The organism is Deinococcus metallilatus, assembly GCF_004758605.1.
Classification (GTDB): domain Bacteria; phylum Deinococcota; class Deinococci; order Deinococcales; family Deinococcaceae; genus Deinococcus; species Deinococcus metallilatus.
On the sequence record NZ_CP038512.1, the window covers coordinates 2,837,501 to 2,880,000 of the forward strand.

The 42,500-nt window shown below is 71.8% G+C and carries 43 protein-coding genes (2 of these 43 running past the window's edge); 32 read left to right on the forward strand and 11 right to left on the reverse strand.

The window, feature by feature from the left end; all coding sequences use genetic code 11:
* Nucleotides 1-53, reverse strand: the start of a protein-coding gene (dnaE, locus tag E5F05_RS19880) for a DNA polymerase III subunit alpha (protein WP_129120374.1). Its footprint begins 3,922 nt before the window's first position; only the first 53 of its 3,975 coding nucleotides appear in the window; its start codon is at nucleotides 51-53; its stop codon lies off the left edge, out of view.
* Nucleotides 54-288: 235 nt separating this feature from the next.
* On the opposite strand from dnaE, the gene cobA reads away from it, so the two are divergent.
* The 7 genes from cobA (at nucleotide 289) to E5F05_RS19915 (ending at nucleotide 6,803) form a co-directional block, all read left to right on the forward strand.
* The gene (gene cobA / locus E5F05_RS19885; protein ID WP_129120375.1) at nucleotides 289-1,836 is read left to right on the forward strand and encodes a uroporphyrinogen-III C-methyltransferase; all 1,548 of its coding nucleotides are present in this window, start codon (nucleotides 289-291) and stop codon (nucleotides 1,834-1,836) included.
* Nucleotides 1,837-1,957: 121 nt separating this feature from the next.
* Complete coding sequence (locus E5F05_RS19890) at nucleotides 1,958-3,055, forward strand: HD-GYP domain-containing protein (RefSeq protein ID WP_241687246.1); 1,098 nt, start codon at nucleotides 1,958-1,960, stop codon at nucleotides 3,053-3,055.
* A gap of 98 nt (nucleotides 3,056-3,153) precedes the next feature.
* Complete coding sequence (locus tag E5F05_RS19895) at nucleotides 3,154-3,729, forward strand: precorrin-2 dehydrogenase/sirohydrochlorin ferrochelatase family protein (protein ID WP_241687247.1); 576 nt, start codon at nucleotides 3,154-3,156, stop codon at nucleotides 3,727-3,729.
* Nucleotides 3,726-4,823, forward strand: coding sequence for a glutamyl-tRNA reductase (hemA, locus tag E5F05_RS19900; RefSeq protein WP_164973570.1), 1,098 nt, complete (start codon nucleotides 3,726-3,728; stop codon nucleotides 4,821-4,823). Before E5F05_RS19895 ends, hemA begins: the two co-directional genes overlap by 4 nt.
* 80 nt (nucleotides 4,824-4,903) lie before the next feature.
* Nucleotides 4,904-5,785 carry a CAF17-like 4Fe-4S cluster assembly/insertion protein YgfZ gene (gene ygfZ / locus E5F05_RS19905; RefSeq protein WP_129120377.1) on the forward strand — a complete coding sequence of 294 codons (882 nt, stop codon included), beginning with the start codon at nucleotides 4,904-4,906 and terminating at the stop codon, nucleotides 5,783-5,785.
* A complete protein-coding gene (locus E5F05_RS19910) occupies nucleotides 5,778-6,221 on the forward strand; it encodes a hypothetical protein (RefSeq protein ID WP_129120378.1) in 444 nt (147 codons plus the stop codon). Before ygfZ ends, E5F05_RS19910 begins: the two co-directional genes overlap by 8 nt.
* A 57-nt stretch (nucleotides 6,222-6,278) precedes the next feature.
* Nucleotides 6,279-6,803: a GNAT family N-acetyltransferase gene (locus E5F05_RS19915; protein ID WP_129120379.1), complete on the forward strand. Its 525-nt coding sequence runs from the start codon at nucleotides 6,279-6,281 to the stop codon at nucleotides 6,801-6,803.
* Between the two features lie 42 nt (nucleotides 6,804-6,845).
* Here E5F05_RS19915 and E5F05_RS19920 read toward each other — a convergent pair whose 3' ends face one another.
* The 3 genes from E5F05_RS19920 to E5F05_RS19930 all read right to left on the reverse strand — a co-directional run bounded on the left by E5F05_RS19920 (nucleotide 6,846) and on the right by E5F05_RS19930 (nucleotide 10,774).
* The gene (locus E5F05_RS19920) at nucleotides 6,846-7,868 is read right to left on the reverse strand and encodes an ABC transporter permease (RefSeq protein WP_129120380.1); all 1,023 of its coding nucleotides are present in this window, start codon (nucleotides 7,866-7,868) and stop codon (nucleotides 6,846-6,848) included.
* Nucleotides 7,868-8,890 carry an ABC transporter permease gene (locus tag E5F05_RS19925; RefSeq protein WP_129120381.1) on the reverse strand — a complete coding sequence of 341 codons (1,023 nt, stop codon included), beginning with the start codon at nucleotides 8,888-8,890 and terminating at the stop codon, nucleotides 7,868-7,870. Before E5F05_RS19925 ends, E5F05_RS19920 begins: the two co-directional genes overlap by 1 nt.
* Nucleotides 8,891-9,052: 162 nt before the next feature.
* Nucleotides 9,053-10,774, reverse strand: coding sequence for an ABC transporter substrate-binding protein (locus E5F05_RS19930; protein ID WP_129120382.1), 1,722 nt, complete (start codon nucleotides 10,772-10,774; stop codon nucleotides 9,053-9,055).
* Between the two features lie 211 nt (nucleotides 10,775-10,985).
* Between E5F05_RS19930 and E5F05_RS19935 the strand changes: the two genes are divergently transcribed.
* From E5F05_RS19935 to E5F05_RS19975, 9 genes are all read left to right on the forward strand, one after another.
* Nucleotides 10,986-12,005, forward strand: coding sequence for a D-alanine--D-alanine ligase family protein (locus E5F05_RS19935; RefSeq protein ID WP_129120383.1), 1,020 nt, complete (start codon nucleotides 10,986-10,988; stop codon nucleotides 12,003-12,005).
* A gap of 10 nt (nucleotides 12,006-12,015) precedes the next feature.
* Nucleotides 12,016-12,222, forward strand: coding sequence for a hypothetical protein (locus E5F05_RS19940; RefSeq protein ID WP_129120384.1), 207 nt, complete (start codon nucleotides 12,016-12,018; stop codon nucleotides 12,220-12,222).
* 175 nt (nucleotides 12,223-12,397) lie between these two features.
* Nucleotides 12,398-12,991 carry a TetR/AcrR family transcriptional regulator gene (locus E5F05_RS19945; protein WP_129120385.1) on the forward strand — a complete coding sequence of 198 codons (594 nt, stop codon included), beginning with the start codon at nucleotides 12,398-12,400 and terminating at the stop codon, nucleotides 12,989-12,991.
* Between the two features lie 79 nt (nucleotides 12,992-13,070).
* Entirely contained in the window at nucleotides 13,071-14,525 is a 1,455-nt protein-coding gene (locus tag E5F05_RS19950; protein WP_129120386.1) for a TolC family protein, read from the forward strand.
* Nucleotides 14,522-15,559 (forward strand): TolC family protein, encoded by a 1,038-nt coding sequence (locus tag E5F05_RS19955; protein WP_129120387.1) that lies wholly within the window; start codon nucleotides 14,522-14,524, stop codon nucleotides 15,557-15,559. The genes E5F05_RS19950 and E5F05_RS19955 overlap by 4 nt, the downstream gene beginning before the upstream one ends.
* Before the next feature lie 5 nt (nucleotides 15,560-15,564).
* Nucleotides 15,565-16,842, forward strand: a complete 1,278-nt coding sequence (locus E5F05_RS19960) for an efflux RND transporter periplasmic adaptor subunit (RefSeq protein ID WP_129120388.1) — start codon at nucleotides 15,565-15,567, stop codon at nucleotides 16,840-16,842.
* Nucleotides 16,839-20,258, forward strand: a complete 3,420-nt coding sequence (locus tag E5F05_RS19965; protein WP_129120389.1) for an efflux RND transporter permease subunit — start codon at nucleotides 16,839-16,841, stop codon at nucleotides 20,256-20,258. Before E5F05_RS19960 ends, E5F05_RS19965 begins: the two co-directional genes overlap by 4 nt.
* Nucleotides 20,259-20,419: 161 nt before the next feature.
* Complete coding sequence (gene ypfJ, locus E5F05_RS19970) at nucleotides 20,420-21,277, forward strand: KPN_02809 family neutral zinc metallopeptidase (protein WP_129120390.1); 858 nt, start codon at nucleotides 20,420-20,422, stop codon at nucleotides 21,275-21,277.
* Nucleotides 21,278-21,318: 41 nt separating this feature from the next.
* Nucleotides 21,319-22,035 (forward strand): M48 family metallopeptidase, encoded by a 717-nt coding sequence (locus E5F05_RS19975; RefSeq protein WP_129120391.1) that lies wholly within the window; start codon nucleotides 21,319-21,321, stop codon nucleotides 22,033-22,035.
* Between the two features lie 15 nt (nucleotides 22,036-22,050).
* On the opposite strand, the gene E5F05_RS19980 is transcribed toward E5F05_RS19975, so the two are convergent.
* Both E5F05_RS19980 and E5F05_RS19985 read right to left on the reverse strand, forming a co-directional pair.
* On the reverse strand, nucleotides 22,051-22,812 hold the full coding sequence (locus E5F05_RS19980; protein WP_129120392.1) for a metallophosphoesterase: 762 nt from the start codon (nucleotides 22,810-22,812) through the stop codon (nucleotides 22,051-22,053).
* Between the two features lie 4 nt (nucleotides 22,813-22,816).
* The gene (locus tag E5F05_RS19985) at nucleotides 22,817-23,422 is read right to left on the reverse strand and encodes a single-stranded DNA-binding protein (RefSeq protein ID WP_129120393.1); all 606 of its coding nucleotides are present in this window, start codon (nucleotides 23,420-23,422) and stop codon (nucleotides 22,817-22,819) included.
* A 97-nt stretch (nucleotides 23,423-23,519) separates the two neighbouring features.
* On the opposite strand from E5F05_RS19985, the gene E5F05_RS19990 reads away from it, so the two are divergent.
* From E5F05_RS19990 to E5F05_RS20015, 6 genes are all read left to right on the forward strand, one after another.
* Entirely contained in the window at nucleotides 23,520-23,780 is a 261-nt protein-coding gene (locus E5F05_RS19990; RefSeq protein WP_129120394.1) for a DUF6582 domain-containing protein, read from the forward strand.
* A gap of 433 nt (nucleotides 23,781-24,213) precedes the next feature.
* Nucleotides 24,214-25,116: an ABC transporter ATP-binding protein gene (locus E5F05_RS19995; protein ID WP_129120395.1), complete on the forward strand. Its 903-nt coding sequence runs from the start codon at nucleotides 24,214-24,216 to the stop codon at nucleotides 25,114-25,116.
* The gene (locus E5F05_RS20000; protein ID WP_129120396.1) at nucleotides 25,113-25,649 is read left to right on the forward strand and encodes a CcdC protein domain-containing protein; all 537 of its coding nucleotides are present in this window, start codon (nucleotides 25,113-25,115) and stop codon (nucleotides 25,647-25,649) included. The genes E5F05_RS19995 and E5F05_RS20000 overlap by 4 nt, the downstream gene beginning before the upstream one ends.
* 21 nt (nucleotides 25,650-25,670) lie before the next feature.
* On the forward strand, nucleotides 25,671-26,468 hold the full coding sequence (locus E5F05_RS20005; RefSeq protein WP_129120397.1) for an ABC transporter permease: 798 nt from the start codon (nucleotides 25,671-25,673) through the stop codon (nucleotides 26,466-26,468).
* A 62-nt stretch (nucleotides 26,469-26,530) separates the two neighbouring features.
* A complete protein-coding gene (locus E5F05_RS20010; protein ID WP_129120398.1) occupies nucleotides 26,531-27,691 on the forward strand; it encodes a sensor histidine kinase in 1,161 nt (386 codons plus the stop codon).
* Nucleotides 27,688-28,290, forward strand: a complete 603-nt coding sequence (locus E5F05_RS20015; protein ID WP_129120399.1) for a response regulator transcription factor — start codon at nucleotides 27,688-27,690, stop codon at nucleotides 28,288-28,290. Before E5F05_RS20010 ends, E5F05_RS20015 begins: the two co-directional genes overlap by 4 nt.
* A gap of 4 nt (nucleotides 28,291-28,294) precedes the next feature.
* On the opposite strand, the gene E5F05_RS20020 is transcribed toward E5F05_RS20015, so the two are convergent.
* Together E5F05_RS20020 and E5F05_RS20025 are read right to left on the reverse strand one after the other, a co-directional pair.
* Nucleotides 28,295-29,461, reverse strand: a complete 1,167-nt coding sequence (locus tag E5F05_RS20020; protein WP_241687248.1) for a YbfB/YjiJ family MFS transporter — start codon at nucleotides 29,459-29,461, stop codon at nucleotides 28,295-28,297.
* The gene (locus E5F05_RS20025) at nucleotides 29,458-30,687 is read right to left on the reverse strand and encodes a cytochrome P450 (protein ID WP_129120400.1); all 1,230 of its coding nucleotides are present in this window, start codon (nucleotides 30,685-30,687) and stop codon (nucleotides 29,458-29,460) included. The genes E5F05_RS20020 and E5F05_RS20025 overlap by 4 nt, the downstream gene beginning before the upstream one ends.
* A gap of 33 nt (nucleotides 30,688-30,720) precedes the next feature.
* Between E5F05_RS20025 and E5F05_RS20030 the strand changes: the two genes are divergently transcribed.
* Genes E5F05_RS20030 through E5F05_RS20040 form a run of 3 tightly spaced genes read left to right on the forward strand, consistent with a single transcriptional unit; the run spans nucleotide 30,721 to nucleotide 32,835 of the window.
* Nucleotides 30,721-31,284: a UbiX family flavin prenyltransferase gene (locus tag E5F05_RS20030; RefSeq protein ID WP_129120401.1), complete on the forward strand. Its 564-nt coding sequence runs from the start codon at nucleotides 30,721-30,723 to the stop codon at nucleotides 31,282-31,284.
* The gene (gene ispD / locus E5F05_RS20035; RefSeq protein ID WP_129120402.1) at nucleotides 31,281-31,955 is read left to right on the forward strand and encodes a 2-C-methyl-D-erythritol 4-phosphate cytidylyltransferase; all 675 of its coding nucleotides are present in this window, start codon (nucleotides 31,281-31,283) and stop codon (nucleotides 31,953-31,955) included. The genes E5F05_RS20030 and ispD overlap by 4 nt, the downstream gene beginning before the upstream one ends.
* A gap of 7 nt (nucleotides 31,956-31,962) precedes the next feature.
* Complete coding sequence (locus E5F05_RS20040) at nucleotides 31,963-32,835, forward strand: 4-(cytidine 5'-diphospho)-2-C-methyl-D-erythritol kinase (RefSeq protein WP_129120403.1); 873 nt, start codon at nucleotides 31,963-31,965, stop codon at nucleotides 32,833-32,835.
* Nucleotides 32,836-32,923: 88 nt separating this feature from the next.
* On the opposite strand, the gene E5F05_RS20045 is transcribed toward E5F05_RS20040, so the two are convergent.
* From E5F05_RS20045 to E5F05_RS20055, 3 genes are all read right to left on the reverse strand, one after another.
* Entirely contained in the window at nucleotides 32,924-34,681 is a 1,758-nt protein-coding gene (locus tag E5F05_RS20045) for a stalk domain-containing protein (RefSeq protein ID WP_241687249.1), read from the reverse strand.
* Nucleotides 34,682-34,778: 97 nt separating this feature from the next.
* Nucleotides 34,779-36,890 (reverse strand): hypothetical protein, encoded by a 2,112-nt coding sequence (locus E5F05_RS20050; RefSeq protein ID WP_129120405.1) that lies wholly within the window; start codon nucleotides 36,888-36,890, stop codon nucleotides 34,779-34,781.
* Nucleotides 36,887-37,453: a glycerol-3-phosphate acyltransferase gene (locus E5F05_RS20055; protein ID WP_129120406.1), complete on the reverse strand. Its 567-nt coding sequence runs from the start codon at nucleotides 37,451-37,453 to the stop codon at nucleotides 36,887-36,889. The genes E5F05_RS20050 and E5F05_RS20055 overlap by 4 nt, the downstream gene beginning before the upstream one ends.
* A gap of 82 nt (nucleotides 37,454-37,535) precedes the next feature.
* Between E5F05_RS20055 and E5F05_RS20060 the strand changes: the two genes are divergently transcribed.
* From E5F05_RS20060 to E5F05_RS20085, 7 genes are all read left to right on the forward strand, one after another.
* Nucleotides 37,536-38,270, forward strand: a complete 735-nt coding sequence (locus E5F05_RS20060) for a HesA/MoeB/ThiF family protein (RefSeq protein WP_129120407.1) — start codon at nucleotides 37,536-37,538, stop codon at nucleotides 38,268-38,270.
* A gap of 131 nt (nucleotides 38,271-38,401) precedes the next feature.
* Complete coding sequence (locus E5F05_RS20065) at nucleotides 38,402-38,761, forward strand: HU family DNA-binding protein (protein WP_129120408.1); 360 nt, start codon at nucleotides 38,402-38,404, stop codon at nucleotides 38,759-38,761.
* 116 nt (nucleotides 38,762-38,877) lie between these two features.
* Nucleotides 38,878-39,780: an ABC transporter substrate-binding protein gene (locus E5F05_RS20070; RefSeq protein ID WP_129120409.1), complete on the forward strand. Its 903-nt coding sequence runs from the start codon at nucleotides 38,878-38,880 to the stop codon at nucleotides 39,778-39,780.
* A gap of 142 nt (nucleotides 39,781-39,922) precedes the next feature.
* Complete coding sequence (locus E5F05_RS21790) at nucleotides 39,923-40,426, forward strand: hypothetical protein (protein ID WP_244944502.1); 504 nt, start codon at nucleotides 39,923-39,925, stop codon at nucleotides 40,424-40,426.
* Nucleotides 40,427-40,431: 5 nt separating this feature from the next.
* Entirely contained in the window at nucleotides 40,432-41,010 is a 579-nt protein-coding gene (locus E5F05_RS21795; RefSeq protein ID WP_244944503.1) for an ABC transporter permease, read from the forward strand.
* Nucleotides 41,011-41,080: 70 nt separating this feature from the next.
* Nucleotides 41,081-42,013: an ABC transporter ATP-binding protein gene (locus tag E5F05_RS20080; protein ID WP_129120411.1), complete on the forward strand. Its 933-nt coding sequence runs from the start codon at nucleotides 41,081-41,083 to the stop codon at nucleotides 42,011-42,013.
* Nucleotides 42,010-42,500, forward strand: the 5' portion of a protein-coding gene (locus tag E5F05_RS20085; protein WP_129120412.1) for an ABC transporter permease. It continues 256 nt past the right edge of the window; 491 of the gene's 747 nt are visible here — the first part of the coding sequence; it begins with the start codon at nucleotides 42,010-42,012; the stop codon falls past the right edge of the window. Before E5F05_RS20080 ends, E5F05_RS20085 begins: the two co-directional genes overlap by 4 nt.

Consider the following 42,500-nt stretch of genomic DNA (forward strand, 5'->3'; position numbering starts at 1 on the left):
CAGGAGCCGTCCGGCAAATGGATGTGGGGCTGGGTCGCGTCGGCGGCGGTCATGAGCAAAGGATATGCCGGGAACAGAATCCGGGGTGTGACGGCGGGCATTGACGGCAGGGCCACCGCGAAGTGGCAAGGTTTCCTGGAGGGCAAACGGCGTCCCTGGCTCCCCTTGAGCGCAGCTGACTGAGGGGTTGACCGGGGCGAGCGTACCCAAAACCGGACGTTGCAGTAACCGTGGCATTGACGGGCCCTCCCCGCATTTGTCCCCCGCGCGGCCCGCTAGCCTGGGGACATGACCGCTGACGCTTCTGCCCGGACCTCTTCGGCGCCGACCTCCTCCCGCGCGTTCGTGTCCCTGATCGGGGCGGGGCCGGGCGATCCGGGCCTGCTGACGCTCCGGGGGGCCGAGGCGCTGCGGCAGGCGGACGCAGTGCTGTTCGACTACCTGGCGAATCCCGAGCTGCTGCGCTTCTGCCCGCAGGCGGAGACGATCTACGTGGGCAAGAAGGGCTTTTCCGAGTACATCTCCCAGGAGCAGATCAACGCGCTGATCGTGCAGAAGGCGCGGGAGGGCGGCGGCAAGCGGGTCGCGCGGCTCAAGGGCGGGGACGTGTTCGTGTTCGGGCGCGGCGGCGAGGAGGCCGAGGCGTGCGCGCAGGCGGGGATTCCCTTCGAGATCGTGCCGGGCGTGACCAGCGCCATCGCCGCCCCCGCCTACGCCGGGATTCCCGTCACCCACCGCGAGGCCGCGCGCAGTTTCGCGGTGCTGACCGGCAACACGCGGGAGGGCGGCGCGCACTACGAGAAACTCTCGGGGGTGGATACGCTGGTGCTGCTGATGGGGGTGCGGAACCTCGAGCAGATCAGCGCGGACCTGATCGCGGCGGGCCGTGACCCCCAGACGCCCGCCGCGACCGTCCAGTGGGGCACCACCCCGCGGCAGCGCGTGGCGACCGGCACTCTGGCCACCATCGCGCAGGCCGTGCGGGAGGCCGGGCTGGAAGCGCCCGCCGTAACGGTCGTGGGCGAGGTCGCCCGGTTGCGGGACACGCTGCGCTGGTTCGACACGTCGCCCGCGTTCGGCGGTTCCCTGGCGGGCCGGACGGTGGCCGTGACCCGCACGCGCGACGGGGCGAGCGCCCTCTCGGACCTGCTGCGGGCGCGGGGAGCCTCCGTGCTGGAGGTGCCCCTGATCCGCTTCGCGGACACCGGGGACGAGGCGGCCCTGCATGCCCGCCTGCGCGACCTGAGCGGGGTGGCCTGGCTGCTCCTGACCAGCAATCAGGCAGTCACGGCGCTGTTCACGCACCTCACGCGCCTGGGACTGGACGCGCGGCACCTGGCGGGCGTGCGGATCGCGGCGGTCGGCCCCAGCACGGCCCGCTCCCTGCTGGAACGGGGCGTCCGGGCGGACTTCGTGCCCCGGGCGCCGGGGGCGCGGCATCTGGGCGCCGAACTGCCTGCCCGCCCCGGCGAGGTGGCCCTGCACCTCACCAGCCAGGTGGCCGAAGACGAGCTGGAGCGCGGGCTGACGGCGCGCGGCCTCCGCTTTGAGCGCGCCGAACTGTACCGCACCGAACCGGCGGCCCTGAGCGAACCCGCGCGGGAGCGGCTGCGGCAGGCCGACGTGGTGACCCTCGCCTCGGGCAGCGCCGCAAGGCACCTCGCGGCCCTCGCTGGGACGGGCTTCCCGGTCGCCGCGATGGGGCCGCAGACCGCCGAGGCCGCGCGCGCCGCCGGATTCACCCGCGTGACCGTCGCGCAGGAGGCGACGCTGGAAGCTCTGGCCGACGCCGCCGCGCAGGCCAGCGAAGCGGTCACGTCGCCCGCCGCACCTTGAACCCGGTTCAAACCCTGGCCCGGCCCGGCTGGCCATAGGCAAGGACCGGCCCGGCGTGTCACGCTGCGCGCATGTGGCTGCACCATGCCCGGTCCTCCCTGCCCGCCAGCGGAGTGGGGCCGTGAACGCCGCCGAGCAGGCCGACCTCAACGCGCTGCTGGAACTGAGCGGGGCGCTGCTCGCCACGCAGTCGGCCCCCGAGGTCGAGGAGACGCTGACCACGTTCAGCGTGAGGCTGCTGAAGACCCGCTACGCGCTGTTCCTGCGTTACCGGCGCGAGCAGAACGCGCTGCGGGTGACCACCCAGGCGGGCGAGCACGCGGCGGAGCTGGGGGTGGTGCTGCCGCGTGGGCGGGGGCTGTCCTGGCGGGCGGCGCTGTCGGCGGAGCCGGTGCTGCACGTGCACCGGGACACCCTGCCGCCCGAGGCGGTCCTGCTGCCCGGCTCACCCCGGCAGTCGGCCCTCTTCGCGCCGCTGCGGACGGCGGCCGGGCGCCTGCTGGGGGTCCTGACGGTCGGGCGGATCGCGCCGGACTTCACGCTGCGGGAGGAGACGCTGCTGGCGACCTTCGCCAACGCCGGGACCGTCACCCTGGAACGCATCTACCAGGCGGCCCGCGCCGCCGCGACCCGCGAGGGGGTCCTGCTGGCCCTGGGCCTCGCGCTGGAGGCCCGCGACTACGAGACGCAGGGGCATACCGGCCGCACGGTGGCGCTCGCCGAGCGGCTGGGGTGCGCGCTGGGGCTGGAGGAGGAGAGCCTGGACGCCCTGCGCCAGGGGGCCTACCTGCACGATGTCGGCAAGCTCAGCGTGCCCGACGACGTGCTGCTCAAGCCTGGCCCGCTGGACCCCGCCGAGTGGACGCTGATGCAGGAACATGTCCTGACCGGCGAGGCCCTGGTGCGGCACGTCCCGACCGTGCCCCCGGACGCGCTGGCCGTGATCCGCTCACACCACGAACGCTGGGACGGCCGGGGCTACCCCGACGGCCTCCAGGGCGAGGCGGTTCCACTGCTGGCCCGCATTTTCGCGGTGGTGGACGTGTTCGACGCCCTGACCCACGCCCGGCCCTACCACGCGGCCCGCAGCGTCCCCGAGGCGCTGGCCCTGATCCGCGCCGAGGCGGGCCAGCAGTTCGACCCGGCGGTGGTCCGGGCCTTCCTGAAGCTGTTCCCGGCCCAGCCGAGCGGCGGCGTCGGGGCCGGACGGGAACGCTGAGCCGCCGCACCGCTTCCCCAAGAAGACCGTCCTGGCCGTGTTTCTTACCGTTCAGTCGGGGACGCCCGCCCCGGCGGAAGCGCGGTATGCTGCGCCCCATGAGTCTGGCGGCCTTCCTCGATCTGCGCGGTGAGGCGGCGCTGGTGGTCGGGGGGGGCCCGGTCGCGCTGCGCCGCACCCGCACGCTGCTGGAAGCAGGCCTGCACGTCACGGTCGTCGCGCCCGAACTGCACCCCGACTTCGCCGCGCTGCCCGTCCAGGTCGAGCGCCGCCCCTACACCCCGGCCGACGTGCGGGGCGTCCGGCTGGTCGTCGCGGCGACGGACCGCGCGGAGGTGAACGACGCGGTGACCGCCGATGCCCGCGCGGTCGGTGCGCTGGTCAACCACGCGGGCGACGCGGCGCGCGGCACCCTGCGGTTCCCGGCGCTGGTCCGGCGCGGCGGCGTGCAGGTCGCGGTGAGCAGCGGGCGGGAGCTGCCGCTGCTCGCGCAGGCCCTCGTGGAGCGGGCCGGGGCGCTGCTGCCCCAGGAAGGCACCGTGAAGGCCTGGGCCGCCCGGCGCGAACGCGCGCTGACCCTCGCGCCTGCCGAACGGGAACACGAACTCGCGGGCCTGCGCGCCGACATCCGCGCGGCGCTGGGCCTGCCCGCCCAGGTCGGAGGAGCCGCATGACCCTGGCCTGCCCGACCGCCCGCGCCTTTCTCGCGCAGCCGCAGGTGCCGCCGCCCGCGCCGCTGGACTTCGCGGTGGTCGGCCTGAACCACCAGACCGCCCCGGTCGAGGTGCGCGAGCGGGCCGCCGTGCGGGCCGGGGACGAGGGAGCGATTCTCGACCACCTGTCCCGCCACGCCCGCGAGGTGATGCTGCTCGCCACCTGCAACCGCACCGAGGTGTATCTGGCGGGGATCGAGGGTGACGCCATCAGCGCCTTCGAGGGGGCCTGGGGCCACGCCCTCGACGGGCACCTGTACGTCCACCGGGGCGAGGCCGCCGTCATGCACCTCTACCGGGTGGCGGCGGGCCTGGACAGCCTGGTAATCGGGGAGACGCAGATTCAGGGGCAGGTCAAGCGGGCCTGGCAGGCGGCGCGCGCCCGCGGCCTCTCCGGCACGCTGCTGAACAAGGTCGCGCAGGGGGCGCTGGCGGCCGGAAAGCGCGTCCGCAGCGAAACCGGCCTCAGCGACAAGGTGGTCAGCGTGTCGAGCGCCGCCGTCGAACTCGCGCAGACCGCACTGGGCGACCTCACCCGGCGGACCGCCCTGATCCTGGGCGCGGGCGAGACGGCCGAACTCACCCTCACGCACCTGCGGGCGGCGGGCGTGCAGGACGTGATCGTGGTGAACCGCACCGAGGCGCGCGCCCGGCAACTTGCCGACAAGCTGGGGGGCCGCGTCTGCGCCGCCGAGTATCTCCACGAGGCGCTGCCCGAGGCCGACGTGGTGATCGCCTCCAGCGCCGCCCCGCATTACGTCCTGCACGGTGAGGGGGTGCGCGCCGCACTCGCGGGCCGCCCCGAGCGCCCGATGTTCCTGATCGACATCAGTGTGCCGCGCATCCTCGACCCCGACATCGGGACGGTGCCCGGCGCGCACCTCTACAACCTCGACGACCTCACCGCCATCGTCAGCCGCAACCTGCAAAGCCGCCGCGCCGCCCTCCCCCACGCGGGGGCGATCATCCGCGAGGCCGCCTCCGACCTCTCCCGCTGGCACCTCACCCGCGAGGCGCAACTGGGACGGCGGGAGCTGGCGCTGGCGAGCGACTGAGCGAGCGGGGAGCAGTGCCCGACCCCCGCGCGTACCGCGTACCACCAACCCCCTCCCCCTTTTCCCGTACCCTGCCCCTCATGTGGACCCGCATTCCTTCGAGCGCCCTGCGGCTGACCGGCGCAGACCGCGTGGACTTCGTGCAGGGGCAGATGACCAACGATCTGCGCGGCGCGCCGACACCCGGTCTGGTGGCCTGCACTTTCCTGAACGTGCGCGGGCAGATCGAGTTCTTCGCGCGGGCCTACAAGCGCCCGGGCGACGTGTACCTGCACCTGGACGCCGGACAGGCGGGGGACCTCGCCGCGCGGCTGCGGCGCTACATCATCTTCGATCAGGTCGAGGTGCAGGATGTGACGGAGGACCTGCGGACCGTCCATGTCTGGGGCGGGCAGAGTGTACCCGGCTGGAACGCGGAGGGCGGAGACGCCCAGACCTTCGAGCTGGGCGGGGCCACCGTCCTGGCGGGCCGCGTGAACCGCACCGGCGAATCGGGCACCGACCTGCACTACCTCGCCCGTCAGGAGGCGGAGGTGCTGGCGGTGCTGGGCGGCGAGGAAGTGCCGCTCGCCAGGCTGGACGCCGCGCGCGTGCAGGCGGGCATCCCCGACGTGACGCGGGACGGCTTTGTCGGCACGTTGCCGCAGGAGGTCGGGCTGGACGTGGGCGGGCCGCTCCCCGCCATCAGCTACCGCAAGGGCTGCTATGTGGGTCAGGAGATCATGGCGCGGCTGGAGGCGCGCGGCAACGCCCGTTACCACCTCGCGCGCCTGAGCGGGGAGGGCCTCCCCGACCGCGCCGAGGTGACGCGGGGCGGCAAGATCGTCGGTCAGGCGGGCCTGCACGCGGGGGGCCTGAGCCTCGCGCGGCTGCGGAAGGAACTCGTGCCGGGAGACGCGGTGGAGGTGGGCGGCGTTCCCGCCAGCGTTCAGCCGCTCGCCCCGCTGCCCAGCGATGCTTGACACCTTCGCCCGCGAACTGCGTGCCGGAACCCCGGCCGACCTGACCCGGGCGGCGCGGCGGGCACAGGCCGTGGCCCTGCTGGCGCTCGCGCTGCCGGGGCTGCCGTTGGGGGGGCTGTACCTGCTCACCAAGCCCGCGCCGCTGCCCTTTCCCTGGGTGGCGGCGCTGGCGCTGCTCGCGGCATTGCTGGCGCTGGCGGCCCTGCGCCTGGCCCACCGCGCGGCCCGCCAGCCGGTCCAGCCCCCTTCGCGCGCGGCCCTGACCGCCGCGATCCAGGCCGCCGCCGCCCCCGCCGCGCCCTTTCTGCTGGGCTGCGTGTTCCTGGCCCAGCCCCTGGCCCTCGCCCTCCTGTGGCTGGTGGCGGCCCTGGCCTGCGCCGCCGCCTGGGCCAGCGTGCCCGGCTGGGTGAAGGCGGCCACGGCCCGAACGGGCTAACCCGGCCTCCGCCATTTGGCGAAGGCGCCTCCCCCGCGCGCCCTTTAGCCTGGGCACATGTACGCCGAAACCCACCGCCTGCTGCTGGTGCCTCTCACGCGCGAGGTGATCGAGACGCGCCTGGCCCGCGACACCTTCCGCGCGGCGGTGCCCACGCCGCAGGGACCCCTCACCGTCAGCTACCCGCCCGCCTGGCCCGGCGACCTCCTGCCCCTGTTTCCCCGGCGGCTGGCCGATTTCAACCCCGGGAAGGAGGCCTGGAGCGCCACCCTGGTCGAGCGGGCCACCCTCACCGCCGTCGGCCAGATGGGCGCGAAGGGCACGCCGGACGCGCACGGCGACCAGGAGATCGGCTACGGTCTGAACCCCGAGGTCTGGAATCAGGGTTACGCCACAGAGGCGGTCAGCGCCCTCGTGGCGGCCCTGCTCGCCCGGCCCGACGTGCGGCGCGTGACCGCCCAGACCGCCATCACCAATCCGGCCAGCGGGCGCGTGCTGGAAAAACTGGGCTTTTCCAGGGTCGGCACCGCCTGGGACGAGGAGGACGGTGACCTGCTGGTGTGGGCACGCGGGACAGAATGAGAACGCCCCCGCCGGGAGGGGCGGGGACGTATGGGGAGAACTTCAGCGGCTCTTGGGGTCGTAGGCGTCGCGCAGGGCGTCACCGAAGAGGTTGAAGCCCAGGCTGAACAGGATGATAAAGGCCGCCGGGTAGACCATCACCCACCAGAACTGGGGTTGCAGCCAGGCGCGGGCGAAGTCCACGAGCTGGCCCCATTCGGCGTAGCCGGTGGGGAAGCCCAGCCCCAGGAAGGACAGCGCGGCCACGCTGAGCGGAATGGTGCCCAGGTCCAGCACCGCGATGGTGATGACGCTGGCGAGGCTGTTGGGAACCACGTGTTTCAGGATCAGCCGCCAGTCGCGGGCGCCCAGCGAGCGGGCCGCGTCCACGTACTCCAGTTGCCGGGTCCGCAGCACCTCGCCACGCACGATGCGGGCGTAACTGGCCCAGCCCGCCACCGTGTAGGCGACGATGATCGGGAAGAGGGGGTCCACCCCGGGATTGCGGGCGCGCAGGAACGTCACCAGGATGATGGTGAGCACCAGGCCCGGCAGGGCGAAGATCACGTCGATGAACCGCTGGATCAGGTTGTCGATCCAGCCACCGTAGAAGCCGCTGATCGCGCCGATGACGATGCCCACCACCAGCGTGATGCTCACGATGATCAGGGCCAGCTTGAACATCGTGCGGGTGCCCCAGATCAGGCCGTAGAAGATGTCGTAGCCCTGGCTGGTGCCGAAGTAGGCCTGCGCGCTGGGGGGCGTGGGGTTGGGCGCGAAGCTCTCGCGCTCGATGGAGTAGCAACTGGGCGGGGCGGCGAAGAGTGCCCGCCAGAACCCGGAATTGGCCGGGTTGTAAATCTGGGTGGGACTGCTGAGATTCAGGTCGCGCAGGCAGTTGCCGCCCGCCTCGGTGGAGGGCCGGGCGATGAAGGGCGCGAAGAACGCGATCAGGACAAACACCAGCACGATCACCAGCCCGAACATGGCCAGCTTGTTGCGGCGCAGCTTCATCACTGGCCGCGAGGTCAGGAGGCCCTTGACGCGGCTTTCGCGGCGCTGGGGGGGAGCACTGATCGTCGTCATCAGTCAAACCTCACTCGGGGATCAACGACCCCGTACAGGATGTCGGTCACGGTACTGACCACCACCACGACCAGCGCCGACAGCAGCGCGAAGCCCAGCACGGCCGGAATATCGAGCTGCCCCGCCGACTGGACCACCCACTGCCCGACTCCGGGGTAGGCAAAGATCGTCTCGGTGATCACCGAGCCGCCCAGCAGCCCGATGATCAAAAAGCCGCCCAGCGTGATCACCGACAGCAGGGCGTTGCGCCGCGCGTGCTTGAGGTTCACGGTCCGGTCAGGCAGGCCCTTGGCGCGGGCCGTCCGGACGTAGTCACTGCTCAGGGCTTCGAGCAGGCTGTTGCGCATCACCTTGAGGATGGTGGCGCTCAGGATGATGATTAGTGTCAGCGCGGGCAGGACCAAATGCCGGAACACGTCGAGCGCGATGTCGAAGCGGCCATTGAGCAGCGCGTCGATCCCCAGCATCCCGGTGTAGCGCTTGAGGTCCCCGACCGAGAACTGGTTGATGACCTCCAGTTGCCCAGCCCCCGGCAACCAGCCCAGATAGCCGTAGAACACGGCCAGCAACACGATCCCCAGCACGAAGGACGGGAGGCTGTAGCCCAGCACCGCGAAGACCCGCAACACCTGATCCAGAAACTTATCCTTGTGCAGCGCGCTGAGGGTGCCCAGCCAGACGCCGAGCAGGATGATGGGGATGGCGGTGACCAGGGACAGCTCGATGGTGTTGGGCAGGCGTGCCTTGATGGTGTCCAGCACCGGCTGGCCGCTGGCCTTGGAAAAGCCCAGGTCGCCGTGCAGCGTGCTGCTGAGCCACTTGCCGTACTGCACCGGGAAAGGCTGGTCCAGTCCCCGGTCACGAATGATGCGTTCCAGTTGCGCCGCCTGCTGTTCGCTGCGGATATAGCCCGCCGCACGCTGGGCAGGCGTGAGCAACATGGTGAGGGCCACAATCAGAATCGACAGCACCAGCATGACCAGCGGGATCTGAAGGAGGCGGCGGATGATGAAATTGAGCATGAGAAACCTCTAGACGAACCCTACAGGAAGTTCGTCTGATTTTGCTCGCAAAGCGGGCGCCGATGATGAAAGCGGGTGAGGTTCCGGCAAGAAAGCCGTCACCGACAGCGTCATAGACGGGCGGGGAGGCCCTGATCGCCCCCCCGCCGCGCTTGCCTCAGGTTACTTCTTGCTGAGGTCCTTCCAGAAGGTGCCGGTGTAGCTGAAGGAGATCATGGGGTTGAAGGTCTGGGCAGTCGCGCCGACCAGGTTGCTGCGCTCCACGTTCAGGCCGATGCCCGCGGGCACCAGAACGAAGGGGGACTGCTCGTAGGCACGCTGGCCCACCAGGCTGTAGAGGCGGTTGCGCTCGGCAGTGTTGGTGGTGACGCGGGCCTGATCCAGCCACTTGTCCACCGTGGCGTCCTTCCAGTTGCTGCGGGGATAGTAGTACCCGTTGCTGGAGTAGAAGGTGTACATGAAGTTGTCGGGGTCGGCGTAGTCCGGCGCCCAGCCGATGATGATCATCGGTTCCTTGCCCGCCTTGGAGTCGTTCAGCATGGCCGACCACTCCTTGGCCTGGATGTTCACGCGGAACTTGGGATTCAGCGCCTCGATGTTCTTCTTCAGGATTTCCATCGCGGTCTGCGCGCCCACGCTGCCCGCACGGTACGCCACGTTCAGGGTGAAGCCGTTCTTCCAGAGCTGGCCGCCCCAGGCGCGCTGGAAGTACGCCTTGGCCTGGGCCGGGTCGTACTTGTAGGTCTTGACCTTGGGGTCATAGCCGGGGAAGGAGTCGGGCAGCAGCATGGTGCGCTGCTTGCCCTTGCCCTTCAGCACGTCGCTGATGTACTGGGCGTAGTTGAAGGCGTAGGCGAAGCCGCGGCGCACGTTCACGTCGCTGAAGAAGTTGGCGGGAATGCCCTGCCCGTCCAGCTTGCCGCTGCCCAGGCGCGCGGGGTCCTTGATGTTCTCGTTCATGAAGACGGCGGTGGCGGTGGTGTTGGGCAGGCCGTCCACGACCACCACACCGGGCTTGCCCTTGAGCTGCTCCTCAATGTTGGCGCGGGTGCCCGCCTCGATCAGGTCGGCGTCACCGCGCAAAAAGGCCTGCTGGCGGGCGGCCAGCTCGGGCACCTTCTGGATGATCACGTTCTTGATCGCGGGCTTCTGGCCCCAGTAGCCGTCGAAGGCCTGGGCCAGGACGGCGTTGGCGTCCTTGCGGACCAGGCGGTAGGCGCCGGTGCCGCTGGGCTGCGCGTTCAGCTTGCTGCCCTGGAGGTCCTTGCCCACCCAGTTCTTCCAGTCGGCCTCGGTACCGCTCCACTCGCCCAGCTTGGTGGCCCAGTTCTTGTCCACGATGCTCTGCCCAGCAAAGGCCAGCTTGGCCAGGAAGGCCGGGTCGGGCTTGGGCAGGTTGAAGACGAGCTGGCCCTGGCTGTTGCACTGGACCGCATTGTTGATCTTGGCCCAGGTGATGCTCTTGTCGTCGTTGGCGTTGCTGGGGGTGCCCAGCAGGCTGTCGGACAGGAACCAGTTGCCCGACTCGGCGGCGTTGGTCACCAGGTTGCGCTGGAAGGTGTACTCGGCGTCGGCGCAGGTGAAGGGGTTCCCGGAGTGGAACTTGACGTTCTTGCGCAGGTCGAAGGTGTAGGTCTTGCCGCCGTTGCTGATGGTCCACTTGGTCGCCAGCAGCGGCTCCAGGTCGCGCAGGCTGCTCCCCTTGTAGGTCAGCAGCGTCTCGTAGATGTTCTCCACGACCGAACCCGAGGCCGTGTCATAGGTCGCGCCGGGGTCGAGGGTGGGGATGTCGGCAGACTCCTGCACGACCAGCGTGTCCTTGGGGGCGGCGGCAAAGGCCGCGCCAGCGAGAAGCAGGGTGCTGAGCAGAGCAATTTTCTTCATTGCGCCTCCTGGGCTGGGGTGCTGCCGCTACGCAACCTTGGCTGCGAAGGGAACGGCACCGGGATGTGGTTAAACGCTAGGCATCATAGCGTAGGCTGAGCATTGGGTGTGAGAGTTCGGCAAGAGCTAAAAGAAGTCTAGATCGCAGTTGGCGCTGCACTTGATGCTCCTGATGAGCCTCTTGAGTACCGGGAGTGTCATACTGCCCAGCGTGAAGAAGCGCATCCTGCTGCTGGCGGGCGGACAGTCCGGCGAGCATGAAGTCAGCCTGAGGAGTGCCCGCAGTGTGCTGCGCGCGCTGCCCCGCGATCAGTTCGACGTGACGCCCGTGGTGATCAGTCCCCAGGGCCGCTGGCTGCCGCCCGGCGACACGCAGCGCGCGCTGGAAACAGGGGAAGCCCAGCGCGGCGGCGATCTGGTGCTGCACCGCGCGGCCAGCGCCGAGGGCTACGACGCGGTCTTTCCGCTGCTGCACGGCCCGATGGGCGAGGACGGCACCATCCAGGGCCTCTTGACACTGGCCGGAATTCCCTTCGTGGGGTCGGGCGTGCTGGGGTCGGCGGTCAGCATGGACAAGGTGATGACCAAGCAGGTGCTGGCCTCGGCCGGGATTCCGCAGGTCGCCTGGCGCCTCGCCGTGCGCCGCGAGTGGCACGACCGCCCCGAGGAGGTCTGCGACCGCGCTCATGAGCTGGGTTATCCCCTGTTCGTGAAGCCCGCCAACCTGGGTTCGAGCGTGGGCATCAGCAAGGTGAATCATCCCGGCGAACTGGAACGCGCCCTCGACCTCGCCTTCAGCCTGGACCGCCGGGTGATTCTGGAAGCGGTGGCCGCCCACAAGCCCCGCGAGCTGGAAGTGGGCATCCTGGGCAACGACGCCCCCATCGCCAGCCCGGTCGGTGAACTGCGCTTCGAAGCCGACTTCTACGACTACGAGACGAAATACACCGAGGGCCGCGCGACCATGCACATCCCCGCGCCGCTGCCGGGTGAGATTGCCGAGCGCGTGCGGACGCTGGCCCTGACCGCCTTCCGCGCGCTGGACTGTGCCGGGCTGGCCCGCGTGGACTTCTTCTACGACGAACGGACGGGCGACCTCTTGCTGAACGAGGTCAACACCATGCCCGGCTTCACCACCACCAGCATGTACCCCAAGCTCTTCGAGGCGGCGGGCCTGAGCTACAGCGAACTGGTGACGCGGCTGGTGGAGCTGGCACTGGAAAAGCGGTGAGTGGGGTGTGGTGAGTGGTGAGTGGCTCGGGGAAACGTCCCTCGGTCCGCCGACAAGGCAAAACCCCCAGCCGGGGCCGGGGGTCTTCTTCGGGGCGGACGCGCGGGGGGCGCACGAGAGGCTCAGCGCGGGCGAGGATCAGGTGAAGAAGTTCAACCAGCAGCTTCAGAGCCTTCAGGAGGGCGACGATGGCCGCCAGCCATTCGGCTTTGGCTGAACCCGCATCCTTTTTCTGGTAGGCTTCTTGTGGTTCAAGAGAGCACCACCTTTCCGAGCGCCAGTGACTTCAACACTGGCGCTCACCTCTTTTTGAGGCGTAGTCCTCCCGTCTAGCAGGAAGCAGGACAAAGTTACCTTGCCACTCGCCCGAATAAGCGAGTATCCCCTCACTTATGCCCCGTCCCCGCACCATCACCGATGAGCAGATCGTGGAGGCGGCCCGGGCGGCCTTTCTGGAGCAGGGCTTTTCCGCGACGACCGCCGAGATCGCCCGCCGGGCGGGAATCTCGGAAGGGACGCTCTTCAAACGCTTCGCCACCAAGGAGGACCTGTTCGAGGAGGCGGTGGGCCTGCGCGACTACGCTGCCTGGCGCGAGGAATTGTCCGGGCTGGTCGGTGTGGGCGACGTGCGGCGCAATCTGGAACGGGCCGCGCTGCGTTTTCTGGACACCGCCGCCCGGATCGTGCCGAACCTGATGCTGATCTTCTCGCGCGGACACGCCCCCGCCCACAACCCGATGCTCGAACGCCTCGGGAATCCCATCCGCCACGACGCCGACGCCCTGGCCGCCTACCTCCGCGCCGAGGTCGCGCTGGGGCGGGTTCGGCCCATCGACGCCGACGTGACCGCCCTGACCCTGATGGGCACCCTGACGCACTATGTCCACCGCGAACTGATGACGCCCGAGGCGGGCCGCGAACCGCTGGACGCCGGACGCTTCGTGCGCGGCCTGCTGGACGTGCTGTGGCCGGGGCTGGAACCTTGACGCCAAACTCTCGTACTTCAGCAGGTAAGTAAGTCGTGACTCACCCATCCCTTCTCACGCTGCTCGCCCGAGGTGTTTCTTGCGTTCCCCACCTTCCTTTCTCCTGCTGCTCTCGCTGGCGCTCCTGGCCTCGCCGGACGCGGCAGCCCAGACGGCCTCTCCCACCGTGCAGAGCGCGCCCGCCCCGGCGAGTGCTGCCCCTCTCACTCTGGCGGACACGCTGACGCGGCTGCGGTCCGGCCCCGGCTGGCGCAGCGCCGACCTTCAGTACCGCAGCGCGGCGCTGGCGCTGGACAGCGCGCGTGCCCGCGCCGGGCTGAACGTCACCGTGGGGGCCGACGCGAGCGCGGTCAAGGTTCCCCTGTCCTCGGGTGACCTGACGCTGAACACCACCGTGACCGCGCAGGCCTCGGTCAGCGTGCTGCCCTGGTCACCCGCGCTGGAGGCGGTCCGCAGCGCCGAACGTGCCCTGGACCGCGCCGCCGCCGACCTGCGGGCCACGCGGCAGAACCTCGCCGTGAATGCGGTCCAGGCGTACTACGCGGCGCGGAATGCGGCGGCGAACCTCGCGCTGGCGGACGCGCAACTCGCGCTGGGTCAGCGGCAACTGGCCATCGCGGAGGCGCAGCGCGCGGCGGGCGTGCTGACCGAGGAGGGCCTGCTGGCCCCGCGGGATGCCGTGGCGGACGCCCAGGCGGCGCAGCGGCAGGCCCGGGCGAACGTGGACCTCGCGGCGCGGGGGCTGGCGAACCTGCTGGGCCAGGCCGTCACGCTGCCCACCGACGCGGCCGCCTTCGGTCCCCTCCCCGCCGCGCCGCGTGACCCCGGCCCGCTGGACGCGCTGATTGCCCGCGCCCTGACCGCCCGCCCGGAGGTGGCCCGCGCGCAGAACGACCTCGCGGACGCGCAGGCGCAGGTGCGGGCCGCGCAACGGGATGCGCGGCTGCCCGACCTCACCGCCAGCGTGCAGTACGGGCAACTGGGGACCACCCAGACCACGGCGGGCCGCACGGTGGGCGGCAGCCTGAACGTGAAGACGGGCGTGCTGGCCGGGCAGGTCAGCCTGCCGCTGCGCGACCCCGGCGAGCAACCCAGCGGGGTAGCTCTCAGCCTCAGCGGCAGCTTTCCGGTGGTCGGCGGGGGGAAGGGGACCGCGCTCGCCTCCGCGCAGGTGGGGGAGCAACTGGCGCAGGTGGCGCTGGACAACGCCCGGCAGAGCGTGGATCTGGAGGTGCGGCAACGCTCCGGCGACCTTCAGACGGCCCTGGACACCCTCGCCAGCCAGAGCGCGGCCCTCACCCGCGCCCAGGCGGCCCTCGCCACCACGCAGGCCCGGCTCGCGGCGGGACTCGCCACCGAGCTGGACGTGCAGGCGGCCCAGTGGAACGTCGCGCAGGCGCAGCTCGCGGTGGACAACGCCACCGTTCAGGCCTACCTCGCCTCGTTGCATTTGAGCCAGGCGACGACGGAACTCGATCCCACCCTCCTGACCCCCACGCTCCCGACCCCACCCGCCCCGGAGGCCCGTCCATGAAGCGATTCACCCTCACGCTGGCCCTGACCCTTGCCGCTCCCCTCGCCGCCGCGCAGACGGTGAGCCTCACGTTGCCGGACGCCGTCAGCCGCGCGCTCGCCAGCGGCCCGGACGTGACGACCGCCCGCGCGAACCTCCAGAAAGCGCAGGCGACCCTCAAGGCCACCCAGGCCGACCCCAGCGCCATCATCACGACGCTCACCCAGGCGCAGCAGGGGGCAGCGGCGGCGGACGCGACGCTGGCGGGCACCAAGATGAACGTCGCGCAGACCGTCATCACGCAGTACATGGCCGCTTACGAGGCCGCCGGACGCATCACGCTGAACGAGGCGCAGGTGGCGCTGGACGAGCGCAATCTCCAGATTGCCCAGGCCCGCCTGAGGGCCCGGGTCGCCACCCCACTCGACGTGAACCGCGCCCAGACCAGCCTGAACCAGAACCGCCAGGAACTTGCGGACGCCCGCGCGCAACTCCCGGTGCTGGAAGCGCAACTCGCCCGGACGCTGGGCCTGAATGTCGGAACGGACCTGAAGCTCGCCGCGCCTCCCGGGCCGCCCAAGCTGAGCGTGACCCTGGCGGGCCTCCAGAACGGGCTGGAAAAACGCCTGCCCACGCTGGTGCAGGCCGCGCAGGGGGCCGAGTTCGCGGCCCTTCAGGTCCGTATTTCCGACAACGACTACACCCCGGCGCGCACCTTGCAGGACGCGCAAACCGCGCTCGCCAATGCCCGGCGTGACCTGGAGGGCGCCCAGCGCGGCGCGAGTACCCAGGTCCGCGACGCCTACCGCGCGGTGCAGGACGCGCAGCAGAAGGTGGACCTCGCGCGGCAGCAGGCGGCCAACGCCCAGACCACCCTCACGCAGGCGCAGGCCCGCCTCAAGGCCGGGACCGCCGCCGCCGTCGAGGTCCAGCAGGCGCAGGTGCAGGCGCAGCAGGCCAGCTTCGGCGTGACGCAGGCCCAGGACAACCTCTGGCGCGCGCTGGCCGCGCTCTCCGCCGCGTCGGGCAACGACGTGACCGGACTGGTGGGGTGAGGCGGATGAACCGTTCTCCCTTGCGGGCGGCCCTGCCCCTCACCCTGCTCCTGCTGCTGGCGGCCTGCTCGCCGGGCGGCGGGAAGACGGCGGGACAGAGCACGACCAAGACGACGACCGCCACCCAGAACAACCTCGACGCCGCGCCCGCCAAGACCACCGCGCTGGCTGTGCAGACCGTCCCCGCGCGGGCCGGGACGCTGACCGTGCAGCGCACCGCCGCCGCCACGCTGGGGGCCGACCGCGACAGCCAGGTGGCCGCGCAGACGGGCGGCACCGTCACAAAGGTGCTGGCGCAGGAGGGCGAACACGTCCGCGCCGGGCAGGTGGTGGTGCAACTGGACGACACGCAGCAGCGGCAGGCGCTGGACAATGCCCGCCTCCAGGTGCGGCAGGCCCAGATCAACCTCGACCAGACCCGCACGAACACCGGGCAGGCGAGCGGCTCGCTCCAGGCCGCCCTGCAGGCTGCCCAGGCGAACCTCCAGAAGGCCCGGCAGGACGCCGCGAGCGCCGCGAGCCTCTACGCCCTGGGCGGCATCAGCCAGGCTGACCTCACCGCCGCGCGCAGCGCGCAGGCGCAGGCGGAAAGCCAGCTCGCGCAGGCCCGCAACAACCTCGCGCAGAACGGGAAGGGCGGGCAGGGCAGCCTCGCGCTCCTCCAGGTGCAACTGGACCAGGCGCAGGCGGGCGTGCAGCAGGCCGAGGAGAACCTGGCCCGGACGCAGGTGCGCGCACCCTTCGCGGGCGTGATCGCCTCCCTCGCAGTGGAGGAGGGCGAATTCGCCGGGCAGGGCAGCCCGGTCTTCCGTCTGGTGGACGAGGGGAGCCTCAAGGCCACCTTCAGCGTGACGCCGGGGGACACGGCCACGCTGGTCCCGGGAACCGAACTCACCCTGAGCTACGGGGGCGCGAACTACGTCGCCACTGTGCAGGACGCCAGCGGTGTGGCGGGCAAGGACCGGCTGGTCCCCGTCACGGCCCGCGTGCAGGGGGGCAAGAACCTTCCGGTAGGCGGGACCGCGCAGGTCCGCTACCGCACCGTGCTGGGCGGCGGCGTGCTGGTCCCCACCGCCGCCATCCAGGTGGACGGCGGTGAGAACGCCGTGTACGTGGCCGAGGACGGCGTGGCCCGCCGCGTTCCCGTCACGGTCGTGGCGGAGTCGCAGGGGCGGGTGGCGGTGCGCGGGCTGGACGCCGGGGCGCACGTGATCTCGCCCGTCCCCGCCAGCCTGCAAGACGGCGCGAGCATCCGCGAGAGCGCGGGCGGAGGAGCCTCATGAGCACGCACGACCCGCCGGAATTCAGCGCCCCACGGGGCAAGCTGCCGGACGGCACGCCCGAACCCGCCGTGCATCCCGCCGTGCGCTTCAGCGTCCGCAACTACGTCTTTTCCATCGGCATCTTCGTGATGGCGGTGCTGTTCGGGCTGATCGCGGCCACCCGGCTGGGCGTGGAACTGCTGCCCAACTTCGAGGTGCCGGTGCTGGCCGTCAGCACCTCTTACCCCGGTGCGACGCCCGATCAGGTGGACCGCGAGGTGAGCCGCCGGATCGAGGACGCAGTCAGCACGCTGGGCGGCGTGGTGGACATCAACACCACCTCCGTGAGCGGCCAGTCGGCGGTCGTGATCACTTTCGCGGACAAGACCAATATCGACTCGGCGGCCAACAGCGTGTCGCAGGCGGTGGCGGCGATCCGGGCGACCCTGCCGGAAGGTGCGGACGCCCCGGTCGTGCAGAAGTTCGATCCCAACGCCACGCCGATCCTGACGCTGGCGCTGCTGGGCGGCCCCGCCCACGCCGCCGACGTGACCACCTACGCCGAGGACACGCTGGTGCCCCGGCTGGAGCGGGTGCCCGGCGTGGCCGACGTAAGCGTGTCGGGCGGCCCGGAGCGGCAGATTCAGGTGCTGCTCGACCCCGCCCGGCTCCAGACCTACAACCTCGCGCCCGGGCGGGTGACGGCGGCGATCCAGGCCTCCGCGCTGGACGTGCCCGCCGGGAGCCTCACGCAGGGGGGGAACACGGTCGCCTTCTCCACCCGCAACACGCCCACCAGCCTCAGCGACGTGGAGCGGATCGTGGTGGACCCGGCCTCCGGCCTGCGGGTGGCGGATGTCGCCAGCGTGCGCGACACGACCGCCCGCGCGACCAGTTACGCCCGGGTGAACGGGCAGCCCGCCGTGCTCCTGAACGTCCGCAAGGCCAGCGGCACGAACAGCGTGGCGGTCGCGGACGCCGTGCGGCAGGCGATGGAGGCGCAGGCCCTCCCCGCCGGGTACCAGCTCACGCTCGCCAGCGACACCACCCGCGAGACGCGCTCGACCGTCCACGACACCTTCCGCGAGTTCCTGCTCGCCATCGCGGCGGTCGGCGTGATCGTGCTGCTGTTCCTGGGACGGCTCAACACCGTCTTCGCCGTGATTCTGGCCATTCCCATCTCCATCAGCGCCGCGCCGCTGCTGTACAGCCTGCTGGGCTTCAGCTTCAACATCGTGTCGCTGCTGGCGATCATCGTCGCTATCGGCATCGTGGTGGACGATTCCATCGTGGTGGCGGAGAACGTGCAGCGGTACCGCGACATGGGCTACAGCCTGCTGCGGAGCGTGCTGCTGGGCGGCTCCGAGGTCTTTTCCGCCGTCACCGCCGCCTCCTTCTCGCTGCTGGCCGTGCTGATTCCCCTCTCCTTCATGCCGGGCATCCTGGGCCAGTTCTTCAGCCAGTTCGGGCTGGGCCTGGCGGCCGCCATCGTGATGAGCTGGCTCGAAAGCCTGCTGTTCCTCACCGTCCGCATGGCCTACACCCGCGACCCCGAACCCCTCGGCTGGGGGCAGGTGCCGGGCGTCCTGACGCGGCTGCCACGCTTCTTCCGCGAGGCGCTGGCCGGGGTCCGCACGCTGCCGGGCCTGCTGCTGCTGGCGCTGGCGGGGGCGGCCGGGTGGCTGGCCCTGGACCGGGCGACGGCCCTCCCGACTCCGGCGGTCGCGGTCCTGGCCGTCCTCCTCGCGCCGGTGCTGCTGACGCTGGTGCGGTACGTGCTGACGGTGCTGCTGGCGCTGCTCGAAGCCCTGACCGGCACGCTGCACGGCTTCACCGACCGGGCGGTGATGGGCACCGCGCGCGCCTATGCCCGCAGCGTAGGCGCGGCCCTGAGGCGGCCCTGGGTGGTGATGCTGATCGCCGGGCTGTTCCTGCTGAGCGTGCCGCTGGCGATGCGCGGGGTGGGCTTTTCCTTCGTGCCGAAGAGTGACAGCGGCATCCTCACGGTGGACGTGGAGCTGCCCGCCGGGACCGACCTCGCCCGCACGAACGCCCTGACCGCCCGCGTCGAGGCCGATCTCCTGCGGCGGCCCGAGGTGAGCCTGGTGCAGACCAGCGTGGGCGCGGGCGGCGTGCTGGGCGGCACGAACGCGAATACTGCCAACCTGACCGTGACCCTGGTGGACAAGGCGCAGCGGCCCGGCATCGAGACGCTCACCGCCCGCTACGCGCGGGACCTCTCGAAGATCGCCGGGGCTGTCCCGGGGGCGGAAGTCCGGGTGGCGACCGAGCAGACCGGCCCCGGCGGGCGCTACGACCTCAGCCTCGCGCTGACCGCGCCGAACCAGGCGCGGCTGACCGAGAGTAACCGCGCGGTGCTGCGGCTGCTCGCCGCCGACCCCAACATCCGGACCGTGGAAAGCAGCCTGAGCGCCACCCGCCAGGAACGCACCTTCGTGCCCGACCCCAGCCGCCTGGCCGGGAGCGGCCTGAGCGCCAGCGACGTGGCCCAGGCCCTGCGGACCTACAACGACGGCACGGTGGGCGGGACCCTGCGCGACGGCGACCGCAGCGTGGACATCGTGGTGAGGCTGGACCCCGCGCAGGTGCAGGGCGAGCAGAGCCTGCTGTCACAGACGGTGTACTCGCCCTCTCTCGGGGCGAACATTCCGCTCGCGCAGCTCGGCAACTTCCAGTTGCGGCAGGCCCCGGCCACCCTCAGCCGCCTGAACAAGGCGTACACCGCCACGCTGAACATCAACCTCAAGGGGGGCGTGAACCCCTTCGCGTACCAGCAGACGATCATCGAGAAGGTCCGTCAGGCAGGCCTCCTCACCGGCAACGTGACCCTGGGCAACGCCAGCGCCTTCGGCAGCTCGGGGCTGACCGGCGATCTGGTGTTCTACGGCCCCATCGTGCTGGTGCTGGCGGTGCTGCTCACGTATCTGGTGCTGGGGTCGCAGTTCAATTCGTTCCGCTACCCGGTCTATCTGCTGCTGCCCATCCCGCTGGCCATCGTGGGGGCGCTGTGGACGCTGCACCTCTTCCGGGTGAACCTGGACGTGATCACGGTGCTGGGCATGGTGATCCTGCTGGGCCTCTCGACCAAGAATTCGATCCTGTACCTGGAGTTCGTGACCGAGCGGATGCGGTCGCTGCCCCTGCGCGCGGCGCTGATCGAGGCCGCCGAGCTGCGCTTCCGGCCGATCCTGATGACCACCCTGACCGTGCTGGTGATCAGCCTCCCGCTGGTGTTCGGGCAGGGCAGCGGGGCCGAGTTCCGCCGGGGCCTGGGGATCGTGATTCTGGGCGGGGTGATCACCTCCACGCTGCTCACCTTCTACGTGGTGCCCAGCGTCTTCTACCAGTTCGAGCGGCGGCGTCAGCGGCCCCCGCAGCCGGAGGAGGCGCCCACCCTGGCCCCGGCTGGGGACTGATCCCGCCTCCACACCACCGCGCCCGCCACCCCCGGCGGCGCGGTTGTTCATTGACCTTTGGTGCAGCTTCGCTCAAGACCGCGTCAGGAGCGCGCGCCTAGAATGCCCCCAAACCGTCAAGGGGCCGGGGCATCCGGCCGGACAAGGGAGCGAGGGGCACTATGGATTGGAAAAACCTTCCCAGCAGCGGGGGCGGCGTCGAGGATGGCCGGGGCGGCGGTCTGCCCGGGGGTGGCATCGCGGTCGGCGGCATCGGTGGCCTGATCATTGCCCTGATCGCGATGTTCTTCGGCATCAACCCCGGCTCGGTGCTGGGCGGGGGCAACACGCCCACGACCCAGACGCAGGCGCCCACCCAGAGCGGAGCGCCGGACCAGACCTACGACTTCGTGGACCGGATTCTGGGCAGCACCAATCAGGTCTGGTCGGGCATCTTCCAGCAGGCCGGGCGCACGTATACGCCGCCCAAGCTGCACCTCTACAGTGGGTACGTGAACACCGCCTGCGGGCAGGCCAGCAGCGCGGTCGGTCCCTTCTACTGCCCCCTCGACCAGAAGGTCTACCTCGACACCAGCTTCTTCAACGAGATGAACCAGCGCCTGGGCGGCGGCGGCGACTTCGCCTACTCCTACGTGATCGCGCACGAGGTGGGCCACCACGTCCAGAACGAACTGGGCATCTCGGATCAGGTCGAGCGGGCGCAGCGGCAGGCGCGCAGCGAGGCCGAGGCGAACAGCTACAGCGTGCGCCTGGAACTCCAGGCCGACTGCTTCGCGGGCGTGTGGGGCAACCACGTCTCCAGCCTCGCCAACCTGACGCAGCAGGACGTGACCGAGGCCGTCAACACCGCCGCCGCCATCGGTGACGACACCCTCCAGCGCGCGGGCCAGGGCTACGTGGTGCCCGACTCCTTCACCCACGGCACCAGCGCGCAGCGGGTCCACTGGTTCATGACCGGCTTCAAGAGCGGCAACCCCAACAACTGCGACACCTTCGGCCAGAACTACGGCCAGCTCTGAGGACTCACCCGCGGCGCGGCCCGACGCGCTCTTATAGGCGAATGTCCGCCCCGGCCCGCCCCCGACCCCAGCCCCACTGGACGGTCGGGGGCGTTCCCGTGCAGCTCAAGCGCAGCGCGCGGCGGCGCACCCTGACCCTGCGGGTCCAGCCGGGGACGGTCACGGTCTACGCACCGGCCCACCTGCCGCTCGCCCGGATTGCCGACTTCGTGGAGGCCAAACGGGGCTGGGCCGAACGGCACCTCGCCACCTACGCGGCGCGGGCGGCCCCGCCCCTCCCGCTGGCCGACGGCTCGCCGCTGCCCTTCTTCGGGCAGACGCTCACCCTGCGCCTGACCCCGGACACGCGCGTAGCCGGGCGGCGGGGGCTGGAGGTGCATCTGCCGCCCGGCGACCCGGCGGACCTGGCCCGGCAGGTGGAGGCGTGGTATCGCCGCGCGGCCCTCCCCGAACTGCGGGCGCTGACCGAGGGGTACGCGGACGCGCTGGGGGCCCGGGACCGGCTGGGGCAGGTGCGGCTGACGGGGGCCCGCACCCGCTGGGGCAGTTGCAGCGCCGGGGGCGACATCCGCCTGCACTGGGCCCTAAGCCGCGCGCCCCGCGAGGTTGCCGCCTACGTCGCGCTGCACGAGGCCGCCCACCTCCTGGTCTTCGACCACTCGCCCCGCTACTGGGCGCACGTCGCCCGCCAGATGCCCGACCACACCCGCTGGCGGGCCTGGCTGCGGGAACACGGGGCGGCCCTGGCGCCGTTGTAGACCCGCCGCGCCCGGCTAGAAGGGGACCGCCCGCACCGCCTGCACGGGGTCCGGCCGCGCGGGATTGAGGAGCAGTTCCAGATACTCGCGCTCGTGCAGCGCGTCGATCATCGCCAGGCCCGCCGCCTCGTCGAGCAGCACGCCCCCCCCCGGCTGGGTATGGCCGTAGACGCCGAAGCTCAGGCCCGCCATCCGCACGTACTCGGGGCTGTCGCGGAACCAGCGCTTGGTGCTGGGGTCGGCGTAGAAGAGGTCGTCGTAGTGCAGGTGGGCGGGGAGCGGGGAGACGTGGGCGAACTGCACGTTCCCGACGCGCAACTCGCGGGGAAAGCCCTGCATCCAGGCCCGCAGGTGTTCGGGCAGGTGCAGGCCCCCATGCGCGGGGTCGAACTCCACGTGAATCAGGCCGCTGCTGGTCCCCAGCACATAATGGGGATTCAGCACGGCGGCGTCGTGGTTGCCCAGCAGGAGGTGGACCGCGTGGGGGGCGGCGGCCTGGTAGGCGCGCAACTGTTCGAGGTGCCTCACCTGCTCCCGCGCCGCTAGGAAGAGGTGATCGGGGTTGCGCGGGTCGAAGCGGGCCAGGCCGGTCAACCGCGCGTAATCGCGTTCGTTCTTGGGGTGGACCAGGTCACCGATCAGCACCACCTGATACAGCCCGGCCTGCACCGGTGGGGTGGGCCGCAGGTCGGCGTCCGCACAGCTCGCTGCCCGCAACGCCGCCCACAACCCGGCCCAGTCGGCATGTACGTCGCCCACCGCGATGAACTTCTGCACTGGCCTAGCCCCTCAGGATCGCCTGGAGTTCCTTGTAGATGGCGCGGCTTTCCTCCACCGTCTCGCCGTAGCCGCGCAGCAGCACGCGGGTCGCCTCGCCGCCCTTGCCCGCCGCCTTGAGCTGCTCCAGCAGGTCCTCGATATGGCGGCGGGCCTTTTCCATCTGGGGATCGCGGGGCGGCTCCGGGGGTCGGGCCGCGGGGCGGGCGGCGGGCGCGGCGGCTCCTTCGGCCTCGGCGTCCAGGTCGGCGGTGTTGGGGCCTTCCTCCGGGTCGTATTCCACCCACTGCGCCTCGGTGGGGGTGGGCACGCCGAAGAAGCGCGCGGCGTCGGCCAGGGCGCGCAGCTTGGCGTCCTGCAAGGTGTGGCCGCTGGCGAGGCCCTCGCGGGTGGCGCCCAGAACGCTCAGGCGGGCGCGCGCGACGGGCGGCGCGACGCTCTCGCAGGCCCAGGTCAGCGACCACCCCGGGTCCACGCGCTCCAGGTGCATGGCGAGCGCATCGGGCGCGGGGGCGAGGGTCACGCGGGCCTGGTCCCCCCGCACCTCCGCCACCGCCCAGGCGGTGAGACTGGCGCGCAGGGCCTCACGGACACGGTCAAGGTCGGCCATATGGGCAGAGTCTAGCGGGCGAACCGCCCCCCTGCTGAACCTTTCTTGACCCAGCCGTGCCCCGGCCCTCAGCCGGAGGCGGCAAGCTGGAGGCACCATGAGTGAACTCTCCGACAAGCAGCGCGAGCAGTTGAAAGACCGGCAGTTCGCCTACATCGACCGGCAGGGCGGGCGGCATCTCCCCATCGAGGACGAAACGCACGTGCGAAACGCCGTCGCCCGCTTCTCGCAGACCGACTTCGAGAGCGGCGAGGCAAAACACCAGGCTGCCCAGAAGATTGTCGACGCCGCCCAAAAGTACGGCATCGAGCTGAGTGACGACGACGCGGTGGTGAAGGCGGCCCGCAGCAAGGGCTGACGTCAGCAGCAACCCCCGACCTGGCAGCCGGGGGCTTGCCGTTGGGCGAGTCTGGACGCGGCGGGCACGCACGGGAGGCTTTAGCTCAGGTGAGGAGTCGAATCCGTTCAACGAGAAGTTTCAGCATGGTCAGGATAGCCGTGATGAGGGCCACCCATTCCAGAATCTGCCTCGGTTGAACCCGTTTCCTGGTAGGCTTCTTGTGAGTCAAGAGAGCCCCACCTTTCCGGGCATTCGCTGTTGATCGCAGCGAATGCCCTTTCCTCTTGTCGAGGGGTGGCCTCCCCGGTTCCCGCTTGTCATGCAACCCGCACGCAGGCGAAAGCGGTCTAACAGGGCCGTCGCCCCCTCTGTTATGCATCTGACATTTGTCACCCCGCCCCCCTGACAGGCCGCACTGGGGCAACCGGGAGACGGGGCGCAAGCTGGGGGCATGAACGGAGAAGCGATTGAACTGCGCGGCGTGAGCAAGACGTTCGGGCGGGTGCGGGCGCTGGACGACCTGAATCTGAGTCTCCACGCGGGGGAACTGACGGCGCTGCTGGGGCCGAACGGGGCGGGCAAGACGACGGCCATCGGGCTGATGCTGGGCCTCCTGCGGCCGACGGCGGGAACGGTGCGCGTGCTGGGGCGTGATCCCCGCGACAGCCGCACCCGGACGGAAGTGGGGGCCATGCCGCAGGAAAGTGCCCTCCCCACCGCCCTGAAGGTGCGCGAGGCCGTCACGCTGTTTGCGCGCATGTACCCCGCACCCCTCGACGTGGAGGAGGCGCTGGCCCTGGCCGACCTGCTGCCGCTGGCGGATCGCCGGGCCGGGGCGCTGTCGGGCGGGCAGGCGCGGCGGCTGGCCTTTGCGCTGGCGGTGGTCGGGAATCCGGCGGTGCTGTACCTGGACGAGCCGACGACCGGCATGGACGCCGGGAGCCGGCAGGCCTTCTGGGCGGCGGCGGAGCGCATGAAGGAAGCGGGCAAGACCATCCTGCTCACCACGCACTATCTGGAGGAGGCCGAACGCACCGCCGACCGGGTGGTGGTGATGAACGCGGGCCGACTGCTGGCCGACGGGACCCCCGAACAGCTCCGCGCCCGCATCGCCACCGCGCGTGTGCGCTTCACGTCCGATCTGGTGCTGGCCGAACTGCGGCACCTGCCGGGTGTGGAGGCCGCCGAGGTGGACGCACGCGGGCACGCCACCCTCACCACCCGCACGCCGGAAGCCCTGGTCACGGCGCTGGTGCAGTCCGGTCTGCCCTTCAGTGAACTGGAGGTGACGCGCGCCAGCCTGGAAGACGCCTTCATGAGCCTGACGGCCAGCCCGCAGGCGGTGCCCGCATGACCGCCGTGCATCCGGCGCTGCTGCCGTCGCTGCTGGGGCTGGCCCTGGTGGGGCTGGTGCTGCTGCGCCGCTTTCAGCGCCTCGCCACCCCGCAACCGCTGGACGAACGGGGCCGACGCCGTCTGGCCCGCCGCCCGGTCCTCCTGCTGCTCCTCGCGGGGCTGATCCTGCTGGCGCCCCATTCGCTCACGGGCTACGGCGCGGCGCTGCTGGGCGCACTGGTTGGCGCGGGGCTGGCCTTCTGGTCGGCGCACCACACCCGCTTCGACTTCGGGGCGGACGGCCAGGCCACCCGCTACGTGCCCAACATCTGGATTGGCGGCGGCGTGTTCCTGCTGTTCGTGCTGCGGCTGCTGTGGCGGCTGTGGCCCTTCGTGACCGGGCAGGTGCAGACGGGGGCGGCAGGCTTCGATCCGGCCAGCTTCGCGGGCAGCAGCCCCCTCACCACCGCCCTCTTTCTGGTGTTCGTGGCGTACCAGACGGCCTATGCCTGGCTGGTCCTGCACGCGGCCCGCGCTCCCCGACTCGCCTGAACCCCCCGAGGAGATTTCATCATGACCACCCTGACGCCCACCGCTGCCGTCTCCGCCCGCCGCGCGCCCCTGCTGCCGCTCCTCACCCAGCTCGTGCTGGCCGAACTGCGCCGTTTGGCCCGCAATCCGATGTTCGCGCTGGCGACGCTGGGCTTTCCCATCCTGTTCTTCGCGCTGTTCGGTCTGCCCGCCGTCCACGAGAAGACGGCCGCCGGGGTGAATGTCGGGCAGTACATCCTGGTGAGTTTCGGCACCTACTCGCTGCTGACGCTGGCGATGTTCTCGTTCGGGGCCGCCGTCGCCAGCGAGCGCACCGGGGGCTGGCTGCGGCTGCTGCGCGCTTCGCCGTTGCCCGCGCCGCTGTATCTGCTGGCCAAGGTGATCGCCGCGCTGCTCTTCAGCGCCCTGAGCCTGGCCCTGCTGTACGCCTTCGCGCACTTCGTGGGTGGCGTGACCCTGCCCGCCGGGCAGGCCCTCCTGATCGCGGGCAAGCTGCTGCTGGGCATGGTGTCGCTGATCGCGCTGGGGCTGTGCATCGGCTTCCTGGCGAACCCCACCAGCGCCAGCGTGATCGCCCAGATCATCAGCGTGCTGGTGTCCTTCGGCTCGGGGCTGTTCGTGCCGCTGGATCAGCTCCCGAAGTTCGTGCAGAACCTCGCACCTTACCTGCCCAGCTACCACCTCGCGCAGATCGGCTGGAATACGCTCGCGGGGCAGGGAAACGATGCACCGCACTGGGTCTGGCTGGCCGGGTATACGCTGGTCTTCGCCCTGGTCGCCGCGTGGGCCTACCGCCGCGACGAGGCGCGCGGAGAATAGGGCGGGGCGGGAGGGGCCGGGGGCAGGCGCTTCCCGGCTCCCCGGCGGGAGAGAGGACAGGCATGAAGGTGTTCCGACAGCGACTCACCGTCTGGGACGTGTTCCCGCTGCTGTGGCTGATGTTCCTGGGCTTTCCGGTCATCGGCTTTTTCGGGGAGGCGCGCACCCCCGCGCAGGCGGCGCTGTTCTGGGGCCTCCTGGCGGGCTTCCTGGCGGTGTACTGGCGGGTCTTCATGCGGCCCCATTCGGAACGCTGGGCCCTGATCGGGTGGGCGTACACGCTGCTGACCTACCTGCTGCTGTTCCCCGTGATCGGCGGCACGGCGAGCGCCTTTTTGATCTACGGCGGCAGCCTGATCGGGATGCAGGGCAGCGTCGCGCTGGCGCTCTGGCTGGCCTTTCTGAACGCCCAGGTGATGGTCCTGCCGCTCTGGACCGGGCAGTACGGGACGGGCGACCTCGGCTGGCTGGTGCCGAACGTGGTCTTCACGCTGGTGGCGGCCTACGCCAACCACGCCAGCTACCGTCAGCGGATCACCAGTGACCGCCTCGCCCAAGTGCAGGCCGAAAAGGAAGCCCTGGCCGCCGACGCCGAACGCGAACGCATCGCCCGCGACCTGCACGACCTGCTGGGCCATACCCTGTCGGTCATCGTGCTCAAGAGCGAACTGGCAAGCAAGCTGGCCGAACGTGACCCCGCCCGCGCCGCCGGGGAAATCCGCGAGGTGGAACGCATCAGCCGGGAAGCTCTCTCGGAGGTCCGTGCGGCAGTCAGCGGCTACCGGGGCAGTGGCCTGAAGGCCGAACTCGCCCGCGCGAAGGTGGCGCTGGACGCGGCGGGCGTGCGCCTGGAATACGGCGGCCAGCCCGGCCCGCTGCCCCCCGAGGTCGAACACGGCATGAGCATGGTGCTGCGCGAGGCGGTCACCAACGTGGTCCGCCATGCCCGCGCGAGCGAGTGCCGGGTGAGCATCACGCGGGCGGGCGGTTACTCCCGCCTGGAAATCGTGGACGACGGCGTGGGCGGAGCGGCCCCCGAAGGCACCGGGCTGACCTCCATGCGCGAACGGGTGCGCGCTCTGGGCGGCGAATTCACGCGGGACGGGACAGCGGGAACGAGGCTCGTTGCCAGCTTCCCGGGCGCAGAGGGCAGCGGGCCGAGAGCCGGGAGCGAACGCCTTTCTGGCCCTCTGCCTTCTTCGCCGCGCCGGAGGCCCCAGTGATCCGCGTGCTGCTGGCCGAGGACCAGGCGCTGGTGCTGGGGGCGCTGGCGGCGCTGCTGTCACTGGAAGGCGACCTGGACGTGGTGGGCACCGCGGCGGACGGCGAGGCGGCCCTGAAGCTGGCCTGCGAGCTACGGCCCGATGTGCTGATCACCGATATCGAGATGCCACGCCTGAGCGGGCTGGACCTGGCCGAACGGCTACGGGAAAGTTGCCCGGAGGTCCGGGTGGTCATCGTGACGACCTTTGCGCGGGCCGGGTATCTGCGCCGCGCGCTGGAAGTGGGGGCGCGCGGGTATCTCCTCAAGGACGCCCCCGCTTCCGACCTGGCAGAGGCCATTCGCCGTGTCCATGCAGGTGGACGGGCCATCGACCCCGGCCTGGCTGCCGAGGCGTGGGGCGAGCGCGATCCCCTCACCGAGCGTGAGCGGCAGGTGCTGCGTGAGGCGGAGGCCGGGGCGAGTACCGCCGCCATCGCCGCCCGGCTGGGCCTCTCGGAAGGCACCGTCCGCAATTATCTCTCGGAGGCGATCAGCAAACTCGGCTGCGAGAACCGCATCGAGGCGGCGCGCAAGGCGCGCGAGCAGGGCTGGCTGTGACCGCTCAGCGATCTGCCGCCGTGGGCTGCCCCCACGCCAAGCCCGCCCCGAAGAGCAGCACGAGCGCCGAGACGCCCAGCCCCGCCCGCAGGCCCCCCGCCGCGTCCGACAGCGCCCCGGTCAGCAGCGGCCCCAGCGTCTGCCCGGCGGCGAAAATCACGGTAAAGGCCGCGATGCCCTGACCCCAGGCCGCTTCGGGCAGCGTGCGCCGCGTGAGGATGGTGGTGAAGGTGACGACCGCCAGGAAGCTCCCACCGAACAGCAGCCCGGAGGCGAGCAGCGCGGCGGGCGAGGTGGAGAGCAGGGGCAGCGCCGCACCCAGGGCCAGCGTCAGCATCTGCGCGCCCATCGCGCGGGCGCCGGGGAGGCGGGTGGCGGGCCGCTGCCAGGCCAGGGCGCTGAGCATCACCGCCGCGCCCAGCACCGCCCAGAACATCGTCACCAGATCGCCCGCCCCACCCGCCCGCAGGAACGCGATGATAAAGGTCATGTAGGCGATGTACCCGACACCAAAAGCGGCGTAGGCGGCCAGGGCCCAGGCCAGCGGCACGAGGGAGGCCCGCCGGGTGCCCGCCCCACCCGCCACCAGGTCCGGCAGACGCGCCAGCGCCGGGAGGGTGGCCGCCAGCGCCAGCAGCGACACCGCGCCCAGCACCGCCCAGGCCCCCCGCCAGCCGGAGGCGAGCAGCGGCGGCAGCAGCAGCGCGGACGCCAGAATGCCCAGGCCCGCCCCGCCGTAGAACACACCCAGGAGCAGGGCGCTGCGCTCCGGATGGGCGCGGGCGGCGAGGGCGGCGAGCGCGCCACCGGTCACGAACACCAGGGCGCCCCCCACCCCCGCCAGGAACCGCAGGGCGAGCAGCGCCGGGGCCACCCCCGTGAGCGCGCAGGCGAGCAGGGAGAGGGCGGTCAGCGCCATCCCTCCCGCGAAGACGCCCCGCAGCCCCCAGCGGGCGGCGGCGCGGGTGGCGGTCAGCGCACCCAGCAGGTACCCCACGGCGTTCGCGGCGTTCATCGCCCCGGCCAGCGTGAAGGACCAGTGCAGGTCCGCGCGCATCGCGGGCAGGATCAGCGCGTAGGCGAAGCGCGCGAACCCCAGGGCGACCGCGCCGCCGAGGGAGAGCAGGGCCATCCGCCACAGGGCGCGGGCGAGCGGTTCGGGGACGGTCAAGCGAGGTTCAGGCGCAGGGCACGCAGCCCCCGCAGCGTGAAATTTGGCAGGTACGCGAGGTGCTGTTCGGGCACCCCGTAGTCGGGGAAGCGGTGCAGGAAGCACGTCAGGAAGATGGCGGCCTCCATGCGGGCCAGGCTCGCGCCCAGGCAGTAGTGCGCGCCCGCTGCGAAACTCAGGTGCAATCGGGCGTTCTCGCGGCTCAAGTTCAGGCGCTGCGGGTCTTGAAACACGCGCGGGTCGCGGTTGGCCCCGGCCAGGCTCAGGCCGAGGTGCAACCCGGCGGGCAATTCCACCCCGCCCACCGTCAGGGGCGCCGTGGTGAACCGTCCGGTGCTCTGCACGGGGGAGACGAAGCGCAGCAGTTCCTCCACCGCGTTTCCGGCGCGGGCCTCGGGGTCCTCGGCCAGCCAGGCCCACTCTCCCGGCCAGGCGTGCAGCGCGTGCAGGCTCCCCGAGATCAGGTTGCTGGTCGTCTCGTGCCCGGCGACGAGCAGCAGCACGGCGTTGGCGAGGAGTTCTTCCCCGCTGAGCCTTCCCCCCTCGTCCTCGGCGGCGGCCAGGGCCGAGAGCAGGCCCGGCTGGGGGTGGGCGCGCAGGTCGTCGGCCAGGGTGCGGAAGTAACGGCGCATGGCGGTGGCGTCGGCCTCCACCTGCGCCCAGCGTTCCGGGGTGACGTTCACGCCGCCCAGCAGATCCGTCACGCTGCCCGCCCAGGTCTTGAAGCGGTCGGCGTCCGCACCGCTCAGCCCCAGCATCTGCACGATCACGCTGACGGGGAGGGGCACCGCGAGGGCGCTCACCGCGTCCACCTCTCCCCCGTTGGCGCGGGCCTGCCGGGCGGCCTCGTCGAGCAGGTGATCCGTGAGGGCGGTGATGAACTCGCGGCTCTCCTCCAGCACACGCGGCGTGAAGGCCCGCTGCGCGAGGGAGCGCAGCCGGGTATGGCTGGCCCCGTCGTGGAACAGCATCATCGGGGCCATCAGCCGGGCGGCCTCGCTCTGCATGAAGGCCGGGTCGCCTCCCACCTTGCCGGTGCGGACGTGGGGACTCTTGAGGGCCGCGTTCACCTCGGCATGACCGGTCAGCAGCGCGAAGCCCAGACCGGGGTCGTACAGCACCGGCGAAACGGCCCGGACACGGTCCAGGTAGGCGGGCGGGTCTTCCAGGTGCGCGCCCTGCCAGTAGCCTTGCAGCAGCGTGGCGGCGTCAAGGGCAGCAGTCATGCCCCAGCCTACTCCTCTGCTACGCTGCGCCTCATGCGGTTGGTGGTGGGCGTGAGCGGCGGAAGCGGCATTCCCTACGCGCTGTCGGTGCTGCGGGCGCTGAGGGAACTGGAGGTCGAGACGCACCTGATCGTCACCAGCGGCGCCAAGCGCGTGATGACGGCGGAAGGCGGCCCCCAGCTCGCGGACCTGACGGCCCTGGCCCGCGTCACGCACGATGACCGCGACCTCGCGGCCAGCATCGCCAGCGGTTCCCTTCGCACCGACGGCATGCTGATCGTGCCGTGCAGCGCCGGGACGCTGGCGAAGGTGGCGGGCGGCTTTGCGGACAACCTGCTCGCTCGGGCCGCGCACGTCACCCTCAAGGAACGGCGGCGGCTGGTGCTGGTGCTGCGGGAAGACCCTCTCTCGCGGCCCATGCTCCAGAACATGCTGAGTGCCTTCGACGCGGGTGCGACCGTCATGACCGCCAGCCCCGGCTTCTACCACGCGCCGGACACGGTAGAGAAACTGCTGCATTTCGTCACCGCCCGCGTGCTGGACCAGTTCGGGCTGGACGTGCCGGGGTTCCGGCGCTGGAAGGAGGCAGAAGCGTGACCGGCGTCTGCTTCCTGGCGGGCCGCACCGCCGCCCTGATTCCCGCCGCCGGGTCCGGCACCCGCCTGGGCCGGGGGCCGAAGGCCTTCGTGGAGGTGGCGGGCAAGAGCCTGCTGGCCCGCAGCGTGGCCGCCCTCGCGCCCCTGGTGGACGAGGTGCTGGTGGCGCTGCCGGAGGGGCTCACCCTGCCGGAAGGCGTCCCGGCGCGGGCCATTCCGGGCGGCGAGACGCGGCAGGAGAGCGTCTGGCGCCTGCTGCACGCGACCTCGGCGGACGTGGTGCTGGTCCACGACGCGGCGCGGCCCTTCCTGCCGGAAGGTGTGGTTCAGGCGCTGCTGGAGGCCGTCCCGGAAACCGGCGCCGCCACCGCCGCCCTGCCCGTGGCCGATACCCTGGTGCGGGGCGAGCGGGGCAGATGGGCGGACCTGGTCCCCCGCGCGGGCCTGTGGGCGGTGCAGACGCCACAGGGCTTCCGCCGCGAGCTGCTGCTGCGGGCGCACGCGGCGGCGCGGGCCGAAGGCTTCAGCGCGACGGACGACGCGGGATTGATTGCGCGGCTGGGCTTCCCGGTCACACTGGTCCCCGGCGACGCGCGGCTCTTCAAGGTCACCACCCCCGGCGACCTGGCCCTCGCGCAGGCGGTGGCGGCGGTGTGGGATGCTACGTCCTGAGGAACGGATGCCCCTAGACCCTTTGACCGTTAGACCGTCAGACGGCGGCCAAGCCGCCTCCTACCTCGCCCCCGCCAAAGTCAACCTGGGCCTCAGTGTGCGTGGCCTGCGGCAAGGCGGCTACCACGAACTGCACTCGGTCATGGTGCCGCTGGCGGTGGGCGACGATCTGGAACTTGCGCCCGCCGACACGCTGACCCTGCGGGTGGAGGGGGCGGCCCTCCCCACCGACGAACGCAACCTGGTTTACCGGGCGGCGCGGGCTTACCTGGCCGCGGCGGGGGCCAGCGGCGGCGCGGCGATCACCCTCCGCAAGCGGCTCCCGCTGGCCTCCGGCCTGGGCGGCGGCAGCAGCGACGCGGCGACCGCCCTGATGGCCCTGGCCCGGCTGTACCCCGCGCCCGTGAACCTCCCCGCCCTGGCCCTGACGCTGGGGGCGGACGTGCCCTTCTTCCTGCTGGGGCAGGCGGCGCTGGCGCAGGGGGTCGGGGAAGTCCTGACGCCGCTGCCGGTCCCGCGCGTGCCGCTGGTGCTGGTCAATCCGGGGGTGGAGGTCAGCGCGAAGGACGCCTACACCTGGCTGGACGGGGAGGAGGCCTTCACCCCGGCCCTCGACGTGGAAGGCATCCTCGCCGCCCTCACCGCCCGGCGCGACGTGCCGTACTTCAACGCCCTGCAAGGGCCGGTCGCCTCGCGCCACCCGGCCATTCAGGCCGCCCTTACGGCCCTGTCGGGCGCAGGCCTGCGCTCGCCCTTGATGAGCGGCTCGGGCGCCACCTGCTTCGCCCTGGCCGGAAGTGACGACCAGGCGCACGACGCCGCCCGGCTGATTCAGGCCCGGCAGCCGGGGTGGTGGGTGGTGGCGACAAGGACGCTGTAGGGCGCTGGCGTGCCGGTCTAGAAAGAGGGGGCCTCCGACGCTTTCAGGCGGTCAGACCGTTCGGCGGTTTGACCGTCACGCGGCGCCTTCAGGGCTGGTACGTCTTGAGCACCCCGCCGAAGCCCGGTTGCAGGCGCGTGCGGTAGAACACCAGGCTGATCGGCAGGTTGCTGCCGCTGGCGGGCACGAAGTCGATGTTCAGGCGGTCGGTCTGGGGCCGCCACAGCAGCACGGGCTGGTCGGGCGTGAGGGCGTTCCCGCTGCGGGGCAGCTTGATGGCCTGGGTGATTGGGCCGTCCCCGATATTCATCGCGCCCCGGTACAGGCCGCCGCGGGGGCTGAAGGCGACGGCGGTCCCGGCGACCCCGTTCACCTCCAGGTCGTACAGCACGCCGTAGTTGCCCATCAGGCGCTGGGGGCGGCCCGTCAGCATGTCGGTGCCGGTGAGGGCCGGGTCCACCTGGCCGTCCCCGATTACCAGCCGGGCGGGCAGGGTGGTCAGGTTCACGCGCAGCGACCGCACCGCGTTCGGAAAGGTGCCGCGCTGGTGCCGGTCGTCGGGCTGGAGGTAGGGAAGCTGCTGCACGACCTGCGCGGTGGGCGGCAGGGTGTCTTCCAGCATCACGAAGGTGAGTTCCACCCGCCCCGACGTGATCAGGTCCTGCATCACGTTCACGCCGCTGCCCGCGTTCAGGGTGGGGCTGGCATAGACGGCCACGCTCTGCCCGGGCGCGAGGTTCAGCACGTGCCCGCCCAGGCCCGCGAAGTAGTCCAGCAGCGTGACCTGGCCCAGCAGGGCCTCGATGCGGGTGGGGGCCGTCTCACCCAGGCGCTCGGTGCGGACCTCGACCGGACGCCCTTCCAGGTTGCGGGCCAGGATATAGAGCCGCGCGGGCCGACCCAGCGCGTTCAGGTGGTACGCCAGCAGCCGCGCCCGCCCCGCCACGCTGTCCTGGTACAGCACGCCGCTCTGGGTCGGTGCCTCGGGGCTGTCACTGAACAGCAGCGGGGTGCTCGGGCCGCTCACCGGCAGGGCGCTGACGGCGGGATAACTCAGCACCTGCGGGTCAGGAAAGCGGTCGCCGGGTTCGGCGTACTTCAGGGCGTAGGAGAGGGGCGTATCCACCGGGGCGCCCTCCACCCGGATAATGCGGGAAAAGGGCACGCTCTGGAGGCCCCGGCTGTTGGTGACCTGCAAGGTGACGGTGTAGGTCCCGGGCTGGAAGTACACGTCCTGCCGCCCCGTCCACCTGCGGCCCACGATGTCGGCCCCGTCAGGGTCGAAGGGATACTCGGTGAAGATCACCCGCTCGCCCGGCGCGTAGGTGGTCTTGTCGGTGGAAAAGCGGGCCTGGGGCATCAGCGGGTTGCCCCCCTCGCGCAGCGCCGTGAGGGTGAGGGTCCGGCCGTTCTCGTCCACGGTGAGGTTGGCGTTCAGCGCGTCGGCGAGCAGGCGGACGCTGACGTACAGGGTCGGCCCCACGCTGGTGACGCTGCCGTCGGGCTGCGCCGCTCCCGCCAGAAAAGCCGCGTTGCGGCCCGTGTCCACCGTCAGGCGGCCCAGTTGCACCTGCCCGCCCGACTCCACGAGCGTCTGGCCCAGCAGGGCGGCCGTCTCGCGCAGCGGCAGCATGGTCCGCCCGTTCAGCAGGCGGGGCGGCGCGAGGAGCTGGGTGGCCTCGCCGTTGACATAGGCGGCCGTCTGGTCGGGGGTCACGGTGAGCTGCACCGCACCTAGCGCGGCGACGGGCGCGGCCGTCAGGCCCAGGGTCAGCGCGGCGAGCAGCGTGCGGGACCCGCGCCGGGCCGCGCGGCGCAGGGGCGAGAGCAGAGGGAGGGCGGGCACAGGCACCCGGGAAGTATGCGGGGTCAACCTGATCGCTGTCTGCCCCACCGTTCTCCTGGGGCTAGACCATGAAGAAATCATGAGGGAACCCGCAACTTCAGCTCGGGGACGTTTCGTGGCGCTGCCGCCGGGCCTGACGCAGTTCGGCCGCGATGAAGGCCGCCGTATTCAGGGCGTAGGTGACCGCCAGGAGCGTCAGCAGGGCCGTGCGGGTCGCGGGTTGCGTGGGGTCCAGGGGCGTGGCGAAGCGGGTCAGGCCCGCCAGCGGCGCCAGTCCCGCGAGCGCCGCCCCCCAGGTCAGCAGCAGCACACCGCCCCAGGCCCCTTCCAGCAGGGCCGCGCCGGGGAGCAGCAGCGCGGCCAGGCGGTACCCCGCCGGGCGGCCCTGGCGGGAAGCACTGGCGGGACGCGGAATCAGCAGGGCCAGGATGAGGAGCCCCAGCAGGGCGAGCGCCCCCAGGAACACCCAGCCCAGGCGCACGCTCTGCCCCGGCCCGGGAGACAGGGTGCCCAGAGGGTCGCGCAGGTCGCGAGCCAGAGTCACGCTGAGGTCACCGTTCACGGCGCGGGCCAGGCTGCGGTCGTCGGGGTAGCACAGCCGGGGTTCGGCGGGGCGGTAGGTGCGCTGGAAGAGGGTGCCGGGCGTGGCCGGGGTCAGCCCCAGGTTGTACGCGGCGGCGGCCAGATCGGGCCGCGCGGCCAGGGCGGCGCGGTACTGCTCGCGCGCCTGCGGGCCGTCCCCGCGCGCCTGCGCGATCACGCCCAGGTTGTTCAGCGCGCAGGCGTCACCGGGGGCCTGGGCGTAGCGTTCGCGGGCGGCGCTGTCGTCGCCGTCCAGCTGCGCGGCCAGCCCGGCCAGCAGCGCCGTGTCGGGCACGGCCCGCAGGTCCAGGTCGTCGAGGCGCGCCGCGTACCACCCGCCGCCGTAGGTGCCGATATTCAGCGCGGGGGCATTCAGCCGCGCCGCCGTGGTGTTGGCCCACTGCCACCCCGCCACGCTGACGACCAGCCCCGCGGCGAGCGCCACCAGCAGCAGCCGCTCCCCGGCCGGGGCGTACAGGACGGCGGCCCGCCGAGCGCGCGACAGCGGGTGCCGCACCCAGGACGCCCAGCGCCCCCCCAGCAGGCGGGTGTCTTCCCCCTGGACCCGCCAGGCCCGCACGGTCAGGGTCAGCAGCGCGGCCCCCAGCGCCAGCAGCAGCGCCAGCGTGACCAGCCGCAGGGCGTCGCGGACCCGGCGCGGGGCCTCGGCCCCCAGGTTGTACAGCGTCCCGGCGCGCAGTTCGCGGGTGAACTGCCGCCACTCCTCCGCCTCGCCGCTGCGGCCCTGCGCTTCGAGCAGGTCGGCGTAACGGGCGTACAGGGCCGGGCCGCCCTCGAAGCGGGGGTGCAGGTCGCGCAGGTAGCGCATCCAGACCTCCGCCCGCCCCAGGCGGCCCTGGTCCAGCAGCGTGCCCACGTAGCCGCTGGGATTCCCGTAGGCGAAGAGGGCCTCCCGGCTCACCCGCACCTCCGGGTCGTAGCCGCGGGCGGCGGCGTCCCGGCGGGCGCGGTCGAGGGCCAGGTTGGCGGCGGCCGGAAAGCCGCTGGCGTCCAGCGCGGCCGCCAGTTCCACCCAGGCGGGAAAGGGCAGGTCCCCCCCCAGCGTGCGCCGCACCGCGTTCAGCGTGGCGTAGCGGTCGCCCCGCGCCCCGGCCCGCTGCGCCTCCCGCAACGCCAGGAAGGGATTGAGCGGGTCTTCCCGCGCGGCCCGCGTCAGGTCCTCGGGGGGCACCAGGCGGGCGGCGCGGGCCAGCCAACCGGTCACCTCCGGGTCGGGGGGAAAGACCACCCGTTCCTGCACGTGCCCGCCTTCCCGCGGGTCCCCCAGCGTGAAGCGTTCGACGTACCCGTCGCCCTGGATGCTGGCCCGCAGGGTGCCGCCGCTCGCGTCGAGGGACGTGACCGGCCCGGGCAGGTCGTAGCGGGCCTGCAAGGCGCCGTTCACGCCCAGCGCGTACACGACCGGCCCGACCCCCAGGTAGGTGCTGCCGCCCAGCGTGACCGGGCCGGTCAGGTCGCCCAGCGCGGCGGGATACGTGCGGGACCAGCGCAGGTTCGCCCCGTCCTCGTAGCGCAGGGTGCGGCCCTCCAGCACGGCGTCCGCACCCGCCGCCGACCCGAGGGCGGCCAGCACCGTCAGGGCCAGGGGGAGAACGCCGCGCCTCATGCGGGCCGTTTCTGCACCGTCAGCAGGTGCAGGGCACGGACGGCCATCACGGCGCCCCCCGCCAGCAGGTCGGGCAGGCCACCGTAGCGCGTGGCCAGCAGCACGCCCAGCGGGACGGCGACAGCGGTGGCGAACGGCACGGCGTTCAGCCCCAGGCGCGGCTGGAGGGTCGCGCGGTACAGCGGAATCAGCGCCAGCCCCACCGCCAGCATCCCCACCAGCGTGACCGGCGCGGCGACCAGCAGCGCCCCCAGCAGCGGCGCGACGCCGCCCCCGCCCGCGAAGCGGAAGAACACCGGGTAGCAGTGCCCCAGCACCACGCCCAGGGTCGCCACCCAGGTGAAGTCCGGCGTGAACCAGCGGGCCAGCAGCACGGCGGCCACCCCCTTGAGCACGTCGAAGGCGGTCACGCCCAGCGCCGCCGCCAGGCCGTGCTGCCGGTAGGTCCCGCTGCCCCCGGGCAGGTCGCGGTCACGGATGTCCGCCCCCAGCGCGCGCGAGTACAGCACGCCCGCCACCAGGGAACCGAGCAGATACGAGGCGAGGGCGACCAGGGCGAGCATCGGCCCGCATTCTAGAGGCCCCGGCGTCCCGGCAGCCCTCAGCCCGGGCGTGACGGCTTGCCCCGCGCCCTAGACTCTGCCCATGACCTCCTCCTCTCCCCTCTCGCGGGCGGAACTGCGGCGCTACTCGCGGCAACTCCTGGTGCCGGAATGGCTGGAGGCGGGCGCGCAGGAGCGGGTGCGGGCCGCCGGGGTGCTGGTGGTCGGGGCGGGCGGCCTGGGCGGGCCGGTGATCCTCCAGCTCGCGGGGGCCGGGGTGGGGCGGCTGGTGATCGCGGACGGCGACACGGTGGACCTCAGCAACCTGCACCGCCAGACGCTCTTCACGGCGGGCGACGTGGGGCGGCCCAAGGCCGAGGTGGCGGCGGCGCGGGCGCAGGCCCTCAATCCCTACGTCCGGGTGGAGGTGGCCGGGCGGCTGGACGCCGCGAACGCGGACGCTCTGGTCGGCCGCGTGGACCTGGTGGTGGACGCCACCGACAATTTCGCGGCCCGCTACGCCGTCGCGGACGCCTGTCTGCGCGCGGGCCGCGAATGGGTCTGGGGCGCGGCGAGCGGCACCAGCGGCCTGGTCAGCGTGTTCGGGCCGGAGTTGGGGCTGCGGTCGGTCTTCCCCGACCCCGGCGACGCCGAGTCCTGCGACGAGGCGGGGGTGCTGGGACCCGTCCCCAATCTCGTGGGCAGCGTGATGGCCCTGGAAACGCTGAAGGTGCTGGGCGGCGTGGGCGACGCCCTGCGCGGCCGCCTGTGGACCTTCGACGCGCTGAGCGGGCGTGTGCGGGTGCTGAATCTGCGGGGGGCCGGGACCGGCGGCTGAGCTTTGTCCGGCCGGAGACAGCAGCCCGGCGGGAAAAAGGCCCCCGGCGCGGGTCTTGCATCCTGGGAAACGTGTGTTACTGTGCATTTGAGCCAACAATTCGCTCAAATCCACCTTTCGGAGGTCCACGCATGGCCAGAACCACGCAGTCCGCCAACGCCAAGGGAGCCGCCCGCACCAATGCCGGAGACGGCGAAGGCACTTCCGCCGGAAGCGGCAAGATCGCCAAGACGCAGATCATCGACCAGGTCGCCGACCGGACCAGCCTGAGCCGCAAGCAGGCGGGCGAGGCCGTCGCCACCCTCCTCGACGGGATCGCGCAGGCCCTGCGCGAGGGCAAGACGGTGGGCCTGCCCGGTCTGGGCACCCTCAGCGTCACGCAGACCGCCGCGCGCCAGGGCGTGCGCCCGGGGACCAGCGAGAAGATTCAGATTCCGGCGGGCAAGAAGATCCGCTTCAAGGCCGCCACCACGCTCAAGGGCAACCTCTAAGAACACTCCAGTCCGGCATGGGGCGGCGTTCTTCCGTCCCATGTTGTCGTTCGCCAGCTTGTTTGTAACCTGTCCTACCTGCGGGCGGGCAGGGGGGGATTAGCTTGAGCCTCAAGATGCACAAAGTCCTCAGTCTCGCGCTGGCCGTGCTGGTGGGCAGCGCCGCCGCCAAGCCTATCGTCGTGGGCAGCAAACTGGACCCCGAGGCGCAGATTCTCGGGCAGATGATCGTCCTGACCCTCAGAAACGCGGGCCTGGAGGTCACCGACAAGACCAACCTGGGCGACACCGGCGTGAACCGCAAGGCGCTCCTGGCGGGGGAGATCGACGTGTACCCGGAATACACCGGGAACGCCGTGTACCTCTTCCCCCAGGCCAAGATCAGCGCGAAGGAGGCGGGGAACCCCGGCAAGATCTACGGGTACGCCCGGCAACTGGACGCGAAAAACGGCATCACCTGGCTCAAACCCGCGCAAGTGAACAACACCTGGGTGATCGCCGTGCCGCAGGCCCTCGCGCAGCAGCAGAAACTGAGCAGCGTGGCCGACCTGGCCCGCTATCTCAAGGCAGGTGGCCAGTTCAAGATCGCGGGCAGCCCCGAGTTCTTCGACCGCCCCGACACCATGCCCGCCTTCGAGGCCGCCTACGGCTTCAAGCTGCGGCCCGACCAGAAGCTGGTGCTGGCGGGCGCGACCCCGCCCCAGACCCAGCAGGCGGCGGCGAACGGCACGAGTGGCGTGAACGCCGCGATGGCCTACGGCACCGACGGCACCCTCGCCGCGCTGAAGCTGGTGGCCCTCAAGGACCCCAGGGGGGCCCAGGCCGTCTACCAGCCCGCGCCGATCATCCGCACCGAGGTGCTGAAGGCCCATCCGCAGATCGCCGCGCTGCTGGACAAGACCTTCGCCACGCTCACGCAGTCCATCCTGCAAGGGCTGAACGCCCAGGTCGCCCTCGAAGGCCGCACCGCGCAGGACGTGGCCCGGAGCTACCTGGAGAGCAAGGGGCTGATCAAGTGAACCTGAGCGGCTTCTTCCCGCGCTGGGACAAGCGCCTCGCGTGAGCCTCCCGGGCCAGCGGGGGGCGGGAGTCCGGCCGGCTGCCGCCCCCTCGCCTGTCCCCGGTGGTACGGGAACTGTCCTGCTGCTGGCCACCCTGCCCATGCTGGCGGGCGCGCTGCTGCCCTGGGTGCTGCTGCGCCCCAACCGCCTCGCGCCGGGGGAATACCTGCGGCTGCCGCCTGCGCTGGCGGGAACCGGCGTGCTGCTGGCGGCGTTGCCCCTCCTCACGGCCCGGTTCCTGCCGCGTCTGACCTGGCTGCCCGCGCCGCTGGCCGTCGTGGTGGGGTTCTGGTGGCTGGGCAGCCAGGCCCAGGCGGCTCTGGTGCATCAACCCCCCTTCGCGCGGGCGAGTGCGGCCAGCGGCGTGTGGCTGTTCCTGCTGGGGGCGGGCATCGGCGTGTACGGGGCGGGTCTGCTGGCCCGTTCACGCGCCGGACGCTGGCTGGCCTGGGCCTGGCTCCCGCCGGTCGCGGCCCTGTTCGTGTCCGGGCACCTGAATGCCTGGTCGGTCCTGGTCGAGGGCCGGAACGAGGGGCCGCGCTGGGTGCAGGAACTCGGGCAGCATCTGCGGCTGGTCGGGGGGGGCTGGGCCTGGCCCTCCTGATCGGCGTGCCGCTGGCGGTGTGGGCGGCGGGCCGCGAACGGGTGGCGGCGGTGGTGCTGGGCGCGGCGAACGGCATCCAGACTCTGCCCAGTCTCGCGCTGCTGGGTCTCCTGATCGCGCCGCTGTCGGCCCTGGCGGACACCTTTCCGGCCCTGCGGAGCCTGGGCGTCAGCGGCATCGGCGTCGCCCCGGCCCTGACGGCCCTGACGCTGTATGCGCTGCTGCCCATCCTGCGAAACGGTGTGGTGGCGCTGCGGGGCGTCCCGTTCGGCACGGTGGACGCGGCGCGCGGCATGGGCATGACCGCCGCGCAGCTCTTCTGGCGCGTGCGGCTGCCGCTGGCGCTGCCGGTGTGGCTGAGCGGTGTCCGGCAGGCCGCCGTGCTGCTGGTGGGCGTGACGGCGGTGGCCGCGCTGATCGGGGCGGGGGGCCTGGGCACCTACATCTTCAAGGGCCTGCAAAGCGCCGCCGCCGACCTGATCCTGCTCGGCGCCGTGCCCGCCGCGCTCCTGGCCCTGCTGCTCGACGCCGCGCTGCGCGGTCTGGAAGGGGTGCTGGGGCGGCGGCTGGGGAGGGTGGAGTGAGAGGGGCGGCAGTATGCGGTTTTTCCCGCGTCCCGCGCGCCGCCGCCCGCCGCCCTTCCCCGGAGCCGTCATGATCGAACTGCAACATCTGGAAAAACGGTACGGGGACACCTGGGCCGTGCGTGACCTGAGCCTGGTGTTCCCCGAAGGCGAACTCACCGCGCTGCTGGGTCCCTCCGGCTGCGGCAAGACGACCACGCTGCGGATGATCAACCGCCTGACCGAGCCGAGCGGGGGCCGCGTCCTGCTGGGCGGACGTGACACCCGGGACTTCCGGCCAGAAGACCTGCGGCGCGGCATCGGGTACGTGATCCAGCAGATCGGCCTCTTCCCGCATCTCACGGTCGCGCAGAACGTGGCGACCGTCCCCGACCTGCTGGGCTGGGACCGCCGCCGGACGGCCCGCCGGGTGGACGAACTGCTGGCGCTGGTGGGCCTCGATCCCCCCGTGTACCGCGCCAAGCGACCGGGCGAACTGTCCGGCGGGCAGGCACAGCGCGTCGGGGTGGCGCGGGCGCTCGCCGCCGACCCGCCCGTCCTGCTGATGGACGAGCCGTTCGGCGCCCTGGACCCCCTGGCCCGTGACCGCTTGCAGGAGGCCTTCCGGGGCATCCAGCAGCGCCTCAGAAAGACGGTCGTGCTGGTCACCCACGACATCGACGAGGCGCTGCGCCTGGGGGACCGCGTCGCGCTGATGCGGGGGGGAACGCTGGCCCAGTTCGGCACGCCCGACGACCTGATTCACCGCCCCGCCAGCCTCTTCGTGCGGCAGTTCCTGGGCGAGGACGCGGCGCTGCGGCAACTCGCGGGCCGCGCCGCCGCCGAGTTCGTCCGGCCGGGTGATGGGGCGGGCCTCCCCACCGTCGAGGGCACCCTGGATGCCCGCAGCGCCCTGGGCGTCATGCTGCGCGAAGGCTCGGACGCGCTGGCCGTCACCCAGGACGGCGTCCCGCTCGGCGTGCTGCGCTGGGAGGCTCTGCAAACGCAGGAGGCGCAGGTATGACCGCCCTGCCCTCCTCCCGGCCCACCGGGGGCGTGCGCTGGAATGTGGTCATGTGGCCCGCGTTGCTGGCCGTCTGCCTGCTGCCCGGCGTGCTGCCCCGGCTGGTGCAACCCCTGTCGCCGGGGGCCCCCCTCACCTTCGATCCGCCCCTGTGGCAGCTCACCCTGACACACCTGGGACTGGTGCTGCTCGCCACGGCCGCCGTGCTGCTGATCGGCGTGCCCCTCGCGGTCGCCGTCACCCGGCCCGGGCGCGAGGCCCCGCGTCACCTGACGGAACTGCTGGTGGGCCTGGGGCAGACCGTCCCGACCCTGGCGATCCTCGCGCTGGCGGTGCCCGCCCTGGGTTTCGGCTGGGCACCGACGCTGCTGGGCCTGATCGTCTACGGTCTGGTGCCGGTGGTCAGCAACGGCGTGGCGGGCCTGCTGGCGGTGGACCGGGGGGTGCTGGACGCGGCGCGCGGCATGGGGATGACGGACCGGCAACG

Bases quoted from the DNA above. Each gene is read 5' to 3' on its own strand.
- E5F05_RS20065 (WP_129120408.1), top strand. From the start codon at position 38,402: ATGGCCAGAACCACGCAGTCCGCCAACGCCAAGGGAGCCGCCCGCACC.
- E5F05_RS19955 (WP_129120387.1), top strand. From the start codon at position 14,522: ATGAAGCGATTCACCCTCACGCTGGCCCTGACCCTTGCCGCTCCCCTC.
- E5F05_RS19945 (WP_129120385.1), top strand. From the start codon at position 12,398: ATGCCCCGTCCCCGCACCATCACCGATGAGCAGATCGTGGAGGCGGCC.
- E5F05_RS20025 (WP_129120400.1), bottom strand. From the start codon at position 30,687: ATGACTGCTGCCCTTGACGCCGCCACGCTGCTGCAAGGCTACTGGCAG.
- E5F05_RS19995 (WP_129120395.1), top strand. From the start codon at position 24,214: ATGAACGGAGAAGCGATTGAACTGCGCGGCGTGAGCAAGACGTTCGGG.
- E5F05_RS20060 (WP_129120407.1), top strand. From the start codon at position 37,536: ATGACCTCCTCCTCTCCCCTCTCGCGGGCGGAACTGCGGCGCTACTCG.
- ypfJ (WP_129120390.1), top strand. From the start codon at position 20,420: ATGGATTGGAAAAACCTTCCCAGCAGCGGGGGCGGCGTCGAGGATGGC.
- E5F05_RS19960 (WP_129120388.1), top strand. From the start codon at position 15,565: ATGAACCGTTCTCCCTTGCGGGCGGCCCTGCCCCTCACCCTGCTCCTG.
- E5F05_RS19985 (WP_129120393.1), bottom strand. From the start codon at position 23,422: ATGGCCGACCTTGACCGTGTCCGTGAGGCCCTGCGCGCCAGTCTCACC.
- E5F05_RS19915 (WP_129120379.1), top strand. From the start codon at position 6,279: ATGTACGCCGAAACCCACCGCCTGCTGCTGGTGCCTCTCACGCGCGAG.
- E5F05_RS19910 (WP_129120378.1), top strand. From the start codon at position 5,778: ATGCTTGACACCTTCGCCCGCGAACTGCGTGCCGGAACCCCGGCCGAC.
- E5F05_RS20010 (WP_129120398.1), top strand. From the start codon at position 26,531: ATGAAGGTGTTCCGACAGCGACTCACCGTCTGGGACGTGTTCCCGCTG.
- E5F05_RS20055 (WP_129120406.1), bottom strand. From the start codon at position 37,453: ATGCTCGCCCTGGTCGCCCTCGCCTCGTATCTGCTCGGTTCCCTGGTG.
- cobA (WP_129120375.1), top strand. From the start codon at position 289: ATGACCGCTGACGCTTCTGCCCGGACCTCTTCGGCGCCGACCTCCTCC.
- E5F05_RS20030 (WP_129120401.1), top strand. From the start codon at position 30,721: ATGCGGTTGGTGGTGGGCGTGAGCGGCGGAAGCGGCATTCCCTACGCG.
- E5F05_RS19925 (WP_129120381.1), bottom strand. From the start codon at position 8,890: ATGCTCAATTTCATCATCCGCCGCCTCCTTCAGATCCCGCTGGTCATG.
- E5F05_RS19965 (WP_129120389.1), top strand. From the start codon at position 16,839: ATGAGCACGCACGACCCGCCGGAATTCAGCGCCCCACGGGGCAAGCTG.
- E5F05_RS20040 (WP_129120403.1), top strand. From the start codon at position 31,963: ATGCCCCTAGACCCTTTGACCGTTAGACCGTCAGACGGCGGCCAAGCC.
- E5F05_RS19990 (WP_129120394.1), top strand. From the start codon at position 23,520: ATGAGTGAACTCTCCGACAAGCAGCGCGAGCAGTTGAAAGACCGGCAG.
- E5F05_RS20080 (WP_129120411.1), top strand. From the start codon at position 41,081: ATGATCGAACTGCAACATCTGGAAAAACGGTACGGGGACACCTGGGCC.
- E5F05_RS19975 (WP_129120391.1), top strand. From the start codon at position 21,319: ATGTCCGCCCCGGCCCGCCCCCGACCCCAGCCCCACTGGACGGTCGGG.
- E5F05_RS19920 (WP_129120380.1), bottom strand. From the start codon at position 7,868: ATGACGACGATCAGTGCTCCCCCCCAGCGCCGCGAAAGCCGCGTCAAG.
- hemA (WP_164973570.1), top strand. From the start codon at position 3,726: ATGACCCTGGCCTGCCCGACCGCCCGCGCCTTTCTCGCGCAGCCGCAG.
- E5F05_RS20000 (WP_129120396.1), top strand. From the start codon at position 25,113: ATGACCGCCGTGCATCCGGCGCTGCTGCCGTCGCTGCTGGGGCTGGCC.
- ygfZ (WP_129120377.1), top strand. From the start codon at position 4,904: ATGTGGACCCGCATTCCTTCGAGCGCCCTGCGGCTGACCGGCGCAGAC.
- E5F05_RS20050 (WP_129120405.1), bottom strand. From the start codon at position 36,890: ATGAGGCGCGGCGTTCTCCCCCTGGCCCTGACGGTGCTGGCCGCCCTC.
- E5F05_RS20005 (WP_129120397.1), top strand. From the start codon at position 25,671: ATGACCACCCTGACGCCCACCGCTGCCGTCTCCGCCCGCCGCGCGCCC.
- E5F05_RS21790 (WP_244944502.1), top strand. From the start codon at position 39,923: ATGCTGGCGGGCGCGCTGCTGCCCTGGGTGCTGCTGCGCCCCAACCGC.
- E5F05_RS20070 (WP_129120409.1), top strand. From the start codon at position 38,878: ATGCACAAAGTCCTCAGTCTCGCGCTGGCCGTGCTGGTGGGCAGCGCC.
- E5F05_RS19930 (WP_129120382.1), bottom strand. From the start codon at position 10,774: ATGAAGAAAATTGCTCTGCTCAGCACCCTGCTTCTCGCTGGCGCGGCC.
- E5F05_RS19895 (WP_241687247.1), top strand. From the start codon at position 3,154: ATGAGTCTGGCGGCCTTCCTCGATCTGCGCGGTGAGGCGGCGCTGGTG.